Raw genomic sequence first — 57,671 nt, 5'->3', positions numbered from 1 at the left:
GAGCCCTTCCGGTCGTGGATCACCGGGAAGTGCGTGATCGTGACGCCGTTGTTGCGGTAGGCGATGTTCTCGTAGTCGGGGTTCCCGTTCGCGTCGAGCCCGGTTTTCGTCCAGTCCAGCTCGATGGGGACGAGCCCGTACGCGTCGTTGGCGGCGTCCTCACCGACCGGCTGGAGGGGTACCGGGGTGTTCCAGTCCTGTTGGGTGGGGATCTCGTAGCCCGGGAAGCCCGTCGGCAGGAAGCTGAAGGCTTCGGTGTGCCACCGCATGGCCTCGCGGAAGTGCTTGCAGAAGTCGTTGAGCCCGTCCTCGTAGTACTTGGGGCTCCCGCTCGGGTTCGCAACGCCCGAACGGCTCTGTCCCCAGACGTACAAAGGCCAGTGGCGGTCGTACGCGGGGCCGAAGCAGTAGATGGGAGTGAGGTCGCTCATGTGGTCGCCGTGCAGGTGGGAAAGGAAGATCTTGTCCATCCTGCCGAGCGAGATCCCCATCGCACCGTAGTTCGCGATCGCCCCGGCTCCGCAGTCGAAGACGAACGAGTCCGTCGCCTTCCCGAATCCCCCGTCGGGGTCCGGAAGCCACGGGCCGACCTCCACGAAGATACTCATCAACTGCTGGGCACGGCGCCCCGGCGACGTCGGGAACGCGGTCCCCAGGAAGGTGATGCGCATCTCGTCGTCGGCGAGATCCGGCTGCATGTCCGGTGTGAACTTCTTCAGCCTGTCCGGATAGCTGTACCGCTGCGTGGACTCGGGATCCACGGGGTAGTTGCAGCCGTTCTCGTCACACTGCTGCATCGGGGGCGTCTGCCCCGTCGCGGTGAGCTCCCCGCCCGCCGCGGTACCCGCCATGGCGGTCCCGAGGGCCAGGCCACCCAGAGCCGCTCCGGAGACCTTGAAGACATCCCGGCGGGAGACCCCTCCAGGCACTCCGTCCTCAGTTCTCTTCACGACCGTCCTCGATTCGTTTCACGGTTCTCGCATGGTCCTCGACCCCGATTCCGCAGATCACGACGACAACGGTCGGCCGGCAACGGGCGCCGTCGCGCCGCCGGGAAGGCAGGGCTGCCGCAGGTCTGCTGATCCGGCCTCTTGGGCGGGCAGGGCGTGGTCGGGAATGACAAAGCTCTCTCGTCCGTCCAAGACCTCAGGTCTTCGACAGACGACGGGGCTGCGATGGCTTCGCAGTCTGCCACGCACCATCCGTGTCCGAAGTGCACCTCCGGCGTGTGTCGCGGTGCGCATCACTTTGTGGCGCGGGTCGGCGGCGGACCGTACTCGCCTGGGGCCAAACGGCCCACGCCGGGCTGGCCGCGCCCAGCCAGTGCACCGACAGTGCCTACCGTGACGGAAGAACGTGATCGGGACGTCGTGGTGTGGGCAGATGGATGGTGAGCAGGGCCGGAATCGACTACCAGGCGGTCTTCCACGCGCTGCCGGGGGCAGTGGCGCTGCTGACGCCTGACCTGGTGTACGCGGACGCGAACGAGGCGTTCTTGTCGATGTCGGGCCGGACCCGCGAGCAGGTGATCGGCCGCTACCTGTTCGACGTCTTCCCCGACAATCCCAACGACCCCTCCGCCACCGGGATGCGCAACCTGTACGCCTCACTGCGGCGCGTCGCGGCCACCGGGGAGCCCGACACCATGGCCCTGCAGCGCTACGACGTGGAGTATCCCGACCGGCCCGGGGTGTGGGAGGAGCGGTACTGGAGTCCGGTCAACGTTCCCGTTCTCGCCCCGGACGGCACCGTGGCGCTGCTGCTGCACCGGGTCGAGGAGGTCACCGAACTCATCCGTGCCCGGGGCGGCCGCGCAGGCGGGGACCGTGCGCAGGTCCTCGAAGCCGAGCTGTACACCCGTGCGCGGGAGTTGCAGGAGGTCAACGAGCGCCTGCGCCAGGCCCACGCCCGGGAGCGCGAGGTCGCGATCCACCTGCAGGAGGCGATGCTGCCCGCGCCCCGCCCGCTCGGCCATCACCGCGCCGCGGTGCGCTACCGGCCGGCGGTGGGGGCCCTGAACGTGTGCGGCGACTGGTACGACCTCGTCGACCTGCCCGGCGGCGGCCGTACGGCCGTCGCGGTCGGCGACGTCGTCGGCCACGGCCTTCGCGCGGCCGGCGTCATGGGCCAGCTCCGCAGCGCCCTGTCCGCCGCTTCCCGGGTCGCCGACGGCCCCGCCCAGGCTCTGGAGGTCCTCGGCCTGTACGCCCGCTCCGTCGACGGCGCCGAATCCACCACTGCCGCATCCGTGTTCATCGACTGGAACACCCACACGCTCACCTACAGCAGCGCCGGCCACCCCCCGCCCGTCCTGCGGCACCCGGACGGCACCGTCATCTACCTCGACCAGGCCACCGACCCTCCGCTCGGCGCGCGCCCCGAACACACCACACGTCCGCAGGCCTCCATCGACTTCGCCGAGGGCTCCGTCCTCGTCCTCTATACCGACGGTCTGATCGAGCGCCGACGAGAGGACATCGACACCGGACTCGACCGGCTCGCCGAATCGATCACCCGCCACGACGCCGCGGACCCGGACCGGCTCGCCGACAGGCTGCTGACGGATCTCGTCCCCCCGGCCGGCCTCACCGACGACACCGCCCTCATCGTCATCCGCTTGTGAACGTGGGGGTCCGCCCCGTCACGAGGCCGGTTCCGGCCGCCGTGGTCGCCGGCGCACGCCGCTAGGGCCCGCTCGGCGGCTCCCTCCGAGGCCAAGACGTCCAGGAGCGCGCTCCCCTGTCGGAGTCGAGCGCCTCGGCGAAGGCCCGGCTTCGCCACACCCGGGACAGGCACAGCGCCATGGCCGGCAGCGGGCCACTGACCGGCAGCAGTCAGTACCCGGAAGCCGGTTCGTGCCGGGGATGGGGGTTGGGGTAACGCAGCAGCACGGCCACGCCGTCATTCAGTCGCAGCTTCCGCTCGGGTACCACGACCAGTTCGGCTCCCGTGCCGACGAGGGCGCGGGCCAGGGCCGCGTCGGTCCGTTCCTCGCTGATCTCCTGTATGCCGTAGGAGCGCAGTTCCTGTTCCGTGACGGCGATCTGACCGGGTTCCGGGCCGACCCACAGGCGGAGCGACGACTCGGGGTGGCTGTTGAGGAAGAGGGCCTTGACCTGGCCGCGTTGCAACGCCGATATGGCGGCGACGAGGCCCTCCGCGGCGGCTCCGTCGTGGGCACGCCCGGCGAGGAAAGCATCCAGCAGCACCTGGTCGTGCGCGGCCATGCGCCCTTCGAAGAGGCCGTCGAGCTGCCGCTCCAGCAGGGCCCGTCCCGGGCTCAGCTCACCGGCGCCCTCGACGGTGGTGACGTGCCCGCGCAGGGAAGCCGGAAGCCTGCGGATGAGGATGCCGCGGGCCCAGACGTCTCCTGCGACGACCACCGATTCGGCGTCGATGTGCCGCGCGTGGCCTTCCAATTCCCGGCCGAACTCTGTGGCGGCGTTCAGCCAGTCGGTGGCGGGGACCTCCTCGTGGAGACGGTGTCCGGGCGTGACCCTGGTCAGGGGCCATGTGCCGGCTTCGGCGTCGATCCGTACCGTGTCGGCAGCCTCCGTGGAGTGACGGCCGCCGTACCGGACGTTCAACGCCAGGTAGGGGATTGCGGGCGCGTGCTGGACGATCAGCGGCATCGTGTCCGGCAGGGTCCCGAAACGCGCGGTGTCCCGTGGAGGCGGTACGGGCAGCTCGTCCAGCAGGGCAAGCCGCCCATGCGCGGTGAAGACCGCCTGCCCGTGGGTGCCGGGGATGTCTCTGTCGCTGCCCACCGTGCCACTCACTGCCGTGACGGATTCCTGATCAGCCCCCTCTGACATCAGGGCGTCCCGGAGGTGGCGTCGGCGTAGTTCCATGGCGGCATCGGGATGCTCGACGGCGGTATCGCGGGACGTGTCCAGGTAGACGGACGCGAAGGGACCCGGCTGGCTGTAGAGGGGTTCGAGGAAGGTCAGTCTCATGGTTGCTCCCGAGAGAGCTTCGGCGCCACGTGCCACCATGCCCCGGGATGCCGCCGCACCGAGACACGTTCGGGTGGGCACCGCGATTCGTTCCAACTCCAGGATGCGCCTGCTCCAGGAGCCTCGCCCGCCCTGCGGAACGAGCCGCGTCGCGTCTCACACCAACCTGATCACCGGCCCCCCCTCCCGGAGGTACCCGAACGACCCTTCCCCACGAACTGCCACTCGGCGTCATCCTGGTCAAAGAGAAGAAAACGGCAGCGAAGGAGGTGAGCCTCGATGAAAGCACACGAAGGCGACGTGCTGCGTTTCACCGGCAGAACCGTGGGAACGCCCGAACACCGTGCCACCGTCGTGAAAGTGCTCGGCCACGACGGGGAAGCGCCCTATCGGGTGCGCTACGAGGACGGTCACGAGTCAGAGATCTTTCCCGGCTCCGGCTGCGTGGTCGAGCCCGGTCCGGTACGCGATCCCTCATCCGGGTAGCCCCCGTCGCGAACGACGGTGACCGGCTTCAGCGCCCGCGGTGACCAGGGTTGCCGACTACCGAGGACACCGCACGGTACTCACCGCTCCGGCCCGGTTCAGGTACGCCCGCGGTGGGTCCACAGCGGTTCCACGACGGCCCACTCGCTCTCCCAGTCGTCCAGGGCGGCGGCCTCGGTGCGCCGCAGTCGCAGGCCGACCACGCCGGCCGAGGTCAGGGCAAGCGCCCCGGCGACGAACGTACCGCCGGCGACGGCGCCGAACTGTCCTTCGGCCGTACTGCGTGGAGCGCGGGTGACCGCCCCGGCGTCGTCGACCCAGATCGTCACCGCGGTGCCTTCTGCGGTACGCGACTGGACGGCGATCTTGCCGGTGCGCGGTGTGCCGTCGGGGGCGCTCCAGGAGGCGGCGACGAGGGTGGTGGGCGTGCCGAAGCGGGCCGCAGTCGGCGCACTGGTGGCGCGGGCGAGGGTGGTCGCGGTGGTCTCGTGGCGGTGGGCGGCCTCGTCACGGGCGGTTCGTCCCGCGTCGCTCCACATGCGGGCCCCCACGATCCCGCCGCAGATCAGGCTGATGAGCACCGCGAGGGCGAGGCCGACATGCCAGCGGAAACGGAGCCGGTCGCACGGACGGCCCAGAGGGTTGCCGTGAGGACCGGCAGCGTCGTCGTTCCGGCCGTCGTGCCAGGGCCGCTGCGGCCGCCCTGGGGGCGGTGTCGTTCCGTCGCGCATGGCGGGCCTCCAAGGGGGACGGCCCCCGCCGGGCCCGCACGGGCTCAGCGCGGTGTGATGGTGTCGGCCCGCAGGGGTGGATCCGGGATCCGACGGGGTTTCATGCGGTGGATTCCGCCTCGCCGGATCCCCCTGCGCGCGTCACGGGAACGGTGTGGGAGCGGCTCTCCTGGGGCTGCCGTATGGAGACGCTGACGGTGAGAATGCCGTCGGCGTACTCGGCCTTCACGTCCTCGGGGTCGATCGTCTCCGGCAGGCGTACCGCGCGCTCGAAGGAGCCGTAGCGGAACTCGGAGTGGTCCTTCGTCTCGCTGCTCTCCTCGTGCTCGGCGCTGACCGTGAGCATGTCGCCGTCCACGGTGATGGTGATGTCCTTGTCCGGGTCCACACCGGGCAGCTCCGCCTTCAGCACATACTGTCCCTCCCCGCTCGTCACCTCGATCGGGATGGCGTGCCGGCCGAAAGCGGTCCGCCACATCGGCCGGGGAAAGTCACCGAACCAGTCCCTGACGTCGGGGAAATCGGGGAAGAAGCTGCGACGCCGTTCCATGTCGCTTGCCATGACCGTTCGCTCCTTGCGTCGTGGATCGACCTGTCAGCCCCAGTCTCCCGCCCGTCGGCGTCGTCTCGGAGTGCCGGACGGGCCCGGGAAGGGGCCGAACGGGCACGGCTCGCGGGGACCGATCGGCCCCTCCGGAGCACAGCTTCGACGGGGTTCCCGCTCGCGCGGCATGAGAGGTGGGCGAGATCGGGCCCGCAGCGCTCCCGAGCCGGGTCACGTCGCGGCCCGCATGCGCGGCCGGACGATCTGGGGTACTCCTCGAATGAGAGGAAGGGGCGCGGTTCGGCCCTCGGTTGCCGGCACCCGCGCGCCCCTCCTTACCCGCGTCGTACAAGAGGGAGGCAGTCGACATGGAGCCCGTCGTCACGGTCGGCCTCGACGGCTCGCCCGAGAGCCTCGCGGCCGCTCACTGGGCCGCCGACGAGGCCGAGCGGCGCAAGGTCACGCTGCGCCTGATGCACGCCTGGCCGATGCTCGCGCCCGAGCCGGTCCACGCCGCATCGGAGATCGACCAGAACTACTGGGCGAAGCAGCTCGTGCCCAAGGCTCAGGCGGAACTCCAGTCCCGCCATCCGGGCCTCGTGATCGTCGGCAACCTGGTCGCCGACGACGCGCAGGACGCTCTGGTGAAGGCGGCGTCGGAGGCCGAGCTGACCGTGCTCGGCTCGCGTGGCCTGACGTCCGCCGAGAGCTACTTCCTCGGCCCGTCAGCATGGCCGTCGTGGCACGGGCCACGCGGCCCGTGGTCCTGGTCCGTCCCGCGCCCCGCGACAAGGGCACGTCGCCCGACGCCGCCGGCGGCGTCGTGGTCGCGCTGAAGCTGCACGGCCCCTGCGACGACCTGCTCGCCTTCGCCTTCGAGTCCGCCGCGGCCCGCAACGTGCCCCTCCAGGTCGTCCACGGCCGAAGCCTGCCGCTCCATGCGCACACGCCGTGGGGCGTGGACCACGAGGTCACCGAGGAGATCACGGAGGAGACGCGGAAGCAGCTGGATCAGGTCCTGCGCCCCTGGCGCGAGAAATTCCCCGGCGTGGAGCCGGTCGACGCCGTACGGCTCGAAAGCCCGGCCGAGGCCGTCGTGCGCGCCGCAGAGGGTGCCGAGCTGCTGGTCGTCGGACGGCGCAAGCATCGCCCGCCGCTCGCACCACGCCTCGGTCCCGTGGCCCATGCCGCTGCATGGGTGCTCTGGCCAGGGGCCTGGACTCGGCCGAGGCGGTCGATGCGGTGATGACCTCGCCGGTGATCACGGTGAGCGCCACCGACGACATCCACACGGCGTACCGGACCTTCCGTAGATCCGGGGTCCGGCGCCTGCCCGTGGTGGACGGGCACCGGGTCGTGGGCGTCCTCACCGTGGACGACATGCTCATCGACGTCTTCCGGCGACTGGCCGACCTGCTGGGTCCGGTCGCCTGGAGCGTCCTGGAGGAACCACCCGGGCCGCCCTCCGCGGACACTCGTGCGCGGGGGGGCGTGACCGCGGGCAGGCGCTCCTTCACCCCTTGACGACCCCGAGCGGTACCAGGCGGGCGACCAGCCGGGCGAGCCCCGCGCCCTCCGTGGCGGCGGCCACGGCGTCGACGTCCTTGTAGGCGTCGGGCGCCTCCTCGGCCAGCGCACGCCAGGACTTCGGCCGGACCGCGATGCCGTGGGACTCCAGCTCGTCGTGCAGCTCCTCGCCACGTACCCGGCGCAGTGCCTGGTGGCGGCTCCAGACGCGTCCGGCACCGTGGGCGGAGGACCAGAAGGCGTCGTTGCCGGCGGTGCCGGCCATGACGTACGAGGCGGTCCCCATGGTGCCGGGAACCAGTACCGGCTGTCCGGCCTCGGCCAGGTCGTCGGGCAGGTCCGGGTGGCCGGGCGGCAGGGCCCGGGTCGCGCCCTTGCGGTGGACGCACAGCCGGCGCCGTACGCCGTCCACCTCGTGGGTCTCGATCTTCGCCATGTTGTGCGAGACGTCGTAGACCAGGTCGAGTCCTTCCCCCGAGACGACGGCGAACGCGTGACGCGCGGCCTCGGTGAGCAGCTGCCGATTGGCGCGTCCGTAATTGGCGGCGGCTGCCATCGCCCCCAGATAGGCGCGGCCAGGGGTGGAGACGGCGGGCGCGCAGGCCAACTGCCGGTCCGGCAGCTCGATGCCGAAGGAGCGCAGGGACTGGTCCATCACACGGACGTGATCGCTGCACACCTGGTGCCCCAGGCCGCGCGAACCACAGTGGATCATGACGCACACCTGACCTGTGTGCAGCCCGAAGGCGGTCGCCGCGGCATCGTCGTACACCCGCTCCACGGCCTGCACCTCCAGGAAGTGATTGGCTGACCCAAGGCTCCCCACCTGCCGCAGCCCCCGGTCCACCGCCCGCTGGCCGACCTGCGACGGATCCGCCCCCGCCAGCGTCCCGCCGTCCTCGCAGCGCTCCAGGTCGCGGGGCACACCCCGGCCGTGCTCGACCGCGTACGCGGCCCCGCCGACCATGAGTCCCTCCAGCGAGCGCCCGGACAGCTTCCACAGTCCGCCGGGGCCCAGGCCGCGCGGAACGGTGTCGCCGAGGATGTCCATCAGGCGCCGCATCCGAGGAGCGAGCGGATCACGGTCGATGCCGGCGGCGAGCAGCCGGACGCCGCAGGAGATGTCGAAGCCGACACCGCCTGGCGAGACCACCCCGCCGGCATCGACATCCGTGGCCGCCACGCCACCGATCGGAAAGCCGTACCCCCAGTGCACATCGGGCATGGCGTAGGAGGCACGGACGATGCCCGGCAGCGTCGCCACGTTCACGACCTGTTCCAGCGCCTTGTCCCCCGTCGCCTGCGGCAGCAGGTCCCGCGTCGCGAACACCACTCCGGGCACGCGCATCGACGCCTGCCGCTCGACGCGGAAGCGGAACGGTGTCTCCTCGACCAGGGTGATATCCATGCCCGTCGTCCCTTCCCGGGCCCGTGACTCCAGTAGACGCTCGGCGTCGCCGCTTCGCGCGCGGAGGAGCGCGGCGCACATCCGGTTCCTAGACTGGAAGACGTGGTCCGGCCCAACGAAGAGGTCGAGGCGCTCCTTCAGGAGTACGCGGACCTCATCGCCATCACCGGAGGCGAGGCGTTCAAGGCGCGCGCCTACGAGAAGGCGGCCCGCGCGATCGGCGGGTACCCCGCCGACGTGTCCCACCTCGACGCCACGGGTCTGCGGGAGATCCCGGGCGTCGGCAAGTCGATCGCCGACAAGGTCGTCGAGTACTTCCGCACCGGCAAGGTCGCGGTGGTCGAGGAGCGGCGGGCCCGGATCCCGGCCGGGGTGCGGGAGCTCATGGCCATCCCCACCCTCGGTCCCAGGAAGGCGATGGCGCTCTACGAGGAGCTGCACATCTCCTCGGTGGACGAGCTGGCCGACGCCATCAAGGCGGAACGGCTGCGCGACCTGCGAGGTTTCGGCGAGAAGACCGAGGCGAACATCCTGCACGGCATCAAGCTCCTGCGACAGGCGGGCGGGCGGATCCTCCTCGGTACCGCCATGGAGGCCGCCGAGGACATCGCCACGGAGCTCTCCGGCATCAGCGGTTGTGAGGACTGCGCCTACGCGGGATCGCTGCGTCGCATGAAGGAGACCATCGGCGACATCGACGTTCTCGTCGCCGCCGACCGGTCGGCCCCGTTCATGGACGCGCTCACCGAGCTGCCCTCCACCGCGGAAGTCCTCGTCCACGGCCCCAAGAAGACCTCCGTCCGCACCGTCGACAACATCCAGGTCGACCTGCGGGTGGTGGAGCCGGAGTCATGGGGCGCCGCCCTGCTGTACTTCACCGGTTCGAAGGCGCACAACATCCACATCCGCACGATCGCCGTCCACGCCGGGCTGAAGCTCTCCGAGTACGGCCTGTTCGAGACGGAGAGCGGGGAGCGGGTCGCCTCCCGTACCGAGGAGGAGGTCTATGCCCGGCTCGGCCTGCCGTGGATCCCGCCCGCCCTGCGCGAGGACCGCGGCGAGATCGAAGCCGGCCTCCGCGGTGAGCTGCCCGAGGTGGTGACGGAGGACGCCGTGCGGGGCGACCTGCACACCCACACCGACCTCACCGACGGCCTCGCCCCGCTGGAGGACATGGTGACGGCCGCCGCCGCACGGGGCTACGCGTACTACGCCGTCACCGACCACGCGCCCGACCTGCCCATGCAGCGCATGACCGACGAGAAGATCCTCGCCCAGCGCGAACACGTACGGGCCCTGGACGGCAGGCACCACCGGATGCGGCTCCTGCACGGAACCGAACTCAACATCGCCCCGGACGGCGAGGTGGACTGGCCCGACGACTTCCTCCGCGACTTCGACCTCTGTGTCGCCTCGGTGCACTCCCACTTCGGCCTCGACCGGGATGCGATGACCCGGCGGCTCGTCCGCGCCTGCGAGAACCCGTACGTCAACGTCATCGGCCACCCCACCACCCGTCTCATCGGCAAACGGCCGGGCATCGACGCGGACTTCGACGAGGTGTTCGCAGCGTGCGCCCGCACCGGAACGGCTCTGGAGATCAACGCCCAGCCCGACCGCCTCGACCTCGGCGACGAGGACATCCTCCGGGCCAGGAGGCACGGGGTGAAGTTCGCCGTCGACACCGACGCCCACTCCATCCCCCAGCTCGCCTACCTCCGCTACGGCGTCGGCACAGCACAACGCGGATGGCTCACCACCGACGACGTCATCAACACCTGGCCCCTTCGACGGCTGCGCCAGTTCCTCCGTAAAGACCGAGCAGGCTGAGCACGACGCCTTCCCGTCCCCGGCGGGAGTCACACGTCGAGTGTCACCGAGCACGTCCAACTGTCCGGCCCGTGTGTCATGGCCAGCCCGTGCAGCGTGACGGCCTTCGGAGCGGCACCCGTCACGGGCAGCGACCCGGCATCTGCCATCCACAGGACGCCCCTCACCCCACCGTCGGCCGGGGCCAGTTCGACATCAACCGGTACCTCGCCCTCGGTGTCGAGCCGGTAGACAACCTCGTCCAACAGTGCGACGAGCACGTCCTCATCCCGCTCCGCCCGCACCACGACGTCCCGCCGCCGGCCGCCGGTCGCCCCCGTCAAGTCCAGGAACGACGCGCACACCCCGCGTACGGCTTGCGCCATGCACTCCTCACGCGTGGGGGCCCACGCCTCCACGCGCAGGTCCGCCGTGTGCGGAACACCGCGATACCCAGCGCGTGCGGTGGCACTGTCCACGCCTCGCCTCCCTCGCGCGTCGTCTCGGGCCGTCAGGGAACAGCCGTGCCACGGTAGCCCCGCCGAGGCGGCAGCCCGGGCAACACCGTGCCGGCCTGTGGCCGACGGTCCGCCGACTCCTTCCGTACCGGGTGGCCGGCGAGGGCCGAGACGATGTCGGCAGCCGTCAGCACCCCGGCGAGACGCCCGTCTTCAGCCAGCACCGGAAGGGCGTCGGATTCGGTGTGCGCCATGAGGGCGACCGCGTGGCGCACGGTCTGCTCCACGTGTACGAGCGCCGTCCCGTGCCCTCGAAGGAGTTCGTCCACCCGCAGCGCCGACAGCGAAACGGCGGGAGCCCCACACGCAACCGCGACATCAGCCCTCTCCAGCAAGCCGGCACAGCGACCGTCCGACCGCACCACCGGAAGGTGACGGGAACCCGACCGCTGCAACAGCTCCCACGCCACGAGCACCGTCTCACCGACATCGACCGTGACCACCGCGGGGCGCATCACCGCGCCGACGGTCCGCGCCAGGACCTCCTGCTGCTCTTCCACGATCGCTTCCTCAGTCACATGGGCCGGGTTTCGGTTGCCCGCCTGCACGACCGGACGGCTCTCTCGCCATCGATGGCCGAACCTCTGGCGGGCTGTGACGCGCTCGGCGTGAGGAGGCCGAGGTCTGGGCCTTCCTGCTGGGCGACGCCGTGGGCTGGCGCGTTCTCCGGCCCGAAGGCACCTTGTCCGACAGCCACCATGGGGCGAAAGCGCAAGGCGGCGCCCGGTCCTTGCGCTTGGTCCCGCGACCCCACGTTCACACACCTACGAGCGCTCCGACGGACCGCGCGCCGACTGCGAGAGCGGTGCGGGACCAGCGGAGACAGGTGACGCCATGCCGACGGGTGCGAACCCGCAGCAGCGATCAGCCGGTCGGCTGAAGGAGGAGTGCCTGGATGTCGTGCGGCAGTTGCTCCAGTGCCGCCTCCAGGTGTCCGGGCGAGACATGTTCGCGTACGACGCCGGTGACGGCGGGAGCGATCCGGGGCACTTCCTCGGCGGTGACCTTCGCCTCCTGGACGAAGCGGTCGACGTAACCTTCGCGGTCGTACTTGACCGGTACGGTGCTGGGATCCCATCCGTCGTAGTAGGCACCCCGCAACAGGTCGGGAAGCTGGGCGGCGAAGTGGGCGGCCACATCGACGGTGAGCCGGTCGCGGAGCGTGTGCAGCCAGGCCCGCAGAACCCTGTGGGCGGCATGGCGGTCCTCGGTACCCAGAGCTTCCGACACCGCCTTCAGCCAGATGTTCGCGGTGTGGATGGCGTGCTCGAAGTCGGGGTGGCGGGTGGTCTCGGGCATGGGTCTTCCCCTTTTCCGATCGTGCGTGACGCCCCTGCGCCACATGGAAACGATGGGCACGCCGCGGCGGTGCCGTGGTTGGTGCTGAGAGCAGTCCGCTCATTCAGGAGTGACGGGGTGCGGGCGGCGCCCGTCGAGTCGCATGCGCCGCGCGCAGCGCGGGCGGAGCTCGTCGGCTTCTCACTCCCTGCCCTATGGGCTCCATGCTAGGGCGGGCGGAACCGGTCGGCAGCCGCAGCACCGCACGGCGTCACAGGCGCCTGGGTGGATCGCCGGGGTCCATGGGCGAGGTGCGCGGCTGGGGGCGCCGCCCGAGCATGATCTTGTGCCTGTCCACATGGCCGGGCGACCACCTGATGATCCGTGCTCGGTGACCTGTGCCGCACGCGGCGGGTCACCCCAAGGCGCAGGGAGGGAGAACCATGGGCCGCTATGCGCGTGTCGTGGTCAAGCTCAGCGGCGAGGCGTTCGCCGGGGCGGCCGGTGCCGGGACTGATCCGGCCTGCCTGGCGCACTTGGCGGACGAGGTCGCCTCGGTGCACGACCACGGGGTGCAGACCGCGGTGGTCGTCGGAGGGGGAAACCTCTTCCGGGGACGGCTGGCCGGGAACTGGGGTATCGGGAGGGCCGAGGCGGACGACATCGGCATGCTCGGTACGGTGATGAACGCCCTGATGCTGCGAGGTGCGCTGACCGCGCGCGGCGAACCGGACGTGCGGGTTATGACGGCCGTCCCGATGCAGAGCTTCGCCGAGCCGTTCATCCGGCTGCGTGCGGACCGGCACCTGCGGCGCGGCCGGATCGTGCTGCTGGCCGGAGGCACCGGACAGCCGTTTGTCACGGCCGACTACGCAGCGGTGCAGCGGTCCCTGGAACTGTCGGCCGATACGCTGCTGGTCGCCAAGCGCGGCGTGGACGGCGTCTACGACAGCGATCCGAGGACGCATCCGGACGCGAAACGGTACACGCGTCTCACCTACCGGGAGGCTCTGGAGCGGAGGGTGAAGGTGATGGACACCGCGGCTTTCGTGCTGGCCGAGGAGCAGGGCCTGGTGATGCATGTCTTCGATGCCGCGACGGCAGGTGCCATGGCCGCGATCTGCGAAGGGCGCGATATCGGCACCCGCGTCACCGCTGATTGACGTGCGCACCGTTCGTCTGGCATCGGTGTGCCGGCCACGCCGAGCAAGGTTCCGCCGATCGACGCCCGATCCCAGCATCACGTCACCGCCGCCCTGCGCATCGGGAAGCCAGGCGATACGCCCCGAAGTCCTGTTCGCTGCGGCCTCCGGCCAACCGTTGTTAACTGGCTATGAGTGGTGGCCGGCGGGGCACGTGCCGCCAGGGCCCGACCCGCCTGCGACTCGGCTCTGCTGCGCCCTTCATCGTGGGCCGGCAGCCCGCACACCGTCCGATACCGATGCTGCACGGCCCGTACGACACCATCTCGTCAGAGGACGTCCCGTCCGAGGGAGCGGCATACGGCGCACGACTCGCCCACTGATCCTGCTCTCCCAGGGCCCGTAGACACACCCTCGTGCCGGAGGAGACGGCCATGACGCACAAAGTAGGGCGTCCCCCGATCGTGGTCGGCCTCGACCCCGATCCGGGAAGGCGCACGGCACTCGCCTGGGCCGCCGACGAGGCGGGCCGCCGCCACCTGCCGCTGCTGCTGGTTCTCGCGCAGAACGTGCCGACCCCCGGGTACCGGCCGCTGGGCGGGGTCCCGACCTGGGAGGAGTGGAACGAGGCGCTGCATGCGACGGGGAACCGTGTGCTGAAGGCGGCGGTGGCCTTCGTCGAGTCCCGGCATCCGCGGGTGCGGGTGTCCGGGCTGCTTGCGGAGGGGCATCCGGCATGGGTGTTGCGGGAGCAGGCGCAAAACGCAACAGCGGTCGTGCTCGACTCCTGGCATCTGAGCGCTGTCCAGGAGCTGTTCAGCTCCGCCGCCGTCGCTCTACCGCTCATCGCGCACGCCCCCTGCCCCGTGGTGGTCGTACCGGAGCCGGAGCACACCGCCCAGCAGCCGCCCTTCTTCGTGGTCGGGGTCGATGGCAGCCCTCGATCCGCCGCCGCCGTCGACACCGCCTTCGAGGAGGCCTCACTGCGCGGCGCACACCTGCGGGCGCTGTACGTGTGGCAACCTCCGCGGTTCGGAGTCCTGGACGAGGACGCGGCTGTCCAGGAGTGCCGCCGGCTGCTGTCGGAGGTGGTCGCCGGACGTACCGCCGCCCATCCCGAGGTAGAACTGCACCACGAGGTCGTGCGGGGCCACCCTGTGCAGGTCCTCACCGCGGCTTCCGCACACGCCCTCGGCCTGATCGTGGGCACCCGCGGACACGGCGGCTTCACCGGCATGCTCCTGGGCTCCGTCACTCAGGGCGTACTGCACCACGCGCACTGCCCCGTCATCGTCGTCCCGCACGCGCGCCCTCAGTAGGGCTCACGCCTTTGCGGCGCCGGGTCTCCGGGGCTGCCGCCCCTCGACGACGAGGAGGCGTCCGTCCAGGCACGCCTGTGCCACGCCAAAGAGGTTCGTCAGCCAGATCCCGGTGCGTACGTGGTCGGTGACTCCGGCCAGGCGCAGCCGGCTGCGGCCTCGGGCGAGTGCGGCGAACGGGATGATCTGGTCCGAGGCGTAGCGGTCGAGTACCGCGCCGGTTCGCAGGTCCTCGAGGAGGCGCTCGGCGGTGGCGTGCCCGATCGTCTCGGCCGGGCGTCCGCGCACTCCGGCCCCGTCCGCTCCGAGCCGCCACCCGCCCGTCAGGTCGGCGAACATGGCGATCCCGGCGCCCGGCTGGAAGGCACTCGTGTCGTCACGTTCCTCGACACGGGCTTCATATCCGGCCCGGGCGAGGACCTCGCGGGCGCTGTCCGCCATCCGCCGGCTCACCGAGCGTTCTCGCAGGTGGGAGGCGAGGGCGATCCCCCACACCGATTGCACCGGCCCGGGCCTCTCGGCCTCCAGGGGCGCGAGCGGGCCGTCGGGCCGCACGTCGAGCCGCAGCACGCCACCGCCATGCGGCGGATATCCGGGCCGGACCAGGGTGACCGTGACGGCGAGACCCATACGGCCGAGCAGCGGTGCGAGCACGTGCTGCAGATGGAAGGCGGAGGGCGCCCGTTCCTGGAACAGCCCACCCGTGAGTTCGACATGGACCGGCTCGTGAGCCCCGGCAATGACGGGCAGCAGCGCAAGTGACAGCGCCGTGGCCGATCCCGCTGTCCCCACGTCGAACGCGTACCGCCCTCGCGGCGTCTGTCCGGCCGGGCGGAAGGTGAACTCCCGCGAGCCCAGCGACGCCCCCGCGACCGTTCCGCCGACCAGCGTGCGGACCGCCTCGACCGCGCAGAGGTGCTGACGTCGCAGCCCTGGCCGCGCTCTGCGTGCCCGGACGTTACGCAGATGAACCGGCGTGCCCGTCACAGCCGCGTAGGCCATCGCCTGGCGCACGATCATGCCCGATCCGGAGCACGCGGCTCCGTCGATGTCTAGGAGGGCGCTCATCAGGACTTACTCCACGCCTCTCTCACACTTGACGCCGCAACCTGTCATGGCCTCCTGCGGCGGCTCGGTTCCCTGGGTCTTCATCGCACCTCGCGTGCCCCAGGTGTGTTCCCGAACGAGGTTGGGGGGCGTGCCTTGCACCCGAGCACCGCCCGTGACCGGAGCACGCGTTCAGCCTCGCAGCCTCAGGCCGCTGCGTGAGAGGCCGGGGCCATGTGGTCGGTGAACCAGTCGCGCGCGAGATCGGTGACCTTCTCCAGGGCACCGGGCTCCTCGAAGAGGTGGGTCGCGCCGGGCACGACCGCGAGCCTGCTCTCACAGCGCAGCCGGGCCTGTGCTTCCTCATTGAGGTCGAGCACCAGCTGGTCGTGGCCGCCGACGATCAGCAGCGTCGGCGCCGTCACCGCCGGCAGCCGTGGCCCGGCCAGGTCGGGCCTGCCGCCCCGGGAGACGACCGCCGCGATCCGCGCGCCCTGCTCGGCGGCTGCCCACAGCGCGGCAGCCGCGCCGGTGCTGGCGCCGAAATACCCGATGGCACGCCCGTCGGCCTCGGGCTGTCCGCGCAGCCAGCCAGTGGCGTCCGCAAGACGCCGGGCGAGCAGGCCGGTGTCGAAGACATTGGCCCGGTTGGCCTCTTCCAACTCGGTGAGCAGGTCGAACAGCAGCGTGCCCAGCCCGGCGCGGTTGAGTCCGGCCGCGACGAACCGGTTGCGCGGGCTGTGCCGACTGCTGCCGCTGCCGTGCGCGAACACGACGATGCCCCTCGCGCCCGCAGGCACCGTCAACTGCCCGCGCAGCACCATGGCTCCGGCCTGCACATCCACCTCCCGGTCCTCGGACACGGCGGGACGCGGCCCGGTGCGGAGGGTGCTCAGCGGGCGGGCGATCGCCTCCTCCAGACAGGCGACGACCTCGTCGTCGTCGGTCTGGGAGAAGTCGACGTAGAACTGTCCGATCGCATAGAAGTTCCGCGGAGTGTGCAGGCATACGAACTCGTCGGCGTCCCCGCCCAGCCGTGCCGTCCAGTCATGCGGTGCCACGGGGACCGCCAGCACGATCCGTGCGGCCCCACGTGCACGGGCGATCTGGCAGGCCGCGCGCGCCGTCGACCCCGTGGCCACCCCGTCGTCGACCACCAGCGCCGTACGGCCCTCAAGCCCGATCGGTGCCCGCCCGCCCCGGTAGCGCCGGGCCCGGCCCTCCAGCACCGCCCGCTCACGGGCCTCGACCTGGCCCAGCTCATCGGCGGTGACACGCGCCGCACGCACCACCTCATCGTTGATCACGCGTACGCCGCCCTCGCCGATCGCGCCCATGCCCAGCTCCGGCTGGAAGGGCACGCCCAGCTTCCGCACCAGGCAGACATCCAGCGGCGCGCCCAGCGCGTCGGCGACCTCCGCGGCGACCGGAACTCCGCCACGCGGCAGACCCAGCACCACCACCTCGGCTCCCTTGAAATGTCCCAGCCGGTCGGCCAGCTGACGGCCAGCGTCACGACGATCCATGAAGAACACGATCCGACCTCCTCGTCCCCGAGGACACAGTGAGCAACGCGGTGCCCCGTACTTCCATGCTCGCCCCAGCAGGGCACGGTCGCGCACCGCCGCGGAAGCCGCGGTCACCGTGGTGCGCCGCCAGCCTCGCTGTCGGGTTCCACCCCGCCGTCTTGGCTGCTCACAGCCGCAACACCCAGACGCCGCACGAACGCGGCCTCGCTGCGCGCCAATGCGCGTTGCAGCCCCTCCCGTAGATCCGCGTTTCCCGTGGGGCCGACTGTCTGGCCGACCTCGTTCGAGACTGGCTGCCTCCCACTTGCCACGCCCGAATCAACGGCCCGTTCCGCATCGTGGTCGTGCGCCGAGTGAGCGAAACGGTCCCTCCGGGCGGGCCCGGGAGGGCCACGGAGAGGAGCACGTGCGTCGGCTCCACCTGGATTCCCCAAGTGCGTTGTAGTGCGGTCGACGCGAGAATGGAGTTCTGACGGAGTACATCTCGGGAAGGCCACGCACTGCTCGCGGGCCAGCACACAAAGTTCGTTACCTGTGGGCGTCCGGCAGTGACGATGTCGGCGGCGGGGGCCGGGGGCCCGCTTTCAAAGGCAGGGATCAGACCGTGCAGATCCAGTACGTGATGAGTACACCGCCGGCCAGTGTGCCTCCTTCGACCTCCATCGAGGAGGCGGCACAGCACATGGCCCGTGCGGGCGTCGGGGCCCTGCCCGTGGTCGACGACGACCGGGTGGTGGGCATCGTCACCGACCGCGATCTGGTCGTACGGGCCATGGCCGACGGACTGTCCCCGCAGACCAGGGTGGAGAAGGTGATGTCCACCGTCCCGGTGACCGTGGACCCCGAAGCGGCCGTGGCGGTCGCCCTTCTCCTCATGCGGTCGGCGCAGGTGCGCCACCTTCCGGTGGTGGCTGAGGGCCGGCTGGTCGGCGTGATCTCATTCGACGACCTCTTCTGGCAGCTCACCCAGCAGCTTTCGGACCTGGCGGCCGTGGTGGATGCCGCCAGGAAGATCCCCGAACCCCTCCGGGGTGGGCAGCAGGCTCCCCTGCCGCACGGCTGAAGAACCACGACTCCCTGTGGGGTATCGCAACTCCGGCCAGGCGGGTAACCGCCTCGTCCGTGCCGCCGCATCGGCGACGACGCCCACGGTGGCGTCATCGGCTCTCTCGGCCCCTCGGTTCCGGCGCCACGGCAGACACGGCAATCACAGCGGGGCCCGTGCCCGCACCCGATACCGAACTGGCGACCATCACGTCGGCCTTACGCGGTAGGCCGGTCCTGCTCATCGTGGGTCGCCCCGACCGCCGCATCGTGGTCGCCCTCTGCGGGGTGGCGGCCGTCCGGTCTCCGGCGGCGGAGTACCTCCAGGACCACGGACCCGTCGACCGTCTCGCGGGCGGTGAGAAGGTCGGCCAGGGTGTCGAGCGCCTGGCGGTGGTCGCGCAGCAGGGCCGTGGCGCGTTCCTCTGCCTGGCGCACCAGACGGGCGGTCTCCTTGTCGACGACGCGTTGCGTCTGCTCGGAGTAGGGCCGCCGCAGCGCGTCTTCGGCGCTGTCGCCGCCGAGGTAGCGGGGGGCACCGGATCCGTACCCGACGGGGCCCAGGGCCGAGGACAGGCCGAATTCGCGGACCATGCGGACGGCGATCTGGGTCGCGCCGGCCAGATCGTCGGCGGCACCGGTCGAGCCCTCGCCGAAGACGACCAGTTCGGCGGCCCGTCCACCGAGCCGGACGGCGAGCAGGTCGGTCAGGTAGCCCTCGCTGTACAGGTGCCGTTCGGCTTCGGGGAGCTGCTCGGTGGCGCCCAGCGCGGGCCCGGAGGGGAGGATGGTGACCTTGGCAACGGGGTCGGCGTGCTCGCACAGGGCCGCCACGAGCGCGTGTCCGGATTCGTGGACCGCGACGGCGCGCCGTTCCTCAGGCAGCAGCGCGTTGGAGGATTCCCGCCGCCCCAGCAGGAGTCGATCGCGGGCGTCGTCGAGATCCCGGGCCTCGATGACGGCACGGCCGTCCCGGACGGCGTTGATGGCCGCTTCGTTGACCAGGTTGGCCAGATCGGCGCCGGAGAAGCCTGGAGTGGCCCGGGCGACCGGATCCCAGCCGACGTCGGGTGCCAGGGTCTTGCCGCGGGCGTGGACGGCCAGGATGGCCGCCCGCTCGGCCTGGTTGGGCAGCGGCACCGTCACATGCCGGTCGAAGCGGCCGGGGCGCAGCAGGGCAGGGTCCAGGGATTCGGGGCGGTTGGTGGCGGCCAGGACCACGATGCCCACGGACTGGTCGAAGCCGTCCATCTCGGCCAGGAGCTGGTTGAGGGTCTGCTCGCGTTCGTCGTTGCCTCCCAGCCGGGCGCCCGCGCCACGGCGGCTGCCGACGGCGTCGATCTCATCGATGAAGATGATCGAGGGTGCCCGTTTGCGTGCCTCGGTGAACAGGTCGCGCACGCGGGAGGCGCCGACGCCGACGAACATCTCCACGAACGCGGAAGCGGTCACCGACAGGAACGGGACTTCCGCCTCGCCGGCCACCGCGCGGGCGATGAGGGTCTTGCCGGTGCCCGGCGGACCGACCATGATCACGCCGCGCGGTCCCTTGGCGCCTGCGGCGGCGTAGCGCTCGGGGTTGCGCAGGAAGTCGACGATCTCGCCGATCTCCTGCTTGACGCCCTCGTAGCCGGCGACGTCCTCGAAGCGGGTCGTCGGGCGCTCGGTCTCGATGATCTTGGCGCGGGCCCGCCCGATGGCGCTGAGGCCCCCGGTCATTGCCCCGGCCGCCCGGCGGCCGGCCCAGAGGAACAGGGCGAAGATGGCCAGCACGGGCAGGAACAGCACCAGCAGCGTCCCCCAGGGGCTGCCGCCGCTCCGGGAGGCGGTGATCTCCACTTTCCCGGACTGCAGCTGCTGTTCGAGGCGGCTGTTGTCCAGGGCGGTGGGGATCCGTGTGGTGAACTTCTTACCGTCCTTGAGCGTGCCGCTGACCGCGCCCTTGTCGTTGATGTCGACCGTCTTGACCTGGCCGGTGCTCACCTTGCCGAGGAAGTTGCTGTACGACAGCTTCGCCCCTTGCGGGGACGAGGGGACTCGCAGCAGGACTACGAGCAGGAGGACCAATGTGGCGATGGGCAGCAGCCAGCGCGTCCAGGAGGGCCTCGGCGAGGGCTCCGACGGCTTGGGCGGCTCACGCGGAGGGCCCGATTTTGCCGAGCGCGACAGATGCCGGCCTGAGAAGTGGACTGATGTGATCAACGGACGGCTCCCTCGGCGGTTCCCGGATGCGCAGAGGAGGGTGGATCGCGGGGTGGGCGTCCCACTTCAAGGATCAACGCCCTCTCCGCTGTCGGCATGAGCGAACCACCGCGGGCCACTTCCCTCCTCGGGTCACCGCACGTCCCCGACCGGAGAAACCACCCGACCGGCAACAGGGGTCTCGACGTCACAGCGCACACGTCCTCCGCACTCCGGCCGGAACGGACCTGCGGCTTCGCCGCGCGGAACGGGAGGAAACCCACATGTCCGAACCCACGAGTCACGTCGCGTGGGCAATACAGCGGGGTGGGGAAACCGCACGGTGCACCCCTCATCGAAGAGCACGCGCTGTGACCCCACGTGCGCCGGTTCCCCGCACCCACCGTCGCTCATCCGTCCCGTACGGTCAGCTCGTCGATCACGTCGGTCACCGGGTCGAGCCCTTTCACCTCGGCGAGCAGCCGCGCCCCTTCGTCGCCCGTCACGGAGCCCCGGAGGCGGACCGCTCCCTGCTTGACCGTGACCTCCACCGTGTCGGCGGCCTCGGGGAACATGTGCCTGATGCGGCCCTGCACGCCCTCGAGCATGGTTGCGTCGTCCCCGAGCAGGGCGTCCAGCAGGGTGTGCCGGTGGACGGTGCCGACGAGCCGGCCGTCCGGCTCCGCCACGGGAGCGCGCTTGAGGCGGGAGAGGGCCACCAGCCAGGCGGCCTCGGAGACCGTCATGTCCGGCTGGACCGTGACGGCAGGGCTGGTCATGAGGGTCTCGGCCGTCTCCTCGCCCGGCTCGGCCGTCGGCCTGGTCTCCCGCACCTGGCTCGCCGCGCTGGGCCGGTGCGTCCGTGCGGCGACCACGGCGAGCAGATCGGCCTCGGACACCACGCCCATGACCCTGCCGTCGGTGTCGGCGACGGGCAGCGACCCCGTCCCGTGCTCCGACAGCGCCCGGACGATGTCGGGCAGGTTGGTGTCCCCGGCGACTGACGGCGCGGGCGCGGTCATCAGGTCGCGTACGAGGAGGGCGGTACGGGGTGCCTGGGCGGCGGGCCGAGCCTTCTTGGCCGTGGACACGTTCGCGATCGCGCCGACGTAACGCAGCAAGGCGTCCTGCCGCTGCTGCTCGTCGGGCCGCCAGCCGTGACGCGGCACGGCACGGCGAGCCTCGGCACCCGCTGCGAACCTCTCACGTTCTGTCATGGCGATGTCTCCAGATGCGGTCAGGTCGTTCGCGCCCGGGACGGCACGGTGGCCCGTCCGGTTCAGAGTGCTGTGGTTGACGGCTCGCGGGCCGTGGGGGTGATGAGGCCGTAGTGGCCGTCGTAGCGGTGGTAGAGGACGTTCCCGCGGCCGGTGCCGGCGTCGGCGAAGAACACGAACGGCCAGCCGGTGACGTCCAGGCGCTCCTTCGCCTCCGTGACGCTCATGCGCGGGGCGGCGGCCGGGCTGAGAGTAAGCGGCACGGCGACCGGGCCGATCAGGTCGGGCCGCGGATGCACCTGCGCCAGCCGGTATCCCTCCGGGTCCGTGCGGTACAGGACGCTGTCCTCTCCCGTTCCGGCGTCGGTGAACAGCTGGAAGCCGTAGTCCAGCCGCTCCAGGTCGTCGGCCGCCTCGTCGGGCGATTCGAATGCCAGGGCGAACGCCTTGTGGCGCACGACTTCCCGTTCCTCGGCCGGGCGCGGGAAGTGGTCGGGGCGGTGAGTGGGCTCGTCACCGTGCCGCCATGGGCGGGCGCTCCCGGGCGGATGCGTACGGCCGCGCCGGGCTTCCCAGTGTTCCGCCATCCTCGCCAGCACGGCTTCGAGCCGGTCCCTGAGGAGGTCGGCCGCTTCCGTGGCGTTGCTGCCGGCAACGTGTGCGCGGGCGGGCTTGCCGTTGACGTCCAGATTGGCCTGGGCCGTCACGGGCCGCTCCATCGCCGGGTTCGCGTACCGGGTCAGCTTCACCCGGGCGAAGAGCACGGGTCCCGGTGCCTGGTCGAACACGGCCCGCACCTTGTCCCGGGCGTAGGCGGCGTCCTCGGCGGACACATCACCCCGGGTCTCCACCTGCACGTCCAGAAGGGGTTGTGCGGTGTTTCGCTTCATGATGACCTCCGCTACGAGGAGGAGTCCGGGTGGCCGGCCCGTTCCTGCATCTTCTGGTCGAGCAGGAATTCATGAGCCCACCGGGCCAGTGGGAACTCTTCATCCCGTGTGCGGGGACGGGGGCAGGCGGCCCGTCTTACGCGACTCCCACCGACGCCCCCAAGCCCGGGAGCTCAGCTCCAGCCACATCTCTCACTCTCATCCAGTCTTCCTTCGATCCGCGAGACTCGCAGGGGCCGAACGGCCCTCGCCGGGGGCTGACAGGTCCGCCGATCGGATCGGCGCGACGACGACGCGCACCATGGAAGCAGTCCTGACAATCGTCGTTTCGCGGAGGTGAACCGCGATGCCCCCCCGTACATCACCGGCCAACTCGGCTCCTGGAGCGGACGTTCCCCACACTGAGCTGGGGAGAGCCTGTCGCATCCGAGATCGATGACCTCTTCGAGCGGATGGGTCGGTTCCTGGAGGCCGCCAGCAGGCACCCACCATCTCCGGCATCTGGTCGCCGCTGGCCGACATGCACGAGACGGACGACGCCTACGTGGTCGAGGCGGAGCTGCCGGGCATCAAGGAGGACATCGACGTCGAGGTCAGCGGCCGGGAACTGTGCGTCACGGGTGAGTTCAAGGAACGCGAGCGTGAAGGCGTCCTGCGCCGGGGTGCGCGCCGCACGGGCCGTTTCGAGTACCGGGCGTTGCTGCCCGTCGAGGTCAAGGCCGAGGAGGTCAAGGCGAACCTGGCCGACGGCGTGCTGACCGTGACGGTCCCCAAGACCCAAGCCGCCAAGCCTCGGCATGTCGAGATCACGGAGGCCTGAATCACACCGCACTCGTGCGGAGCGGACGGGGTGTCCCCCCGTCCGCTCCTCATAAGTGCGGTGTCACAGGTCCGGCCCCGCCTTCCCGCTGACCGGAGACCATGTGCTCACACCAACGCGCGGGCGGCCGGGCGACCGTAATCGTCCTCCGCTTGCCCGGGGTGCTTGAGGAGATCCTTCGTTCCTCACCGTCCGGCTGTCACACGCTGCGGCACAGCGCCCCGATGCCGTGGGCCGGGGCACCGTCGGCATCGGGACTAAGGACGCGTACGTCCGCTCCTGAAAGCACGGCCGAGCGGACCGCCACGTCGGCCAGCCGGCCGCGGATCACGGGTCCGCCGACGGGGGACGGCGCGGGGCGGCGATCCGACACAGCTGAAGCGGCCTCGCCGAACCACGCGGTACGCCGGTCGTCCGGCTCGTCGACGAAGACCAGGGTCTCCACGCGGCTCTCCGCGAGCGCGCCGAGTGTGGGGTGGACGCCCTCGACGGCCCGGCCCCCCGGAGACCTCTCCTCGGCGAACCGTCGCAGCAGGTCCTTCGTCTGCTCGTCCGCCGCGCGGTGCGTCTCGGCCTCGATCTGCTCCTCCCGGATGCGGGCGGACCCGTCAAGTGCGCGTCCACCGCTCACGTGACGCAGGGAGACCTGCCGCCGGACGCGGTCGGGCAGATGCTTGGTAAGGAGTTGCAGAGCCCGGACGTCACCGGCGAGCAGCACCAGGCGGGCGGAGACCCGCGACACGGCACGGGTCAGGGCTTCTGCCGCGCTGACGGCGTTGTGCTCCCAGGAGTCCTCCGCCCTCCGCTGGAAACGGCCCTGCGACATGCCTCCGGGCGCGTTGCGCTCGATCTCGTCGTCGGGTCCGGTCACGGTGCGCCGTAGCGGCTCGGTGTCTCCGCGCGGGTACGCCGCCAGGTCTGCTCCGGTGCGGTCGACCACGGCGAGGACGCGTGCCGGGTGTTCCTGGCGCCACTCCAGGAGCGGTGCCAGGTGTGGCAGGGGCGCGTGGACGGCGAGATCCGCGTGTCCGTCGCCGGGCAGGATCGTGGAGTGGCGGAGCTCGCCTGCTGCTGCGAAGGCCGCGAGCGTCCCCGTTCCGGGGAGTGCCGCGTCGACACGCCGCGTCAGCGCGGCGATCGTGTCCTCATCGGCACCCTTGCCCGACAGCTGCCGGGCAAGGGTGCGCCAGCGCAGCCTGGCGTCGTCCTCCCGCTGCGGGCGGGGCTCCAGTTGCAGGTACACCGAGGCGATCGGCCCCGGGGTCTCGCACAGGGTCCTCAGGATGTCGTCGTTGACCGACGTCGTGGTTCCCATGTCAGGCTCCCGTGGTGGGCGCGCCCGTTCGCGACGAGCCCGAGGCGTCGGGATCGAATCCGAGAAACCGCTCAGCTATCGAGGTCCCCATGAGCTACAGGGGCGGCGTCAGGACCGATCAGGGCAGGGCGCGCGGCCGCGGACCACATGTCATCCGGCGCGCCCGCTCCGGGCGCTCCGCGGTCCCTTCTTCGCCGTCGCGTGGCTGATCACGTCTCGCAGCGGTGTCGTGCGGGCAGACGGAAACCTGCAAGGTGGGCTCCCTTCGCCGGCATTGTCCGGATCAGGTGATGGAGGTCGCTTTCCGGTCTCACAGACCTTCCAGCCTCTCAGCCCGACCGTCGACCAACGCCCCGCGCGGAGCCTCCGCCCATCACCCGGGGCCATCCGGTCGAACTCCCTCGCTCGCCCTGCAGGCCAATTTCCACGATACGCCCGCCCCCACCCAGTGCCAAGGCGGAACGCCCCCGTCACCGCCCCGATGACCAGGCCCGAAGGCGGCTCGGTGAATCCGCCATACCCCCGGCTGCCCACTCGCGGTAACTGATGCCCCACCGTTCGTCCGCGAGCGGGCGGAACGGGACGGGCGCCACCACCAAACCACGGCGGCCGGCGGCGCCCGGGACTGCGTCCGACCGCTGTCTCGCGTTGGGCCGGGCGGCCCATGTCCAACAGTCTCGGCCGCGGTCACACTGGGGGTACGGGCTCGGGGCGAAGAAGGTGGTTCCCGTGTCGGACCGGGTCGTCGCGATGGTGTGGCCGTACGAGCGCGGGGTGGCGTTGCGGCTGGGCCGGCGGCGCGGGGTGCGCGACCCCGAGAGCCGGTTCAAGTTCCCGCTGACGGACCGGATGTCGAAGGTCGCCCCGCGCACGGTGACCGACGTCATCGCCGGCAACCCCGTCGCCCTGCCGTCGCGGAACCCGCAGATCCTCGCCGAGATCGCCGCCGAGAAGAACTCCGCCATCGTCTTCCCCGCCCAGTTACTCGAAGCGCCCGGGCCCTGACCCGCTTCGTCGACCGGGAAAGGAGCTCCGCGACAACCGCACCAGCGGTCACCACACCGACGGGCCCGACAGCGGGCGGCTGCCCCGGGCAGGACTCACCCATCCCCCGGGACGGAACCCTCACCGACCCCCTCAGAGGACAGGTCTGGACATGAACGAGCAGACGACGAACAAGCCGACGCGTACCAAGACGTGGACCCTGCGCGTGGACCTCTTCGAGGAGGGCGACGTCACAAAGGTGCACGCCGTCCTCGACACCGGCGACAACCGGCTGGAGAGCCGCACCGAAGCCCACCGCAACCCGCACGACCCTCCCGCGCCGGAGATCGGCGACGAATACGCAGCCGGACGCGCCCTGGTCGAACTCGGCCACCAGCTGCTGCGCTTCGGCGTGGCCGACGCCGCCGCCAACGAACCGCCCCTGCACGGATGACCGCCACGGATCCGACCCACCGGCCGCGGCCTGTCCGCTCGTCGCGGCGCCGTCCGGCCCCTCACTGAGGGGAGGGTGTTCACGAAGTGCGCAGGCAGTGGGAGTGCCGATCACCGCCGGGCCCGGCTCGGAGACATCGGCCGACGAGTGGCCCGGCGCCGGCAACTGCTCGGTCTCGGTCGCAGGGACCTGGCAGACCGGGCGACATGGCGCCGGGGTACGTGCAGTCGTCGGCCGGTGCCGTCGACGCCGTGATGCTCACTCGGCGGGCTGCGGCACGCGGCGCGTCCGCTGGAAACCGCTGGGCGGTGAGCCTATGGAGCGCCCGGCCGTGCCCCTCGCCGGCACATCCCGTCCCGAAGGATCTTCGGGAGAGGAGTGCTGGGGAAGTCGGCGCCCGGCGGGATCGGCCGCATCGCGCCGTCGACCGGCAGCGGTCCCGTCGTGCGGCCGGTCGACTGTCGACTCCACGAAGGCGAAGTGGTCGATTCGCACCCGGCACCGGGAGCTACCCGGCTGGCGCGGCAGGTCACCGGGCCCCTTCGAGGTGGACTTCATCGACAAGTCGCTGCGGCGGACGGAGCGTCCTGACGTCGGGCCTGGCGGTCCGGGTCGACGATCCGGAGGCCCCGCATCGGCCGGACCATCGTCTCGCCATCGGCAGCGCGACCCGAGGGTGGGCCCGGACGTCGAGGAGCGTGAGACGAACGCCAAAGCCGGAGACCACATCGTCGTCGAGGGGCATCCGCCCGGAACAGCGCGCCGGGGGCACGATCGTTCCACTGCATGGCCCAGCAAGTCTCCTGCACTGGGAAACAGCCGAGGTCTCCCCGGATCTGGCCACACCGTGCCCAGTTCGGTGGTCCGGACGGCGACTGCCAGTCGCCATTCAGGGACGCCGACGGTGCGGGGTGCTGATGGATGCCCAGGACCTGCCCGGCGGATCATGCCGTGGACGGGCCTGTCGAGGCCCAACTGCCCTGGTTGGAATCGCGGTGTGTTCGAGTACCACGGCCGAATCGCCGACAGACTTCCCATCGACCAAATGGCGAGTCCCTACCTGAACGGAACCGGATGGCTGTGGCCAGCAGCTGGCACAGGTCGTCGAGCGCCCGGAAGCGCCGAGGTCACGGCGTGGATGCACGATCGCGAGCGGGAGCAGGTCCGGTTCGCGCAGGTCGCCGAAACCGCGGCCGATAGTTTGCGGTTCAGCGGGCGCCGGGCTGTCGCACCACGGCGACGGGGCAGTGCGCGTGGTGCAGCGCCGCCTGGCTCACCGAGCCGAGCAGCAGGCCCGTGAAGCCGCCGCGTCCTCGTGCGCCGACGACCAGGAGCTGCGCGGCGCCACTTGCCTCGATCAGAACCTCCCGCGTGGGACCGTGCACCACGCGGAGCTCGACCGGGACCTCCGGGTACCTCTCCCGGCGACCCGCGAGCGCCTCGGCGAGCAGGCGTTCCTCGGCCTCGGCGAGCATGCCCGGACGGCTCGTGTACGGTTCTGCGGGATCCTGCGGCGGGGGCACGGGTGCGTTCCACGTGGTCCAGGCGTGCAGGGCGACAAGGCCTACGCCTCGAAGGGCGGCCTCCGCGAAAGCGAAGTCCACCGCCGCCGCGCCGGCGCGGGAACCTTCGACCGCCAGCACGATCGGCCCGGCCGGCTCCGGCGAGTCCCGCACGACGAGCACGGGACATCGACCGTGCGCCGCGAGCCGCACCGCCGTGGAGCCCACCATGAGCCCGACGAAGCCGCCCACGCCCCGGGATCCGACGACCACCAGCTCCGCGGCACCCGACTGTGCCTCCAGGACCGTCAAGGGCGCCCCCAACACCACGGCATGGGTGACGTCCACCGACGGCGCCACCGCCCTGGCTCGTTCCACCGCCGCGGTGACCAGGTCCTCGGCCATCCTCTGGATCTCGTCCCGGGTCGGCATCGGCAGGGCCTGCCACAACGGCACACGCGCCACAGGCCAGTGGAAGGCGTGCACGATCCGCAGCCCCGCATCCCGCCACCGGGCCTCCCCCTCCACGGCGCCAAGGCTCGACGCCGAGCCGTCCGCTCCCACGATCACCAGCCCACTCACGGCACTCCTCCGCTCAGCCCCTCATATCTTGAACGGCGTGCTGGATCTGGGCGAGCGGTAAGGATTACTAGTGTTCCGTGCTCCCCGGAGACCGATCCCCCTTGGCCCACGCCCCCGTATCCGCCCTGCCCTATGCCGTTCGGCACTCGAACGAGGAGGCCTCAGCACCATCCGCACCCGCATACCAGGACCGCGACGGGGCGCATAGCCGTCCGCGCCTCCTCGCCGGCAACTGGTACTCGACGACAGAACTCGCGGCCCACCTTCGTGTCGACGCTTCGACCCTGCGTCGCTGGCGCACCGCACGGCCGCCCCAAGGCCCTCCGTTCATCTCCGTGTCCGAGCGCGTCGTCCTGTACAGCGCGACCGATGTCGAGGAATGGCTGCACCGCCGCCGAACCACCCCCGACCGGAAGGTTTGATGACCCATATAGAAACCGTCCCGATCGGCGTACGACTCTCCACGGACGTCGAATACAGACCCAACAGGGCGACGCCATATCGTGCCCGAGTCCGCTGGTTCGATCCCACCACCAAGCGCCGCAGGTCCGTCTCCGAAGCGACGGAAGACGAGGACGCGGCCAACGCGTGGATCCAGGCGATCGTCGAGGCCGCCGAAGCAGGGCTTGCCCCCCTCGACCGCCACGATGAAACTCTCCCCCTACGGCGACGCCAATATGGAACTCGCTCTGCGCGGTCTCGAATTGAAGACCCGCGACCCCTACCTCTCGGGGTGGCGGATCCGAGTCGTACCCGCGCTGGGACATCTGCCCGTCCGGATGATCACCAACGGCGTGGTCGACCGTACGCTGCAGAACTGGATCGCCGACGCGTGCAGCCGGTCAACAGTCAAGAACACCCTCGCCGTTCTGGTCCGAGTCATGGAGCAGGCGGTCCGTGACGGCGTCATCAAGGTCAACCCCGCCCGCGTCACAGGCTGGCAGAAGCTGTACAAGCAGGCCGAGGACGAGCTCCTCAACCCACGAGCGCTCGCCCTGCCGAACTGGGAGTCTCTGGTCGAGCTGGCCGACGCTCTCGTGGCCGCCTCCTACGGCGAGTACCGAGGCTGGGGCGACGTGGTGCTGTTCGCCGCGTGTACGGCCGCGCGCATCGGCAAGGTCTCCGGCTGCCGGGTCGGGGACATCGACACCACCAACTGGATCTGGACCGTCCGCCGTCAGACGACCCCCGCTCCGGGCGGTCTCGTGGACAAGGGCACCAAGGGTAAGCGGGCCCGGCAGGTGCCCATCATCGAGGAGATCCGCCCACTCGTCGCACAACGCGTCCTAGCAGCGGGCCCCGACCCCGACGCCCGCTTGTTCACCGGACCCCGCGGAGGCCGCATCTCCACCGCGGTCCTGCGCGACGCGACCCACTGGGACGACGTCGTCACGAAGCTCGGGTACGAGCACCTGCGCCGCCATGACCTCCGGCACACCGGGCTCACCTGGTTCGCCGACGCCGGCGTCCAGGTGCACATCCTCCGCAAGATCGCCGGGCACGGCTCGCTGACCACCACTCAGCGGTACCTGCATCCCGACGTACACAAGATCACCGCCGCGGGCGCCGCCCTCTCGGCACACCTCACCGCGCTCCGCGCGCCCCGGTCCCTGCCGAGCCCCATCGTGGTCGCCCGCTGACCGGTCAAGGCGAGTTGGTCCCCAAGTTGTCCCCAAGAATGATCAAGGGGCCGTTTCAGATTGCTCTGAAACGGCCCCTGACCTGCGACTCTTTCGAGTCGGGACGACAGGATTTGAACCTGCGACCCCTTGACCCCCAGTCAAGTGCGCTACCAAGCTGCGCCACGTCCCGATGCGCGTCTTCCGCGGGTTTCTCCCGCGTCGGCGTGCAGGAGAAACACTACCTCACTCCAGGGGGCGGTCTGACGCACGGGCTGTCACCGCTGCTGTGGCGAGGGCGTCTGCGCCGCAGGTGGCGGCCAGGGTGGCCGCTCGGCCGAGGGCCGAGGGGGAGCCTGTGGCGTGGGCGAGGTCGAGGTGGGCCCGGGCCTCCTCGTAGCGGGAGGGGGAGGCGGCGAGGTGGTCGACGGCGCGGGTGAGGAGGTCGCGGGCTTCCGGCGGGTCCGCGAAGAGGGCGACGCAGCGCAGGGCCTCGCCCAGGGCCGTGGGGGTGCCGAGCCGTTCGGCGTGGGCCAGGGCCTCGCCGGCGATCCCGGCGGCGCGGTGCGGGTCGGAGGAGGCGAGGGCCCTGGCGAGGTCGAGGGGCCAGGGGGCCCAGACGACGTGGTGGCGGCCGCGGCCGGTCAGCGCCTCGGCCGCCCCTTCGAGGGTGTGCACGGCCTCCTCGGTGCGGCCCTCGGCGAGCAGCAGCCGGCCGAGGACGCTGGGGCCGTCGGGCAGCACGATCGCGCCCGGCCAGGGCGGGCCGAAGGCGTACCGGTCGGCGACGCTCCGCGCCTCGGTGATGCGGCCCCGGGCGACGAGGGTGTCGACGAGGAGGCAGGCGGTGTCCCAGTGGACGGGGAGCCCGTCGCCGACCCGGTCGGCCAGCCGCAGCCCCTCCTCCAGGTGGTGCTGGGCGCGCGGCAGGGCGCCGCGGCGCCGGTGGACCAGGCCGAGGAGGGTGTGGGCGAAGGCGAGGTGGGCGCCGCTCCAGCCGGAGATCTCGAAGGCCCGGACCGCCTCGGTGAAGAGGGCCTCGGCCCGGTCGGGCCGGTCGGCGAACACGTAGGCGATGCCGGTGAGGGCCGGGATCTCGAAGCCCCAGGTGGGGTCCGTCCAGCCGAGGCCCCGGGCGGGCCGGCCGTCGACGAGGGCGCGGTCGCAGAGGCGTACGACCTCGTCGGCGGGTTCGCCGCGGAGCATCGCGTCGAAGGCCCGGACGGTGACGAGGGCCCGTTCGGAGTTGTCGGCTCCGGTGAAGGAGCTGGTGAGGTCGGCCAGGCGGCGGGAGCGCCCGGGGCCGTCCTCCTCGGCGGTCTGGAACCCCTCGTACATGAAGTGGGCCGCCTGCAGGCGGCGTCGGCCGGTGCCGGGCGGGGTGCGGGCCGCCTCCGCCGCGACGGCCCGCGCGGCTTCCTCCAGCTGGTTGTTGTGGGCGAGGGCCTGGGCGAGCCGGTAGGTCGCGTCGGTGCGCAGGGCGTCGTCGAGGCCGGGCAGGGCGAGCGCGGAGCGCAGGTGCAGGACGGTGGCGGCGGGTGCCGTGAGCAGGGACGCGCAGCCGAGTTCGTACAGGACCCTGGCGTACGTGTCGGGGCCCGGCGGCTCGGCGACTGCCCGCTCCAGGCAGCGGCGGGCCGCGTCGGGGGCGCCGACGGCCAGGTGCTCGACGGCGGCGGCCCGCAGCCGGCGGACGACGTCCTCGTCGTCGTCCGGGTGCACTTCGAGGAGGTGGCGGGAGGCGGCCGCCGGTCCGCGGCCCGCTTCGGTGAGCACCCAGGCGGCGCGCCCGTGCAGGGCGGTGCGGACCGCGGGTGACACCGAGCCGTACACGGCGGTGGCGATGAGCGGGTGCGCGAACTCCAGCGGCGGGCCGGCGGCCGTCTTCCGTGCCGGCGGCGTGGTGACGATCCTGGCCAGGCGGAGCCGTTCCGTGTGCTCGGCGAGTTCCGCCGCGTCCATGCCCGTGAGCTTCGCGAGGAGGTCCGGCGTGCTGTCCGCGCCGAGGACGGCGACGGCCCAGGCGACGCGGGTCGGGCCGCTGCCGAGCGCTTCGAGGCGGGTGACGAGGCCGCCGCCGCGGGCTCCCGCGGCCAGGCTCTTGAGGAGGCCCGCCGTGCCCGCCACGGGTTCGAGGGTCCGGTCACGGACCTTGGCGAGGAGTTCGACGGTCTCGTACGGGTTGCCGGAGGTCACCGACCACAGTTCCCGGCAGAACGGCTCGTCCGCGTGGGCGCCGAGCGTCTCGCGGGCGAGCTCGGCGGTGAGGGCGTCCAGTCCCAGCGTCACGAGTGCGCGGCCGCCGAGACCGGCCAGCAGGGCCTTGCCGTCGCCCCCGCTGTGCCTGTCGCCCCCGGCGTGCCTGTCGTCCCCGGGACCGCCGGTTCCCTCGTCGCCCGCCGGGGTCGGCAGCGGGCGGTGGGCCAGCACCACGAGGGCGGGCAGCCGGCCGTCCTGTCGGGTGCGCGTGAAGGCGTCGAGCCAGGTCAGCGTTTCGGCGTCGGCCCAGTGGGCGTCGTCGAGGAGCAGGACCGGGGGCCGGTGGCGCAGGCCGTCCGCGAGCCGGTCGAGGAGCCGGACCAGGCCGTCCCGTACGCCCTGCGGGTCGGCGGGCGCGGCCGACGGCAGGGGCGGCGAGGCGAGTCCGAGGGCGGGGGCGACGAGGTCGAAGCGGTCGCCGAAGAGGTGGTGGACGTCCTCGGAGCCGTAGCCGTCCAGTGCGGGCTGGAGGAGCTGGCGGGTGATGTGGAAGGGGACCGAGGTGAGCGTCTCGCCGCCGCGGGCGGTCAGGACCGTGCACCGGTCCCGGGCCATGCGGTGGATCTCGGCGAGGAGGGCCGTCTTGCCGACGCCCGGGTCGCCTCGGAGGACGAGGACGCCGCCCCGGGCGGGTCCTCCGCTCGCCGCCCCGGCGACGAGCGTGTCTATGGCGTGGCAGGCCGCGGCGAGCTCCGGGCCGCGTTCGAGCAGGGCGCCCCGCTCCGGGCGGGCAGGGGCCGCGGACCGCCCTGCGGACAGCTGCTGTTCGGATTCCGACGGCACCGGCGACTCACTCCCCCACACGATCAACAGGCACGACGCTACCCGTTTTTGGTCCGTGCGACCCACCCGAACCCGGGAAACGTCGGACCGACGAGCCTACCGCCCCTGATCGTCCGGGGGGTGACAATGGACGGGTGAACCGGACGACGAGGGATCGCGACGAGGAGGGCAGGGCGCGGAGCGCACGCCCCCGTGACGGGCTCGGACGGCCGCTGCCGTACGGGGCGGAGGGAGTGCCCCGGCAGCCCGAGGGCGTCGTGCGCACCCCGGACGAGACCCTGCGTGAGGCCCAGCGGCTCCTCGACGCCGGGATGCCGTTCCACGCCCACGAGGTCTTCGAGGACGCCTGGAAGTCAGGCCCGGAGGCGGAGCGCGATCTGTGGCAGGGGCTCGCGCAGCTCGCGGTCGGTCTGACGCACACCGCCCGGGGCAACCGGCAGGGCGGGGCACGGCTGTTGCGCCGGGGCGCCGACCGGCTCGCCGCGTACGGAAGTCCGAGTCCGCGCGAGAGCGCGCGAGGGGGCCCGGACGAGAGCCCCTACGGGATCGGTGTGGGCGGACTCGTGGCGTGGGCGCGCGAGTTGGCCGAGCGTGCCGAAGAGTCGGGGGCTCAGGTCGACGCGGCGGCCGAGGCCCCGCGACTGCTGCGCGGCTCCGGCGCCTGAGACCCGCTACTCCCCTGCCCGCGGGGCGAGTTCGCGCTCCAGTACGGATGTGTGGCTGATCGACGGGTCCTTGGCCGCCGTGAGCAGCGTGACGGTCTCCCGCGCGGCCAGTTCCCGGAGCCGGTCGAGGGCCGCGGCGGCGTCGGGGGCGGCGAGCTCCGCCTCGTACCGTCGGCAGAACTCCGCGTACTCCCCCTCGGGCCCGTGGTACCAGCGGCGCAGCTCGGTGGAGGGTGTCAGCGCCTTGGGCCACTCGTCGATGTGGGCGTCCGTCTTGGCCAGTCCGCGCGGCCAGAGCCGGTCGACGAGGACACGTACGCCGTCGTCGGGCGACGGGGCCTCGTAGATCCGGCGGACACGGACGCGGGGGTTCCTCGGCGGCATGCCTCCAGGGTGCCGGACGGGCCGGGAGCTCACCTCTCGGCGCGCAGCGCCGGAAGGAGGACGGCGTCCACGAATCCGGTCATCGTCGAGGCCTCGGCGAACCGCTCCTCGAAGATCCGCTCGATGCGGAGCATGCCCAGGAAGCAGGGCGCGACGAACGCGATGGCGGGGTTGCCGGCGGCGACCTCGCCCCGCTCGACCGCGCGCGCCACCACCGCGTCGATGGCCGCGACCTCGGGGGCGATGACGGTCTCGCGGAGCGCGGCGCGCAGGTCGGGGTGCTGGATGAAGGCCTGGGCGACGGCCTCCATGAGCTCGGCGTCGCGCTCGCGGTGGGAGGCGGCGATACGGGCGGCCTCGTGGAGGTCGCCGGCGAGGGAGCCGGTGTCGATGCCGGCGAAGACGGTGCAGCGGCGCCGGGCGAGGGCGGCGGTGACGAGCTGCGGCTTCGTGCCCCACTGGCGGTAGAGGGTGGCCTTGCCGCACTTGGTGCGGGCCGCGACGCCCTCCATGGTCACCGAGTCGTAGCCCCCCTCCCTCAGGAGGCAGATCACCGCGTCGTACAGCTCCGTCTCGCGCTCCGGCGTGATCTTGCTGCGACGGGCTGCGGCGGTCGCGGCCTGTGTGGACATCGAATCCTCCCGGACACCTCTGTCTCTGCACATACGAGAGTAGGGGGTGCACAATCGAGACGCAAACGTATCGAGACGCTTGCGTCTCGATGAAATCGGATCTAGGCTCACTCCGTTTGCTGCCGATTTGACGCATTAGAGGGGCCGCGCGATGGGTGCCGGGATACGCGGGACACGAGGACGACGTCCTCCAGGACCGGGGACGACGGCTACCCCCGGCCCCGGTGAGCCGGAAGGCCGCGAAGGCCCGGGCGATCCCTCGGGTGCCCTGGGCCCCGCGGGCCACGAGGTGACCGCGAGACCGCCGCTGCTGCGCGAGTTCGTGCTCGTCACCGCGCTCTTCCTCGTCTACAAGCTCGGCCGGCTCCTCGCCAACGGCCACGAGGCCCGCGCCTTCCGCAACGCCGACCACGTCTGGGACGCCGAGCGCGCGCTCCACCTCCCGGGCGAGGGAACGATCCAGCAGCTGCTGATGCACGGCGAGCCGCTCGTCCGGGCCGCCAACACGTACTACGCCGCCGTGCACTTCCCGGCCACGATCGCCTTCCTCGTCTGGCTGTACTGGCGCCGCCCCTCCCACTACCTGTGGTCGCGCCGTGTCCTCGCGCTCCTGACCGGCGCCGCCCTCGCCCTGCACCTGCTGATGCCGCTCGCCCCGCCGCGTATGCTCGCCGCCGCCGGCCTCGTCGACACGGCGCGGGTCTACGGCCCGTCCGTGTACGGCGCCACTCCCGAGACGGACTCGATGGCGAACCAGTTCGCCGCCATGCCGTCGCTGCACTTCGGCTGGGCACTGATGGTCGCGATCGGACTGATCGCGGCGACCCGCTCCCGCTGGCGCACGCTGTGGCTGCTGCACCCGCTGCTCACCCTGCTCGTGATCGTCGGCACCGCCAACCACTACTGGTTCGACGCGCTGGCCGCCGCCGCGCTCCTCGGCCTCGCGCTGCTCGCCGTCCGGGCCCCGGGCCGCGGCGGACGGGCCCCGGGCTGCGGCCGAGCGGCGCCGCCGCCCCTTCCCCGCCCGCGTACGGCGACCCCTCTCCCGGCCGGAGTCCTGCGATGAGCCCCGTCGTCGGCACCGTCCTCGCGGTGCTCCTCTCGCTCGTCTCCGCCGCCGGATACGCGCTCGCCGCCGTCGCGCAGTCGCGGCTGGCCGCCTCCTCGGCCCCCGACGGCGGGCGCGGGGCGCTCCGCGCGCTCCTCGCCCGCGGGCAGTGGTGGTGGGCGGTCGGCCTGAACGCCGCCGGGGCCCTCGCCCATGTGGCGGCCCTGCACTACGGGCCACTGACCCTCGTCCAGCCGCTCGGCGCCCTGACGCTCGTGGCGGCGCTGCCGCTGGGCGCGTACTGCGCGCGCCGGCGCGTGACCCGGAAGGAGTGGCGCGGAGCGCTGCTGACCCTGGGCGGGCTCGTCGGCCTGGTCGCGATGACCGGACCGGCGGAGCCCGGCGAGGCGCTGAGCCTGCGCGAGGCGCTGATCGTCGCCGCGGCGACGGCGCTCCTGATCGCCGCGCTCGCCTCGGGCCGCGTGTCGCGAGGGCGCGGCGGCACGGCCGCGACCACAGCCGCGGGAGCCGCCGGCGGCCCGCGGGCCCGCGGGCTCGGGCACGCGGGCTCGGGCACGCGACGGCCTCCGGCGTCGCGTCCGGTGTCGGCTCCGCCCTGACGCAGACCCTGACGGCGGCGCTCGCGCTCGAACTACCCGGCAGGGAACCGGTCTGGTGGCAGACCGCGCTGCTCGCCGTCCTCATCTCGGGCTTCGCCGTCGGCGGGCTCCTGCTCTCACAGGCGGCCTACCGGGGCGGGCTCGCGGCGCCGCTGGCCGTCGTCAACCTCTCCAATCCGGCGGCCGCCGCGATCATCGGCGTGGCCCTGCTCGGCGAGACCTTCCGGGCGGGCGCGTGGGGCTGGCCGATCGCCGCCGCCGCGTCGCTCGTCGCGGCGCGGGGCGTGGTGCTGCTGACGAAGGGCGGCGCTCCGGTCGCCGAGACGGCCCCGGCCGCCTCCACCGTCGTGGCGGGTTCCCGGCCGGTGCCGCAGCCGCGGGTCACCGATCTCCCCGCACCCCACCCCTCACCTCTCCCCGCATCCACCGCGCTCCCTCTCCCCGTTCCCGAGGTGGAGGCGGCTCGGGCATCGCTTTCCGGTTGATCCCTTTCGTCATATTGACGAAAATCAGCGGAACCCCCTATCGTCAATATGACGACAAGGGGGTTTCCATGGCTGACATCACCCGGCGGTCCGGCTGGCGCCATCTGCGCTCCGCGCCCACCGCCCACATCCGCCACCAGCGCCGCGGGCAGCTCGTCCACGACGGCGAGGGGCTGAGCTTCTGGTTCCGGCCGCGCACCGCCGCCCTCTCCGAAGTGCCGGTCAACGACCGGGAGCTCGCGATGGCGTTCCACGCCCGCACAGCGGACTTCCAGGACGTGAGCGTGCAGTCCGCCGTCACGTACCGGATCGGCGACCCGGGCGCGGCGGCCACCCGGCTCGACTTCTCGATCGACCCGGACACCGGCGCCTGGCGCGGTACGCCGCTGGAGCAGATCGCCACCCTCCTCACCGAGACCGCCCAGCAGCACGCCCTCGACGTCCTCGCCCGCACCACCCTCGCGGCGGCCCTCGTCGACGGCGTGGCGGCGGTACGCGACCGGATCTCGGCCGGTCTCGCGGACGAACCGCGACTGCCGGACACCGGTATCGAACTGGTCGCGGTCCGGGTGGTGGCCATCCGTCCCGAACCGGAGGTCGAGCGCGCGCTGCGCACCCCCGCCCGTGAGCTGATCCAGCAGGAGGCGGACCGCGCCACGTACGAGCGCCGGGCCGTGGCGGTCGAGCGCGAGCGCGCCATCGCCGAGAACGAGCTCGCCAGCAAGATCGAGCTGGCCCGCCAGGAGGAGCGGCTCGTCGAGCAGCGCGGCACCAACGCGCGCCGCGAGGCCGAGGAGAGCGCCGCCGCCGACGCCGTACGGGCCGAGGCCGAGGCCGTACGGAAGGTCCGGCTCGCCCGGGCCGAGGCCGAGGCGGCGCGCGTGGTCGGCGAGGCGCGCGCGGGCGCGCAGTCGGCATGGCTGCGGGCGCACGCGGAGGCGGAGCCGGCGACGCTGCACGCCCTCGCCGTGCACCGGGCGGCGGAGAACCTGCCCCGTATCGAGCACCTCACGCTCTCCCCCGACGTGCTCACCGGGCTCCTCGCGAAGCTCGGTGGAGGGGCGGCCGCGTCGTGAGCCTCGCGCCGCGCGCGGTCCTCGTGCACCGGACCACGGAGTACGAGGAGCTGCTCGCCCGGCACGGTACGCACGGCCAGGCCGCGTTCTTCCTGTCCGCGCGCGGCCGTTCGGTCGAGGCGGTGCGGGAGCGGCACGAGCGGGTCCGGCGGGCGCTCGCCGAGGTGGCGGGCGCGGTTCCGCTGTCGTGGCGGCAGACCCGGGTGGAGCGCGCCGACCTGGACCGGTTCCTCTTCGGGCCCGAGGACGTGGTCGTGGTGGTCGGCCAGGACGGTCTGGTCGCGAACGCGGCTAAGTACCTGACGGGCCAGCCGGTCGTCGGGATCGACGCGGACCCCGGGCGCAACGCGGGCGTCCTGGTCCGGCACCGCGCGGCGCACGCGAAGCGGCTGCTGCCGTACGCGGCGGGGGACGGGGCGACGGTCGACGAGCTGACGATGGTGGAGGCGGTCACCGACGACGCGCAGCGGCTCCTCGCGCTGAACGAGATCTACGTCGGCCCGCCCGGCCACCAGACCGCGCGGTACTCGCTGGGCCTCGACGGTCCCGGCTCCCCCGCGGAGCCCGAGTCCCAGGCCTCCTCGGGCGTCCTGGTCGGCACCGGCACGGGGGCCACGGGGTGGCTGCGCTCCCTGTGGGAACAGCGCTCCAGCGCGCTCGCCCTGCCCGGGCCCGCGGACGCCCGGCTCGCCTGGTTCGTCCGCGAGGCCTGGCCGTCGCCGACGACGGGCACCGCGCGCGTCGAGGGCCTCCTCGACGCGGGTCACGGCCTGCGGCTCACCGTCGAGTCGGACCGCCTCGTCGTCTTCGGCGACGGCGTCGAGTCGGACGCCCTGCACCTGACATGGGGCCAGACGGTCCGCCTCACGGCGGCGGAGACCCGCCTCCGGCTGGTGGGTTGACGGGTCCGGGCGCGGCCCGTCAACCCACCGTTCCGGGAGCCGCGCCGTGTCCGCGGTGACGCGCGGCCGGAATCGATCGGCGCGTGCGGGACGAGCCGTACGACAGCACTATGCTCGGCGCGCTCCGCCGCCCGCCCGGCTCCGGCTGTCGAAGGAACCCCATGGCCCCCGCCTCCCCCGGTTCGCTGTCCGTCGCTCCCGCCACACCCGAGGAGTGGGCGCTCGTCTGCTCCTGGGCCGCCGAGGAGGGGTGGAATCCCGGACGTTCCGACGTCCCCGCGTTCTTCGCGCAGGATCCCGGCGGCTTCTTCCTCGGGCGCGTGGACGGGGAGCCGGTCTCGGCCATCTCGGTCGTCAACTACAGCGATACGTACGCCTTCCTCGGCTTCTACCTCGTCCGCCCCGCGTTCCGGGGGCTCGGCCACGGCCTGACCACCTGGCGGGCCGCGCTCGCCCACGCCGGCGACCGGTCCGTCGGGCTCGACGGGGTGCCGGCGCAGCAGGACAACTACCGGCGCTCCGGCTTCACCACGGCGTACCGCACGGCGCGCTTCGTGGGCGAGGTCCCGGCGCCCGACCGCCCGGTGCCCGGGGTGGTGCCCGGCGAGCTGCTCGACCCGGCCGCCGTCGCCGCGTACGACAGCGCCTGCCACCACGCCGACCGGCCGGGCTTCCTCGCCAGGTGGCTCACCACGCCCGGGCACCGCGTCCTGGTCCGGGTCGTCGACGGCCGGCCCGCCGGGTACGGGGTCGTCCGCCCCGCGCGGGACGAGGCGCGGATCGGACCGCTGTTCGCCGACACCCCGGCGGACGCGGCGGCCCTGCTCGACGCGCTCGCCGCCGAGGCACGGGACTTCGGCGCGGCCCGGATCGCCGTCGACATGCCGGAGGCGAACCCGGCAGCGGCGCTTCTGGCGCTTGACCGGGGTCTGGAGCCGACGTTCGAGACGGCCCGGATGTACACGGGTCCGGTCCGGCCGGTGGCGCGGGAACGGGTCTTCGGCGTCACGACGCTCGAACTGGGCTGATCCCCCCGGGGAGTGGCCCGTCCCACCCCGGCCGCCGCGACCGTCGCCGGCCATCCGCCGCGGCACCCCCGCACCGTCTCCGCCCCGACTCCCCCGCGCCGTCTCCGCACCGCCCCCACCAGCGGAAACGTCGTCCGCTCCCTCGTACTCCGCGGCCGATCCCCCGCCCTTCTCCCCTCCCCTCCCCCTCTCCCCTCCCCCGGACCCCCGCCGCCCGGTGAGGGGTGACAAGGGTTTTCCCCGTATCGGGTTCACTCTCCCGTTCCCTACTGTCCTCCGCACCGGCAGATATCACCCCCCGAATACACCCTGACAGGTGCATGCGGAGGGTGATGTCCGCCGGGGACGGCCTTGACCCGGGCCGTCGCGCCGGTGGCGGCGCACGGACTTCCCCAAGTCCAGGGACCGACGGACAGCGACCCCACTTCGCACCGTGTGTCCCGCGCCGCCGCCACTGCTCCGCAGTTACGTCGTACTCGAAAGGGCCACACCTTGAACGGTTCCAGGCGGAGAGTCATATCCGTGGTCGCGAGCGCCGCGATCCTCGGCGCCGCTGCCACCACCGGGGCGTTCGCCGCCGCCCCGGGCGCTGCCAGCCCGAAGCCGGCTCCGGCTTCGCAGACGATGGGGGCGCTCCCGAGCGCCCCGGTCGAGAAGGTCATCGTCACCTACAAGAGCCAGGCCGCCGAGGCCGGTTCCAACACCGCCGCGAAGAGCGACACGGCCGAGAAGGCCGCGAAGACGGGCGAGAAGCTCTCCTTCGAGCGCCGCCTCGCCGGCGGTGGCGCCCTGGTCGACCTGGGCGACAGCGCCACCAAGCAGGACCTGACGGAGGTCATGGACGCGTTCCGCGCCGACCCGTCCGTCGCCTCGGTCGAGCCTGACATCCGTGCCTACGCGATGGCTGTCACGCCGAACGACACCGACTACGCCAAGCAGTGGGACCTCTTCGAGCCCACCGGCGGCATGAACGTTCCCGCGGCCTGGGACAAGACGACCGGCTCCGGCGTCACCGTCGCCGTCATCGACACCGGATACGCCGCCCACTCGGACCTGGCGACCAACGTCGTCGCCGGTTACGACTTCATCTCGACCTCCGCCGACGCCCGCGACGGCAACGGCCGTGACGCGGACGCCAAGGACGAGGGCGACTGGAACGCCACCGACGGCGAGTGCGGCACCGGCTCGCGCGCCTCCAACTCCTCCTGGCACGGCACCCACGTGGCCGGCACCATCGGCGCCGTCACGAACAACACCAAGGGCATCGCGGGTATCGCGTACAACGCGAAGATCCAGCCCGTGCGGGTGCTCGGCAAGTGCGGCGGCTCGTCCGCCGACATCGCCGACGCCATCACCTGGGCGTCCGGCGGCAGCGTGCCGGGTGTCCCGGCCAACGCCAACCCGGCCAAGGTCATCAACCTCAGCCTGGGCGGCGCCAGCTCCACCTGCCCGAGCGTCTACCAGACGGCCATCAACGGCGCCGTCCAGCGCGGTACCACCGTCGTCGTCGCCGCGGGCAACAGCAACGCCAACGCCTCCGGCTTCACCCCGGCGAACTGCTCGGGCGTCATCACCGTGGCGTCGACCAACCGCGCCGGCGCCCGGTCGTACTACTCCAACTACGGCACCATCGTGGACGTGGCCGCGCCCGGCGGCGAGACCCGCAACGCCACCGACACGCCCGGCACCGTCACCACCCCCGAGAACGGCATCTACTCCACGCTGAACTCGGGCACGACGACCCAGTCGGTCGAGAACTACAAGCCCTACCAGGGCACCTCGATGGCCGCGCCGCACATCGCCGGCCTCGCCGCGCTGCTCAAGTCGGCCAAGAGCACCCTCACCCCGGCCGAGATCGAGTCCGCGATCAAGACCAACGCCCGTCCGCTGCCGGGCACCTGCACCGGCGGCTGCGGCACCGGCATCGCCGACTCCGCGAAGACCGTGGACGCCGTCACCGGCACCACCACTCCGCCCACCGGCACCGTCTTCACCAACGCGACGAACGTGACGATCTCCGACAACACCACCGTGTCGTCCTCGATCGCCGTCACCGGCCGCACCGGCAACGCCCCCGCCGCCCTCAAGGTCGACGTGGACATCAAGCACACCTGGCGCGGGGACCTGGTCATCGACCTGATCGCCCCCGACGGCACCGTGCGCAACCTGAAGGCCTCCTCGTCCTCGGACAGCGCCGACAACGTCCTCGCGACGTACACGGTCGACGCCTCCAGCGAGGTCGCGAACGGCACCTGGAAGCTGCAGGTCCGCGATGTGGCCTCGGGTGACACCGGCTACATCGACTCGTGGAACCTCACCTTCTGATGTACCGCTGAACCCCTTCTGAACCACCCCCCACATCAGCATCATTGCTGGTCAGCGACGCGCTCGTGGTCTACACCACGGGCGCGTTCTGGCGCGTCCGGACGGAAGCGGCCGAGGGGGTCCCGTCCGAATGCCGGACACGAGGCCTGGACTCCACGTGTGGGCTCCGTATTCTCTGCCCACGGGGCTCACGGGCCGGGGGCCCGAGCGCCGGAGGTGGTGAACAGTGACGACAGCACCGCACCGCCCCCTGCGTCCCGCCGGCACAGGGGGACCGCCGGCGCCGGTCGGCCGGGAGGAACTCCTCGCCCGGCTCGAACGCGTCCTGCATACGCGGGGCCGCGCCCTGCTCACCGGGCCCGCGGGGGTCGGCAAGACCGAGCTCGCGCTCGCCGAGGCGGGCCGCGCGGAGGCGCGCGGCGAGACCGTCCTGTGGCTCGCGACCCTGCCGTCCGACCGCGAGATACCCGGAGCCGCGGCCGCCGCGCTCGTCGCCTCCGTGGCGGCGACGGTGACCTGGCCGGCACCCGGCACGCCCGTGGCCGATCCGTCCACCTCTGACCCGCACCGCCTCGACGCACCTCCGTCCCCCGCTGGGTCGGTCCCGGCAGCACGGTCGTCCACCGCGGGAACCACCTCTGCCGGGCGGTCGGCCGCGGCGGGAACCACTGCTGCCGGGCGGTCGACGCCCGCAGGGCCGTCCCACTCGGGGCGGTCGACCCCCGCCGGACCGGCTTCCTCAGGGCACTCGGCCGCCGCCGGACCGTCCCACTCGCGGCGGTCGTCCGCCGGACAGTTCGCGCCCGGTGTGCTCGCCTCCGGGGTCTTCGACGAGCTGCCCGGCCCCCAGCGCACCGCCGTCGCCATGCTCTGCCGCGAGGCGCCGATCGACGCGGGCGGCTGGGACCCGATCGCCCTGCGCCTCGGCATCGCCCGGATCCTGCGGGCCCTCGCCTCCCCCGGCCCCGTCCTGCTCGTCGTCGACGGGGTGCAGCACATCGACGCCGACAGCGCGGACCTGCTGCGCTTCGCGCTCCATCTGGCACCACCCGCGCTGCGCGTGGTCGCCGTCGAGACGCCGGAACCGTACGGCGAGGCGCACGAGCCGGACCGCGGGGCCTTCCGCCCCGAGGACCCGCACGCCGCGCGCCTCTGGGTGCCGTCCGAGGCGGACGTCCTGCTCGTCCCCCCGCTGCACGCCGACGAGATCGCCGAACTCCTCATCCACCACCGGCTGCCCTCCCGGATGGCCGGCCGCATCCACCGGGCCAGCGGCGGCAATCCGCGGCTCGCGCTCGCCGTGGGCCGTTCGCTCGCCGACGCCCGCACCCCCGTGCACCACGCCGAGGCCCTCACGCTCTCCGGGCGCGCCCGCGACCTGGCCCGCCAGCTCCTGGGCGCCGCGCCCCTCCCCGTACGCGAGACGCTGCTGCTCGCGGCGCTGGCGCTGCGCCCCTCGGCGACCCTGGTCCGCCGGGCCGGCCGGCCCACCGCGGAGGCGGACCTGGCGGCGGCCGAGCGGGCCGATCTGGTGTCGCTCGCCGAGGACGGTTCGGTGACCTTCACCGCCGGACTGCTGCCGTCGACCCTGGTGCACGACGCCTGCTGGGCGGCGCGCAGCGCCGGGCACGCGGCCCTCGCCGAGGTCGTCGACGACCCGGTGGAGGCGGTACGCCACCGGGCGCTCGCGACCGACATCCCCGACGAGGAGCTCGCCGCCGAGGTCGCGGCCGCCGCCGACCTGGCCCGAGCGCGCGGGAACAGCGCGCTCGCCGCCGAACTGGCCATGCTCGCCGCCGAGTCGACGCCCGGCCGGCACGGTACGCGACGGATCGCCCGGCTCGTCCACGCCGCCGAGGAGGCGGCCCGGGCGGCCCGCGCCGACCTCGCGATCCGGGCCGCCACCGACCTCCTCGCCCGGGACGCCGCACCCGCCGACCGGGTCAGGGCGCGCCTCGCCGTCCTCGACACGGCCGGCCAGGGTCTCACCGGGCTCGACGAGATGTACGTGCACGCCATGGAGGACTCGGAGGGGGACACCGCGCTGCGGGCCGCCGTCCAGCTCCGGCTCGCCGTCAAGTACGTGCTCGCGGACGGCGATCCGGAGCGCTCGCGGACGGCCGCCGCCGAATCGGCCGCGCTGGCCGCCTCGATGGGTGATCCGCGCACGGCGGCGCAGGCGCTGACCGTGCAGGCGCGGATGGAGCGGGCGCTCGGCTCGCCGGACGCGGAGTCCGTGCTCGCCCAGGCACGCGCCCTGGAGCTGGCCGAGCGTCCGCTCGGAATCCGTAACGCCGCCCAGATCCTGACGATCCGTCACGCGCTCTTCGACGGGCGGCCGGCGGACGCCCGTGACGAGCTGGGCGCCCTCCTCCCGCTGGTGCAGCGGCGCGGATCGGTCGAGGACGCCATCGAACTCTTCAGCACCCTCGCCGAGATCGAGTCCCGGATCGGCCCGTGCGCGGCGGCCATCGCACACGCCGGGCAGTCCCTCGCCCTGACCCTGGAGGCGGGCCTCTCCCCCGGTCCCGCCTGGTACGCGCTGGCGCTCGCGGAGACGGCGGGCGGCAGCTTCGCGCGGGCCGCGAGCTACGCCCGCCGCAGCGTCCAGGCCTCGGAGGAGGAGGGCGACCGGGTCTTCCTCTCGCGCAGCCGGTACGCGCTCGGCCGCGTCCAGCTCGTCAACGGTGACGTGGCGGCCGCCCTGGAGACGCTGCGGCGTGTGCAGGCAGACGAGCGGGCCCAGTCGACCGTGGATCCGTCGATGCTGCGCTGGCACGAGGAGCTGGCCGAGGCGCTGCTCGCCAACGACGCCGGCGACGAGGCCCTCGCGCTCCTCGCGGAGGTACGGCCGGTGGCGGAGCGCCTCGGGCGCGGCACCGTGCTCCTCGGCTGCGACCGGGTGCACGCCCTCTGCCTGGCGGCGGAGGGGCGGACGGACGCGGCGGCCGAGCTGCTCACGGGGACGGCCGAGCGCTTCGGCCGCGCCGGGCTGCCGCTGGAGCGGGGCCGGGCGCTGATCGCGCTGGCCCGGGTGGAGCGCCGCAGACGGCGCAGGTCGGCGGCGCAGAGCGCCCTGCACGAGGCCGCGTCGGTGTTCGAGAGGGCCGGCGCTGCGCCGTGGCTGGCCCTGGCCTGCGAGACCCCGGCGGGCGCGGCGGGCGAGAGCTCCGGCGGCGGCTCGGGCGGCGAGGAGGCGCTGCCCGCGCTCTCCACGCTCACGGAGGCGGAGCTGCGGCTCGCCCGTCTTGTGGGCCAGGGCGCGAGCAACCAGGAGGCGGCGGCGAAGCTGTACCTGAGCGTGAAGACGGTGGAGGCCCGGCTGACCCGGATCTACCAGAAGCTCGACGTCCGCTCGCGCGCCCAGCTGGCTACGGCGCTCAGGCCGTAGGTGACATGAACACCGGCGCTCAGACCGTCAGGCTCGGGACCGTGACATGGACACCGGCGCTCAGACCGTGAACGGCCGCTGGCTCAGGAAGCCCGGGTCCGGGGCGCCGGTCAGGTACAGGTTCGGGCTCTGACTCGGAGGCAGCCGGCGCTGGATCGCCCGGTGGAAGTCGCGGTAACCACCCCGGAACGCGCCCTCGTCCCACACCTGGAGCAGGGCCCCGGTGAAGGCTCCGTTGACGTCGCCGTCGGCGGCGGTCTGGTTGTCCTGGCAGGCCGAGACGAGCAGGGCGTCGTGGTCCGTCCCGTCGGCGGCCGCGTCCTTGGCGAGCGAGCGCCGCAGCTCGTCCAGGAAGGCCCGGTCGCGCTCGTACAGCTCTCGCTGCTGCGGCTCGGGCAGATAGCGGCCCCGTCCGTCGTCCGTGACGCCGGGGATCTCGATGCTGCTGCCGCTGTGGCAGCAGTCGAGGAGGGCGACGATCCGTACGTCGTCGGCGAAGGCGCGGAAGGCCCGCTGCACCTCGTCGTCGAGGAACTGGCGGTCGTAGAGGACCAGGGTCTCGTCGAGGGCGTCCGGCTCGGCGTCGGTCCCGGTCTCGTCGGTCCCGGTCTCGTCGGGCACCTGTCCGCCGTGGCCCGAGTAGGTGAAGAGCAGGATGTCGCCGGTCCCGAGCCGCGCCGCGGCCTCGCCGAGGGCGGAGGTGACGTTGGCGACGGTGCCGTCCGGGGTGAGCAGGACGGTGGTCTCGAACCCCGCGGTGCGGGCGATGCGGGCCATGTCGTGGGCGTCGTTCTCGCAGGCGATCAGGGTGCCCGCCCAGCCCTCGTAACGGGCGGGGTCGACCTCGTTGAGACCGACGTGCAGGGAGAGTCCGGTGGCCATGGGGTGCCTCCTCGTACGGAGGGGAGGGGGATGCCGGGGCGACTGCCGGGGCGGCTGATCGAGTGGCCTGCCGTCCGGCGCCGAGCGCGACCCTCTCCACGCGGTACTTACATCGTATGAACCCTTCCGATCCCCCGCCCGCCCCCGCCTCCGGCGACCCGTCCGCCGGCACCCCCTCCTCGGGTGCCCGTCCCACCGGCGCCCCGTCCGCCGGCCCCGGCCCTCGCGGCGACGCGCTCGTCGACCGCACCGGATACGACGAGGCCTTCCTCGGCCCCGTCGTACCGCTCCCGCTGCCGGCCCGCGGCACGGTCGCGACGGTGATCCTGCCGTACACGCACTTCACCGTCGTCTTCCGGCCGGACCGGCGGCTCGCCGCCTCGACCGCGGTGTGCATCGAGGGGCGGGAGCTCCAGGAGGACGTCCCCCGGGACGACGTCTGGGAGTTCGACCCCCGGCTGCCCGAGGAACACCAGGCCGGCGACGCGGTCTACCGGAACAACAGTCTCGACCGCGGCCATCTCGTGCGCCGCCTCGACCCGGTGTGGGGAACGCCGGCGGTGGCGGCGCGGGCCAATACCGACACGTTCCACTTCACCAACGCCGCGCCGCAGGCGGACGTCTTCAACCAGGGCAAGCAGCTCTGGCAGGGCCTGGAGAACTACCTCCTCGACCACGCGGCGGAGTTCGACCGGAAGCTGACCGTGCTCACGGGGCCGGTGCTCCACGACTCCGACCCGCCGTACCGGGGGATCCAGGTGCCGCTGCGCTTCTGGAAGGTGGCCGCGTTCCTCCAGGACGGGGTGCTCGCCTCCGCCGCGTACGTCCTCGACCAGAGTCCCGACCTGAGCCGGGACGCCGAGCGCGCGCTCGCGGGGGCGACGGCGGGCGCGCCGCCGCCGCTGGGTCCCTTCCGCACGTACCAGGTGCCGGTGGCGGACATCGCCGAGATCACGGAGCTGGAGTTCGGGCCGCTGCCGGACGTGGACGTGCTGCCGCCGGCGCGCGGGCCGGAGGACCGCTGGCGGCGCCTCGAGTCGTACGGGGACATCGTGCTGCACCCGTGACCCCGGTTCACGTGCCGCACGAACCCCTGCGCGGCTGTTCTCCCGCCCGCCCCGACCAGCGATTGCGACCGGTACCGCCCGGTGAAACGATGAGGAGGACCAGCCAGTTCGCCGGACAGGTGCGGTATGCCGCTCACCGAGACGGAGTGGGGGCTCGTCGCCAGTTGGGTACGGGCCCATCTCCTGGACACACCGGAGCCACGGGAAGGTCTGCTGCGCGCGGGGCTGCCCGCCGATTTCGTCCAGGACCTGCCGCTCACCCCTGACCCCGACCGCAACGCCCTGCTCGTGGTCGGGGCGGCCCGCCGGGACATCGCCCACCAGCGCCGGCTGCTCGCGGTCCTCTCCGGGCTCGACGCGCTGGCCGCGATCGACGATCCGCACGCCTTCGAGCAGGGCGCGGAGGCCCGGAACCTCCTCACCCGGCTCCGGGAGGACGAGCGGCTCGACCGCTCCCCGCAGGACCCGTTCCACAGCCTGCTCCTGAAGCACGGCACGGAGGCCTTCCTCGACCGGTCGGAGCTGCGCGAGAAGCTCCGGGGCTTCCTGGCCGACCCGGAGCAGACGGTCCTGGTCGTCGACGGCCCCCCGGACAGCGGCCGCTCCTACACGTACGAGCTCATCCGCCATCTCGGCCAGCACTGCGGCTTCCGGCCGGTACGGGTCACCCTGTCCCGCACGTCGACGGCGGCCCGGCTCATGGAGCGCCTCGCCGCCTTCGTCGCGCGTCCCGGAGTCGAGGCCGACGCCGTCTCGTTGAACCCGACACGGTTGAACGATCCACTGCCCTCGTACGAGGACGCCGCTCACCGGATCGTCGGGCGGGCGACCGCCGCCGAGGAGAGCTTCTGGCTCGTCCTCGACGACTGCGACCGGCTCGACCCCAACTCGGACGTGTGGGACTGCATCGGCGTCCTCGCCCGGGCGGTCTACGAGCACACTCCGGTACGGAAGGAGACCGTGCCGCGCCTGGTCCTCCTCGGCTACTCGACGGCGATGCGCCAACTCCCGTACGAGATTCGGAAGAACGAGTGCCGTGACACCACACGCCTGCTGGACGAGGGGGATGTCCGGGCCTTCTTCCGGGAGTTCTTCGGCGAGTTCGCCGCCGCGTCGCCGGGCTCCCCTGCCGCACCCGGCTCCCCGCACGAGTCGGCCGAGCCCACCGACGACATCGTCCGCGACCTCACCGAGACGGCCGTGTCCGAGGTCCTGTGCGCCGTCGACCGCCCCGGGGCGGAGGACAGTTACATGCGCCGGTTGTGCACGGCCGTGGAGGATGTCGTACGGCTCCACCGGGCGTTCCCCCCGCTGCCGCCCTCGCCGGCACCCGGGGATGCCGGCCATCAGCTGCGCGACGCGCTGCGCACGAGCCTCGCGGCGCCTGTTCCCGCCCTGCCCGGCCTGCGCAGGTCCTACCGCGAAGCAGCCTGTCTGCTGCAGGAGTTCGACCCTGCGATGCTGCGGCTCCCCGGCGAGGAACTGTCCACGGGACGGGCGGTCCTGGAGCTCGTCGACGACTGCGCGGCCCTGCCCTCGCCCGATGCCACGGTCTGGACGCTGACGCCCGAGATCCGCGAGACGACCCTCGCGGGCCTCGCGGGACCCGAAGCCGCGCTGCGCGCCCTGCGGAGCAACATCGGGCTGCGCCCCGAGGGCCCCGGCCCTGAGCGCACCGCCCTCGCCCTGCTCACCGGCGCGAGCCCCCTCGACGGCGCCGGCGGCGCCGACGCCGACGTCCTCTGCGACACCCTCCAGGCCGTCCTCTGGCTCAGCCGGGTCCCCGGCGTCACCGGTCTGCCCGCCGTCGACGACGTCCAACACCGTCTGGAGGAGGCCCGACTGCTCCAGCCGATGCACCGACTCCTCCAGGGGACCTTCCACGGCCGCGCCGCCGAACTCGACTCCCTGCGCACCTATCTCGCGCTTCCCGAGGAGCCGGCGGAACCCCCCGTCCTCATCCACGGCGTCGGCGGCATCGGCAAGAGCATGCTGCTCGCCAGGTTCCTCGTCGACGCGCTGACCGCCGCCGCCCCCTCCCGATTCCCCTTCGCCTACCTCGACTTCGAGCGTCCCACGCTCTCCATCCACGAACCGGCCACCATCATCGCTGAGATGGCGCGGCAGCTCGGCATCCAGCACCCCGGACACCGCGCCGCCTTCGACGCCCTCGCGGACGAGTGCGAGCGGACGGCGGCGGTCCAGCGCGGCGAACGCAACGAACTCGACGAGCTCCACCTGCTCTCCACCACGCGGGCGACGATCGGTCGTGACTACTCGGCGGACTTCCACGCCCGGGCGAGCGCCCGCGAGCAGGAGCTCGCCCGCCGGGTGGCGGCCCTCGTCGCCGAGGCCGTCCGGCCCCCGCCGGGCGGGTCGGCCCCGCCCCTCCTGATCGTCATGGACTCCTTCGAGGAGGCCCAGTACCGGGGTTCGCCGGTGATGGGCCGTATGTGGGCGATCTGGACGGCGCTGCGCGCCGCGTACTCGCGCCTGCGCTTCGTCGTCGCCGGCCGCGCGCCCGTCGACCACCCGGCGCGCGTCCTCACCCCCCGGACGATGGAGCTCACCGAGCTGGACCCGGAGGCCTCCGTCGACCTGCTGATGTCGTCAGGGGTCGAGGACGAGACGGTCGCCGAGAGCCTCGTCGACCGGATCGGCGGCCATCCGCTCAGCCTCAAGCTGGCCGCCCGTACGGCTGTCGCCCTGGGCGGCGGCTCCGCCTCCCTCGGCGAGCTGCTGCGCGGACTCCCGTACCGGCGGCGCTACTTCGACCGGCAGGTCGACCAGATGCTCATCCAGGGCACGCTGTACGACCGTATCCTCAAGCACATCGCGGAGGACGACGTCCGGGCCCTGGTCCAGGCCGGCCTCGCGCTCCGCTTCATCACCCCCGACCTCGTCCGGCACGTCCTGGCCGGACCGGCCGGGCTCCGGGTCGACACCCCGGCGGAGGCCCGCCGCCTCTACGGGCTGCTCACCTCGCGGGTCGACCTGATGGAGCCGGCCGGCCCGGGGGCCATCCGGCACCGGACCGACCTGCGGGCCATCATGCTCCGCCTGTCGGACCGCGCGCGGACCGATCTGATGCGGGCCGTCGACCGGAGCGCCGTCGCGTACTACACGGTCCGCGAGGGGCCGAAGGACCGCGCGGAGGAGATCTACCACCGGCTCCGGCTCGGCGAGAACCCCCGTACCGTGGAGGCACGTTGGCAGACGGGCGTCGCGGCCCACCTGGGCGGCACGACCCACCGCGAGATGCCGGACCGGTCGGCCGCCTTCCTCCTCGGCCTGATCGGCGGGCACGTCCCCGACCAGATCATGACCGGGGCCGACCAGGCGGACTGGGAGCGGATCGCCGCGCGCGAGGTCGAGGACCTGCTCACCCAGGGGTACGTGGAGGCCGCGGCACAGCGGCTGTCCGAACGGCGCCCGTGGACACCGTGCAGCCGGCTCCACGCACTGCTCGCGGAGACCCTCGCCCGCTCGGGGCGGGGCAAGGAGGCGCGCGAGGGTGCCGAGCGGGCCGTCGACGAGGCGGCGCGGGCGGGCTGCGCGGAGACCCAGCTCGAACTGCTCCAGCTGTCGGCGCGGCTCGCGCAGGACGCCGGAGACTTCGCCGACGCGGACCGCGACCTCCAGGAGGCCGAGGAGATCGCCGCCGGCCTCGGCCTGCGGTACGAGTCCCTGGGCGTCCTGGTGGCGCGGTCCCGGCTCGCGGCCCTGGCGGACGGTGACGCCGCTCCCGCGGAGGCACGGCTCGCCCGCACCCTGCGCGGGATGCCCGACGCCGAGCTGGCCCGGCAGCCGTCCCTGGCCCGCACGGCGGCCGCCACGGCCTGCCGGGCGGATCCCCAGCTCCTGGAGCACACGCTGCGGCTCGTGGGACTCCCGGCGGACGAGGACGCCGTCGTGGGCGAACTGGCCCACTGGATCGACACGACGATGACCGACGAGCCCCGCCTGCGCGAGCCGCTGGCCCGCATCCTGGACGCGGCGGCCGGCGAACCCCCGCACGCGGGGACGGCGACGGGCGGGCTCCGCATGGGGCACGAGCGGATCGAATGGGCCCTGCGGGAGGCGCGGCGGCGCGGCACCCTTGACAGCGTCGCCCGGCAGGCGCTCGCGCTCCGCGACGGCAGCGGCGACCTGCTCCTGGGCGTCGCCTCCGCCATGGACGCGGGACCGGGCCCGCCCGGCCCCACCCCCCACAGCCCCGCCCCACCCCCTCCCTACGCACCCTCTCCCGACGGCCCTTCCCCTCCCCCGCCCCCGCCCGGACGGACCGTTCCCGGCCGCCCCCTCCCCGACGCCGCGACGGGCTCCTGGGCGATTCCCCGCGCGGCCGCACGTCCCCGGCGCGGCAGCGTCGGCCTGTGGACGCAGCCGCCGCCCGACGCCGCCGGGGCCGCGCTCCGCAAGGAGCCGTTCCTGCCCCAGGACGAGCTCGTCCGGGTCCGCAACGCCGCGATGGAGGCGGGGCTCGCCGACCGGGCGCTGCGCCCCGCGCTGCTCAAGGGGATCCCGGCGCACTTCACGGCCACCCTGCAACAGCTGAGCGACCCCCTGCACCAGACCCACGCCGACCTGAACGCGATGAACCAGGTCGAGCGCCTCATCGACGGCCTGGTCCCGCTGGAGATCTGGCTGCACAACGCCATCGAGCACACCCACGAGCGGGGCCCGCGCGCCGTCCTGCAGGGCGCCCTCGACACCGTGGCCCGGGAGATCACCGGCGAGGCGGCCCTCCCGGCGGACATGATGCCCGGGGAGCTCAAGGAGGAGATCGTCCTCCAGGACGACACCGTGCCGTACGAGTTCCTCCACGGCGGCATCCGGGCCGGCGCCTCCGTCGCCCTGCTGAGGATCCCGCCGTACGAGTCGGGGGCCCCGCTCCTCCCTTCGTACCCGCACGGCGGCACGGGGTGGATGGTCGCGCCCGGGTTGCTGATCACCAACCACCATGTGGTGATGGCCCGTTCGTGGGAGTCGGGGGTCCGGCCGTTCGTGAGCGACGAGGACCTTCGGCTCCAGGCGCTGATGTCCCGCTCGCGCTTCGACTTCGTCGAGAACGCATCGGCCTCGCCCGAGGTGACCGCCGGTGAACTCGCCGCCTGGGACGAGGCGCTCGACTACGCCATCGTGCGCCTGGCCGCCGAACAGGCGCCGAGGCCGACGCTCAAGGTCGCCACCCGGCCGCTGCTCGTCCGGGAACGCCAGCGCGTCCCGGTCAACATCATCCAGCACCCGGGCGGTCTGCCGAAGCGGGTCGCCCTGCGCAACAACCTGGTCTACCGGGCGGACGAGCGCGACATCCTGTACTTCACCGACACGCGCGGCGGCTCGTCCGGCTCCCCCGTCTGCCTCGACGACTGGACGGTCGTGGGACTGCACCGGGGAACTCAGAAGGTGGACGAGGTCGAGTTCCAGGGCGGGAAGACGCAGTTCGTGAACGTCGGCACCCAGATGAGCAGCATCATGGCCCATCTGCGGGAGTCACGACCTGACTTGTACGACGAGATCGTGGCCGGTCAGTCGGGGCGGCCCGCCCCGACGGCACGGACGCACGGGTAGCCGAGGTGAGTGACCATGGCGAACGGAGCACGGAGCGGAGCACGAAGCGGGGCGCTGGGCGGGTCGCCGGTCGCGACCGGGCCCGAGCAGATCTTCGGGGACCTGCGGGAGGTCGCCGCACGTGTCCGGGCGGATCTGGAGGCGGAGATCGCCGAGTCGTCACTGGAACTCCCCGCCGCCGTGGCGCCCGCGGCCGAGATCTCCCGCTTCGCGCGTGACGAGCGGGCGCGGGTCCTGGAGGCCGGGGCCAGCGGGCTGGAGAAGCTGGCGGCGCACCGCGAGGACGAGATCGAGGAGGACGAGGCCTTCGGTGTGGAGGCGATCGTCCTCCTCCAGGGTCGTCCCGCGATCCTGGTCCAGCGCCAGGACTTCGCGTCGCAGCGGGACGAGTGGGCGGTCCTCGACGGACACCGGGCCGCCATCCGGGAGTCCTTGGCCCGGGTCGGCCGGATCGAGGTCACCGGCCATCCCAGCCTGGACTGGATCGGCACGGGCTTCCTCGTCGGACCACGCGCGGTGATGACGAACCGTCATGTTGCGGCGGAGTTCAGCCGGTTCGAGGCCGACCGAGACCGATGGTCGTTCGCCTTCGGGATGTCGGCGCGGGTGGACCCGGCGGAGGAGCTCCCTCTGGCCGACGCCGGGGACGTGGACCCGGCCGCGCCTCCGGCTCCGCCCTCCGCCACGTACGAGATCACGGAGATCATCGGCATCCATCCGGACGTCGACATGGCCCTGTTGCGGATCGAGCCCGCGGTCTCCGACGGGCTGCCCACCCCGCTCGCGGTCGCCGCCGACGCCCCCGCGAGCCTGCCGGGCCGCCCGGTGTACGTGATCGGCTACCCGGCCTGGGACGGGCGGCGCAACGAACCCGAGTCGATGAGCCGGATCTTCATGGACGTGTACAACGTGAAACGGCTCCAGCCGGGCGCGGCCACCGAGTTCACCCCCGGCAGCCTCGTGATGAAGCACGACTGCTCGACGCTGGGCGGCAACAGCGGTTCCCCGGTCTTCGACCTCACCGACCACCGCGTGCTGGGCCTGCACTTCGGCGGCCGCTACCGCAGCGGGAACCTCGCGGTCCCGCTGTGGGAGCTGGTCGACGACCCCCTGCTCGCGCGGGCGGAGGTCAACTGGGTCTAGGGACTGTCGTCCTAGGAGGCGCTCTTCACGACGGCGTACAGCCCGCGGACGGTGCTCCCGTCCGGCCGCAGCCACTCGGCGGTGACGCCCCCGAGCTCCGGGGCGCCGTCCGAGTCGCCAGAGTCGCCCGCTCGCAGCACGCGCTGCACGCACAAGGCCAGTTGACCGCTCTCACCAGCGGACGTCCGCACGACCACCTCGGTGTGGTCGGCGGCGTCCGCGACCCGTACGAGCTCCGCCTCGCCGCCCGCACCCTCCGCGGTGCCCCCGGCGAGGAAGGCGGAGACGGTGAGGTCGGGCGTGTCGTTCACGGACTGGGCCTGCGCCACCGCGCTCCCCCGCACCAGGGCGTACAACTGCGCGACGAGCACGGGGTCGTGGGCGCCGTCGTAGATCCAGCGCGTGCCCAGGACGCCGTGCTCGGACGTACCGATGAGGGCATGGTCGGCACCCGCCAGCGGGGCGTCGCGGTAGGTCATGGGCACCAGGTACGCGGCGGCCCCCTCCTCCGTCCCGTCGGTCACCACCATGAACTCGATCCCGACCTCGCCGGCCGGGTCGTCGAGCCGGAACCCGCCGGCCCTGGCCGGGCTCGGCCCGCCCTCCCGGCCGGTGTACCAGTCACGGGTGGGCAGCCACGAGGCGAGCAGCTCCAGCTTGGTGGGCTGCATCGTGGTGTGGTGGATGACGGCCATCGTGCGACTCTTCCTCTCGACCGGGCGAACTCACAGGCCAACGGAACCTAACAGACGGCTCCCAGGTCGCCGTGCGGGCCCGCGCCGCCGGACCTAGCCTGGGAGGTGGAGTGTCGTCCCCGGCCGCCAGGAGGCCCGCCGTGAGGTACTCATCCAGCCGTCGGCGGCGCGTCTGTGCCGGTGCCGCGGCCCTCGGGATCTTCGCGGCCCCGCTGAGCGCGGGCGCGGCCGTCGCCACCGAGCCCCCGGGCCCCGCCGCTTTCGTGACGTCCTCCGCGGCCGCCCCTTCGGCGGAGAGCGACTTCCCGGAGCTCACCCCGGCCGTCGCCGCCGAACTGGACAAGGCGATCCAGGACGTGAGGCGGGACGCGAACGTGCCGGGCGTCATGGTCGCCCTGTCGGCGCCTGGCAAGGGCACGTACATCCGGTCCTTCGGCGAGGCGGACACGGAGACCGGCGCGGCCATGAGTCCCGGCCTCTACATGCGGATCGGCAGCGAGACCAAGACGTTCACGGTGACCGCCGTGCTCGAACTGGTCGACGAGGGCAAGGTCGGCCTCGACGACCCGATCTCCGACTACGTCGACGGCGTGCCGAACGGCGACAAGATCACGCTGCGCCACCTCGCGGCCATGCGCAGCGGACTCTTCAACTACACGGCGGACGAGGACTTCTACAAGGCCCTCACCACGAACCCCGACCGCCCCTTCACACCGCGGCAGTTGCTGGACTACGCGTTCGACCACCCGGTGGAGTTCCAGCCGGGCGAGGAGTTCCAGTACTCCAACACGAACACGGTCCTGCTCGGTCTCGTCGTCGAGAAGGCCGGAGGCATGCCGCTGCACGAGTACGTCCAGAAGAAGGTCGTCGAGCCGGCGGGCCTGCGGCACACCGTCTTCCCGACGGACGCCGCCTTCCCCAGGCCGCACGCCCATGGCTACACCGAGCAGACCGCGTCCGGCGAGATCGAGGACGCCACCGACTGGAACCCCTCCTGGGGCTGGGCGGCCGGCGCGATGATCTCGAACCTCCAGGACATGCGCACCTGGGCCAAGACCGTCGCCACGGGCACGCTGCTCACCGCCGAGACGCAGGCCGAACGCGTCAGGGTCTATCCGACGTCCACCGGCGGCGACGGGTACGGACTCGGCATCTTCAACATCCAGGGCTGGATCGGCCACAACGGCTCCCTGCCGGGATACCAGTCGCTGACGATCTACCTGCCCGAGGCGGAGGCGACCCTCGTCGTGCTCCTGAACACCGACGTCACGAAGGACGGGGTCGCGCCCAGCACCCTCTTCGGGAAGGCCGTCACCGGCGTCGTGACCCCGGACCACGTCTACGACATCCCGCTCCCGGCGTCTCCGCCGAGCCCGGAATCCCCGTCGAGCCCGTAGTACCCCTGCACGACGGCCCGGACTTCGTCGAGCAGCGCGGGGCCGTCCTGCGGCACGGGCGGCTTCCCGCTCGCCGGCCTGATGTCCAGGAGCTGTTCGCCGGAGAGGGCGAACACCACCCGCCGCAGCCCCGCGAGGCGGATGACGGGCTCACACATCCCGCAGGGCTCGCAGCTGGTGTACATCGTGGTCTCCGCCGCCGTCGCCGCGTCCAGCTCGCGCGCGGCCCAGCGCGCCAGCTTGAGCTCCGGGTGCGCGGTGATGTCCCGTTCCGTGAGGGTGGTGTTGTACTCCTCCGCGAGGACCGTCCCGTCCGGTGCCGCGAGCAGCGAGCCGAAGGGCGGGTCGCCGCCGTCCTTCGCCTTGGCCGCGAGGGCGATGGCCCGGCGAAGGAGGATGTGGTCGTCGTGCGTGATCACGCGAGGGCTCCGTTCAGTGGTGGGGGGCGTCAGCGGTGGTCAGGGACGCCGGCGGTGGGAGAGTGGTCACTCGTGGGAGAGGGACAGGTGTCCGGCCACGGCGGCGAGGGCCTGCCAGGCCTTCTCCGGGTGGTGCGTCTCGCTCGGTTCCCCGGTGTACGGGTCGAGGACGACGGATTCGGCGCCGAGCAGCCGCAGTTGGTCGAGGTCGTCGAGGATCTGGTCGATCGTGCCGTGCCCCGCGATCCGATCCGCCCCGGTGACCGGCGCCGTGGTGACCTGGAGGGCGATCCGAGGAGCCAAGGCGGGCACGGGGAGCCGCAGTTCGGCCGCGGCGGCCGCCAGCCGGTCGGCGCCCTCGCGCAGCCACGGCACGGTCCGGCGCAGCGGGTGCCACGCGTCCCCGAGCCGTACGGCCCGAAGCATTCCCGCGTCGCTGTTGCCGCCCACCCACACCGGGATCCGGCGGCGCCCGTAGTCCGCGGTGTTCGCCCACGCCTCCCGGACGCCCCGCAGGTGGTCGTCGGTCAGTCGGCCGCGGCGCTCGAAGGGGATGCCGAGGGCGGCGAACTCCTGCCGCGCCCAGCCCACCCCGACGCCGAGTACCAGCCGGCCGCCGCTCAACGCGTCCAGGTTGGCCGCCATCCGGGCGGTCAGCAGGGGATGGCGGTAGGGCGCGACGAGCACCGTCGTGCCGAGCCGGATCCGGGTGGTGAGGCCGGCCAGCCAGGAGAGGGTGGTGAACGGTTCGTAGAAGGGTGCCGGGTAGCGCTCGGCGACGTCGGGGGTGACGGCGATGTGGTCCGAGACCATCAGCAGGTCATAGCCCAGGCCCTCCACCGTCCGGGCACCCGCGCGCAGGACTCCGGGGTCGGTTCCGGGCCCGAAGTTGAGGATGTTGACTCCGATCTTCACGGGATCGAGGCTAGTCCGGCCCCAGGGGCCCGCTGAAGGGCTTCCCGCCTGTTCCAGGGCCCTTCTGCCGTGGATCCGC

47 protein-coding genes, 1 tRNA gene and 1 pseudogene (1 of these 49 cut by a window edge) are annotated in these 57,671 nt (G+C 72.6%); 26 read left to right on the top strand and 23 right to left on the bottom strand.

The window, feature by feature from the left end; translation table 11 throughout:
* Positions 1-950 carry the 5' portion of a hypothetical protein gene (locus tag ACWFR1_RS10885; RefSeq protein ID WP_453548975.1) on the bottom strand. 634 nt of this gene lie to the left of the window's left edge, so only the first 950 of its 1,584 coding nucleotides appear in the window; the start codon lies at positions 948-950; the stop codon falls past the left edge of the window.
* Between the two features lie 437 nt (positions 951-1,387).
* Between ACWFR1_RS10885 and ACWFR1_RS10880 the strand changes: the two genes are divergently transcribed.
* A complete protein-coding gene (locus tag ACWFR1_RS10880; RefSeq protein WP_453548972.1) occupies positions 1,388-2,623 on the top strand; it encodes a PP2C family protein-serine/threonine phosphatase in 1,236 nt (411 codons plus the stop codon).
* A gap of 211 nt (positions 2,624-2,834) precedes the next feature.
* Here ACWFR1_RS10880 and ACWFR1_RS10875 read toward each other — a convergent pair whose 3' ends face one another.
* The gene (locus tag ACWFR1_RS10875; RefSeq protein ID WP_453548969.1) at positions 2,835-3,956 is read right to left on the bottom strand and encodes a baeRF2 domain-containing protein; all 1,122 of its coding nucleotides are present in this window, start codon (positions 3,954-3,956) and stop codon (positions 2,835-2,837) included.
* Between the two features lie 279 nt (positions 3,957-4,235).
* Here ACWFR1_RS10875 and ACWFR1_RS10870 point away from each other — a divergent pair, with 279 nt between their 5' ends.
* Positions 4,236-4,442 (top strand): DUF1918 domain-containing protein, encoded by a 207-nt coding sequence (locus tag ACWFR1_RS10870; protein WP_453548966.1) that lies wholly within the window; start codon positions 4,236-4,238, stop codon positions 4,440-4,442.
* Positions 4,443-4,540: 98 nt separating this feature from the next.
* On the opposite strand, the gene ACWFR1_RS10865 is transcribed toward ACWFR1_RS10870, so the two are convergent.
* The gene (locus ACWFR1_RS10865) at positions 4,541-5,173 is read right to left on the bottom strand and encodes an Rv1733c family protein (protein ID WP_453548964.1); all 633 of its coding nucleotides are present in this window, start codon (positions 5,171-5,173) and stop codon (positions 4,541-4,543) included.
* Between the two features lie 100 nt (positions 5,174-5,273).
* Positions 5,274-5,735, bottom strand: a complete 462-nt coding sequence (locus ACWFR1_RS10860) for an Hsp20/alpha crystallin family protein (protein ID WP_453548962.1) — start codon at positions 5,733-5,735, stop codon at positions 5,274-5,276.
* A 350-nt stretch (positions 5,736-6,085) separates the two neighbouring features.
* On the opposite strand from ACWFR1_RS10860, the pseudogene ACWFR1_RS10855 reads away from it, so the two are divergent.
* Both ACWFR1_RS10855 and ACWFR1_RS10850 read left to right on the top strand, forming a co-directional pair.
* Positions 6,086-6,963, top strand: a pseudogene (locus ACWFR1_RS10855) (universal stress protein).
* On the top strand, positions 6,963-7,241 hold the full coding sequence (locus ACWFR1_RS10850; protein WP_453548960.1) for a CBS domain-containing protein: 279 nt from the start codon (positions 6,963-6,965) through the stop codon (positions 7,239-7,241). Before ACWFR1_RS10855 ends, ACWFR1_RS10850 begins: the two are co-directional and overlap by 1 nt.
* Here ACWFR1_RS10850 and ACWFR1_RS10845 read toward each other — a convergent pair.
* On the bottom strand, positions 7,231-8,652 hold the full coding sequence (locus ACWFR1_RS10845; protein WP_453548957.1) for an RtcB family protein: 1,422 nt from the start codon (positions 8,650-8,652) through the stop codon (positions 7,231-7,233). The two genes, ACWFR1_RS10850 and ACWFR1_RS10845, sit on opposite strands and share 11 nt — an antisense overlap.
* A gap of 102 nt (positions 8,653-8,754) precedes the next feature.
* Between ACWFR1_RS10845 and polX the strand changes: the two genes are divergently transcribed.
* Positions 8,755-10,482, top strand: coding sequence for a DNA polymerase/3'-5' exonuclease PolX (gene polX, locus ACWFR1_RS10840; RefSeq protein ID WP_453548955.1), 1,728 nt, complete (start codon positions 8,755-8,757; stop codon positions 10,480-10,482).
* A gap of 29 nt (positions 10,483-10,511) precedes the next feature.
* Here polX and ACWFR1_RS10835 read toward each other — a convergent pair whose 3' ends face one another.
* The 3 genes from ACWFR1_RS10835 to ACWFR1_RS10825 form a co-directional block, all read right to left on the bottom strand.
* Entirely contained in the window at positions 10,512-10,940 is a 429-nt protein-coding gene (locus ACWFR1_RS10835) for an archease (protein ID WP_453548953.1), read from the bottom strand.
* 32 nt (positions 10,941-10,972) lie between these two features.
* The gene (locus ACWFR1_RS10830; protein ID WP_453548951.1) at positions 10,973-11,527 is read right to left on the bottom strand and encodes a CBS domain-containing protein; all 555 of its coding nucleotides are present in this window, start codon (positions 11,525-11,527) and stop codon (positions 10,973-10,975) included.
* A gap of 316 nt (positions 11,528-11,843) precedes the next feature.
* A complete protein-coding gene (locus tag ACWFR1_RS10825) occupies positions 11,844-12,278 on the bottom strand; it encodes a DUF2267 domain-containing protein (RefSeq protein WP_453548948.1) in 435 nt (144 codons plus the stop codon).
* Positions 12,279-12,700: 422 nt separating this feature from the next.
* On the opposite strand from ACWFR1_RS10825, the gene pyrH reads away from it, so the two are divergent.
* Both pyrH and ACWFR1_RS10815 read left to right on the top strand, forming a co-directional pair.
* The gene (gene pyrH, locus ACWFR1_RS10820) at positions 12,701-13,420 is read left to right on the top strand and encodes a UMP kinase (protein ID WP_453548946.1); all 720 of its coding nucleotides are present in this window, start codon (positions 12,701-12,703) and stop codon (positions 13,418-13,420) included.
* Positions 13,421-13,833: 413 nt separating this feature from the next.
* Positions 13,834-14,718: a universal stress protein gene (locus ACWFR1_RS10815; protein ID WP_453548944.1), complete on the top strand. Its 885-nt coding sequence runs from the start codon at positions 13,834-13,836 to the stop codon at positions 14,716-14,718.
* Positions 14,719-14,721: 3 nt separating this feature from the next.
* On the opposite strand, the gene rtcA is transcribed toward ACWFR1_RS10815, so the two are convergent.
* Together rtcA and ACWFR1_RS10805 are read right to left on the bottom strand one after the other, a co-directional pair.
* The gene (gene rtcA, locus ACWFR1_RS10810; protein WP_453548942.1) at positions 14,722-15,786 is read right to left on the bottom strand and encodes an RNA 3'-terminal phosphate cyclase; all 1,065 of its coding nucleotides are present in this window, start codon (positions 15,784-15,786) and stop codon (positions 14,722-14,724) included.
* 185 nt (positions 15,787-15,971) lie between these two features.
* Complete coding sequence (locus tag ACWFR1_RS10805) at positions 15,972-17,300, bottom strand: phosphoribosyltransferase family protein (RefSeq protein ID WP_453548940.1); 1,329 nt, start codon at positions 17,298-17,300, stop codon at positions 15,972-15,974.
* 598 nt (positions 17,301-17,898) lie between these two features.
* Between ACWFR1_RS10805 and ACWFR1_RS10800 the strand changes: the two genes are divergently transcribed.
* Positions 17,899-18,357 (top strand): CBS domain-containing protein, encoded by a 459-nt coding sequence (locus ACWFR1_RS10800; protein ID WP_453548938.1) that lies wholly within the window; start codon positions 17,899-17,901, stop codon positions 18,355-18,357.
* 200 nt (positions 18,358-18,557) lie between these two features.
* Here the strand turns inward: ACWFR1_RS10800 and ftsH are convergent, their stop codons facing one another.
* The 3 genes from ftsH to ACWFR1_RS10785 form a co-directional block, all read right to left on the bottom strand.
* A complete protein-coding gene (ftsH, locus tag ACWFR1_RS10795; RefSeq protein WP_453548936.1) occupies positions 18,558-20,540 on the bottom strand; it encodes an ATP-dependent zinc metalloprotease FtsH in 1,983 nt (660 codons plus the stop codon).
* 389 nt (positions 20,541-20,929) lie between these two features.
* Positions 20,930-21,736: a CBS domain-containing protein gene (locus tag ACWFR1_RS10790; RefSeq protein ID WP_453548933.1), complete on the bottom strand. Its 807-nt coding sequence runs from the start codon at positions 21,734-21,736 to the stop codon at positions 20,930-20,932.
* A 62-nt stretch (positions 21,737-21,798) separates the two neighbouring features.
* Positions 21,799-22,626 carry a ribosome hibernation promotion factor gene (locus tag ACWFR1_RS10785; RefSeq protein WP_453548931.1) on the bottom strand — a complete coding sequence of 276 codons (828 nt, stop codon included), beginning with the start codon at positions 22,624-22,626 and terminating at the stop codon, positions 21,799-21,801.
* A 520-nt stretch (positions 22,627-23,146) separates the two neighbouring features.
* Between ACWFR1_RS10785 and ACWFR1_RS10780 the strand changes: the two genes are divergently transcribed.
* Complete coding sequence (locus tag ACWFR1_RS10780; RefSeq protein ID WP_453548929.1) at positions 23,147-23,446, top strand: Hsp20/alpha crystallin family protein; 300 nt, start codon at positions 23,147-23,149, stop codon at positions 23,444-23,446.
* A 199-nt stretch (positions 23,447-23,645) separates the two neighbouring features.
* On the opposite strand, the gene ACWFR1_RS10775 is transcribed toward ACWFR1_RS10780, so the two are convergent.
* Positions 23,646-24,761 (bottom strand): baeRF2 domain-containing protein, encoded by a 1,116-nt coding sequence (locus ACWFR1_RS10775; RefSeq protein ID WP_453548927.1) that lies wholly within the window; start codon positions 24,759-24,761, stop codon positions 23,646-23,648.
* 729 nt (positions 24,762-25,490) lie between these two features.
* Between ACWFR1_RS10775 and ACWFR1_RS10770 the strand changes: the two genes are divergently transcribed.
* Together ACWFR1_RS10770 and ACWFR1_RS10765 are read left to right on the top strand one after the other, a co-directional pair.
* Entirely contained in the window at positions 25,491-25,766 is a 276-nt protein-coding gene (locus ACWFR1_RS10770) for a hypothetical protein (RefSeq protein ID WP_453548924.1), read from the top strand.
* Positions 25,767-25,917: 151 nt separating this feature from the next.
* On the top strand, positions 25,918-26,199 hold the full coding sequence (locus ACWFR1_RS10765) for a dsRBD fold-containing protein (protein WP_453548922.1): 282 nt from the start codon (positions 25,918-25,920) through the stop codon (positions 26,197-26,199).
* Positions 26,200-27,407: 1,208 nt separating this feature from the next.
* Here ACWFR1_RS10765 and ACWFR1_RS10760 read toward each other — a convergent pair.
* On the bottom strand, positions 27,408-28,283 hold the full coding sequence (locus ACWFR1_RS10760) for a universal stress protein (RefSeq protein ID WP_453548920.1): 876 nt from the start codon (positions 28,281-28,283) through the stop codon (positions 27,408-27,410).
* A 77-nt stretch (positions 28,284-28,360) separates the two neighbouring features.
* On the opposite strand from ACWFR1_RS10760, the gene ACWFR1_RS10755 reads away from it, so the two are divergent.
* Together ACWFR1_RS10755 and ACWFR1_RS10750 are read left to right on the top strand one after the other, a co-directional pair.
* Entirely contained in the window at positions 28,361-28,705 is a 345-nt protein-coding gene (locus ACWFR1_RS10755; protein WP_453548918.1) for a helix-turn-helix transcriptional regulator, read from the top strand.
* Between the two features lie 225 nt (positions 28,706-28,930).
* On the top strand, positions 28,931-29,923 hold the full coding sequence (locus tag ACWFR1_RS10750) for a site-specific integrase (protein ID WP_453548915.1): 993 nt from the start codon (positions 28,931-28,933) through the stop codon (positions 29,921-29,923).
* A 98-nt stretch (positions 29,924-30,021) separates the two neighbouring features.
* On the opposite strand, the gene ACWFR1_RS10745 is transcribed toward ACWFR1_RS10750, so the two are convergent.
* Both ACWFR1_RS10745 and ACWFR1_RS10740 read right to left on the bottom strand, forming a co-directional pair.
* Positions 30,022-30,095: transfer RNA gene (locus ACWFR1_RS10745), tRNA-Pro, on the bottom strand.
* A gap of 53 nt (positions 30,096-30,148) precedes the next feature.
* Positions 30,149-32,944 (bottom strand): ATP-binding protein, encoded by a 2,796-nt coding sequence (locus ACWFR1_RS10740; protein WP_453548913.1) that lies wholly within the window; start codon positions 32,942-32,944, stop codon positions 30,149-30,151.
* 134 nt (positions 32,945-33,078) lie between these two features.
* On the opposite strand from ACWFR1_RS10740, the gene ACWFR1_RS10735 reads away from it, so the two are divergent.
* Positions 33,079-33,609: a DUF309 domain-containing protein gene (locus ACWFR1_RS10735; RefSeq protein WP_453548911.1), complete on the top strand. Its 531-nt coding sequence runs from the start codon at positions 33,079-33,081 to the stop codon at positions 33,607-33,609.
* A gap of 6 nt (positions 33,610-33,615) precedes the next feature.
* On the opposite strand, the gene ACWFR1_RS10730 is transcribed toward ACWFR1_RS10735, so the two are convergent.
* Positions 33,616-33,993, bottom strand: coding sequence for a DUF488 domain-containing protein (locus ACWFR1_RS10730; protein ID WP_453548909.1), 378 nt, complete (start codon positions 33,991-33,993; stop codon positions 33,616-33,618).
* Between the two features lie 29 nt (positions 33,994-34,022).
* Entirely contained in the window at positions 34,023-34,625 is a 603-nt protein-coding gene (locus tag ACWFR1_RS10725; protein WP_453548907.1) for a TetR/AcrR family transcriptional regulator, read from the bottom strand.
* Between the two features lie 289 nt (positions 34,626-34,914).
* Between ACWFR1_RS10725 and ACWFR1_RS10720 the strand changes: the two genes are divergently transcribed.
* The 8 genes from ACWFR1_RS10720 to ACWFR1_RS10685 all read left to right on the top strand — a co-directional run bounded on the left by ACWFR1_RS10720 (position 34,915) and on the right by ACWFR1_RS10685 (position 45,500).
* Positions 34,915-35,691, top strand: a complete 777-nt coding sequence (locus ACWFR1_RS10720; protein WP_453548904.1) for a phosphatase PAP2 family protein — start codon at positions 34,915-34,917, stop codon at positions 35,689-35,691.
* Entirely contained in the window at positions 35,688-36,293 is a 606-nt protein-coding gene (locus tag ACWFR1_RS10715) for a DMT family transporter (RefSeq protein WP_453548902.1), read from the top strand. The genes ACWFR1_RS10720 and ACWFR1_RS10715 overlap by 4 nt, the downstream gene beginning before the upstream one ends.
* Positions 36,294-36,493: 200 nt before the next feature.
* Positions 36,494-36,778: a hypothetical protein gene (locus tag ACWFR1_RS10710; RefSeq protein WP_453548899.1), complete on the top strand. Its 285-nt coding sequence runs from the start codon at positions 36,494-36,496 to the stop codon at positions 36,776-36,778.
* A 68-nt stretch (positions 36,779-36,846) separates the two neighbouring features.
* The gene (locus ACWFR1_RS10705; RefSeq protein WP_453548897.1) at positions 36,847-37,854 is read left to right on the top strand and encodes an SPFH domain-containing protein; all 1,008 of its coding nucleotides are present in this window, start codon (positions 36,847-36,849) and stop codon (positions 37,852-37,854) included.
* Positions 37,851-38,756 carry a hypothetical protein gene (locus ACWFR1_RS10700; RefSeq protein ID WP_453548895.1) on the top strand — a complete coding sequence of 302 codons (906 nt, stop codon included), beginning with the start codon at positions 37,851-37,853 and terminating at the stop codon, positions 38,754-38,756. Before ACWFR1_RS10705 ends, ACWFR1_RS10700 begins: the two co-directional genes overlap by 4 nt.
* Before the next feature lie 161 nt (positions 38,757-38,917).
* Complete coding sequence (locus ACWFR1_RS10695) at positions 38,918-39,784, top strand: GNAT family N-acetyltransferase (RefSeq protein WP_453548893.1); 867 nt, start codon at positions 38,918-38,920, stop codon at positions 39,782-39,784.
* A gap of 624 nt (positions 39,785-40,408) precedes the next feature.
* Entirely contained in the window at positions 40,409-42,109 is a 1,701-nt protein-coding gene (locus tag ACWFR1_RS10690; protein WP_453549005.1) for a S8 family serine peptidase, read from the top strand.
* Between the two features lie 226 nt (positions 42,110-42,335).
* A complete protein-coding gene (locus ACWFR1_RS10685; protein ID WP_453548890.1) occupies positions 42,336-45,500 on the top strand; it encodes a LuxR C-terminal-related transcriptional regulator in 3,165 nt (1,054 codons plus the stop codon).
* A gap of 60 nt (positions 45,501-45,560) precedes the next feature.
* Here ACWFR1_RS10685 and ACWFR1_RS10680 read toward each other — a convergent pair whose 3' ends face one another.
* Entirely contained in the window at positions 45,561-46,382 is an 822-nt protein-coding gene (locus ACWFR1_RS10680) for a caspase family protein (protein ID WP_453548888.1), read from the bottom strand.
* Between the two features lie 116 nt (positions 46,383-46,498).
* Between ACWFR1_RS10680 and ACWFR1_RS10675 the strand changes: the two genes are divergently transcribed.
* The 3 genes from ACWFR1_RS10675 to ACWFR1_RS10665 all read left to right on the top strand — a co-directional run bounded on the left by ACWFR1_RS10675 (position 46,499) and on the right by ACWFR1_RS10665 (position 54,166).
* Entirely contained in the window at positions 46,499-47,449 is a 951-nt protein-coding gene (locus ACWFR1_RS10675) for a DNA/RNA non-specific endonuclease (protein WP_453548886.1), read from the top strand.
* 126 nt (positions 47,450-47,575) lie between these two features.
* Positions 47,576-53,023, top strand: a complete 5,448-nt coding sequence (locus ACWFR1_RS10670; protein WP_453548884.1) for a trypsin-like peptidase domain-containing protein — start codon at positions 47,576-47,578, stop codon at positions 53,021-53,023.
* Between the two features lie 15 nt (positions 53,024-53,038).
* Positions 53,039-54,166, top strand: coding sequence for a trypsin-like peptidase domain-containing protein (locus ACWFR1_RS10665; protein ID WP_453548881.1), 1,128 nt, complete (start codon positions 53,039-53,041; stop codon positions 54,164-54,166).
* An 11-nt stretch (positions 54,167-54,177) separates the two neighbouring features.
* Here ACWFR1_RS10665 and ACWFR1_RS10660 read toward each other — a convergent pair whose 3' ends face one another.
* Complete coding sequence (locus ACWFR1_RS10660) at positions 54,178-54,861, bottom strand: maltokinase N-terminal cap-like domain-containing protein (protein WP_453548879.1); 684 nt, start codon at positions 54,859-54,861, stop codon at positions 54,178-54,180.
* Positions 54,862-55,001: 140 nt separating this feature from the next.
* On the opposite strand from ACWFR1_RS10660, the gene ACWFR1_RS10655 reads away from it, so the two are divergent.
* Complete coding sequence (locus tag ACWFR1_RS10655) at positions 55,002-56,258, top strand: serine hydrolase domain-containing protein (protein WP_453548877.1); 1,257 nt, start codon at positions 55,002-55,004, stop codon at positions 56,256-56,258.
* On the opposite strand, the gene ACWFR1_RS10650 is transcribed toward ACWFR1_RS10655, so the two are convergent.
* Positions 56,201-56,677, bottom strand: coding sequence for a nucleoside deaminase (locus tag ACWFR1_RS10650; RefSeq protein WP_453548875.1), 477 nt, complete (start codon positions 56,675-56,677; stop codon positions 56,201-56,203). The two genes, ACWFR1_RS10655 and ACWFR1_RS10650, sit on opposite strands and share 58 nt — an antisense overlap.
* 66 nt (positions 56,678-56,743) lie before the next feature.
* The gene (locus tag ACWFR1_RS10645) at positions 56,744-57,592 is read right to left on the bottom strand and encodes an LLM class flavin-dependent oxidoreductase (protein ID WP_453548873.1); all 849 of its coding nucleotides are present in this window, start codon (positions 57,590-57,592) and stop codon (positions 56,744-56,746) included.
* Positions 57,593-57,671: the final 79 nt, after the last annotated feature.

Source organism: Streptomyces sp. NPDC055103, assembly GCF_053607625.1.
This window is presented reverse-complemented; position numbering and strand designations above follow the sequence as displayed.

Excerpts from the sequence above, each read along its gene's own strand:
- ACWFR1_RS10880 (WP_453548972.1), top strand. The coding sequence starts at position 1,388 with ATGGTGAGCAGGGCCGGAATCGACTACCAGGCGGTCTTCCACGCGCTG.
- ACWFR1_RS10875 (WP_453548969.1), bottom strand. The coding sequence starts at position 3,956 with ATGAGACTGACCTTCCTCGAACCCCTCTACAGCCAGCCGGGTCCCTTC.
- ACWFR1_RS10870 (WP_453548966.1), top strand. The coding sequence starts at position 4,236 with ATGAAAGCACACGAAGGCGACGTGCTGCGTTTCACCGGCAGAACCGTG.
- ACWFR1_RS10865 (WP_453548964.1), bottom strand. The coding sequence starts at position 5,173 with ATGCGCGACGGAACGACACCGCCCCCAGGGCGGCCGCAGCGGCCCTGG.
- ACWFR1_RS10860 (WP_453548962.1), bottom strand. The coding sequence starts at position 5,735 with ATGGCAAGCGACATGGAACGGCGTCGCAGCTTCTTCCCCGATTTCCCC.
- ACWFR1_RS10850 (WP_453548960.1), top strand. The coding sequence starts at position 6,963 with ATGACCTCGCCGGTGATCACGGTGAGCGCCACCGACGACATCCACACG.
- ACWFR1_RS10845 (WP_453548957.1), bottom strand. The coding sequence starts at position 8,652 with ATGGATATCACCCTGGTCGAGGAGACACCGTTCCGCTTCCGCGTCGAG.
- ACWFR1_RS10825 (WP_453548948.1), bottom strand. The coding sequence starts at position 12,278 with ATGCCCGAGACCACCCGCCACCCCGACTTCGAGCACGCCATCCACACC.
- pyrH (WP_453548946.1), top strand. The coding sequence starts at position 12,701 with ATGGGCCGCTATGCGCGTGTCGTGGTCAAGCTCAGCGGCGAGGCGTTC.
- ACWFR1_RS10815 (WP_453548944.1), top strand. The coding sequence starts at position 13,834 with ATGACGCACAAAGTAGGGCGTCCCCCGATCGTGGTCGGCCTCGACCCC.
- rtcA (WP_453548942.1), bottom strand. The coding sequence starts at position 15,786 with ATGAGCGCCCTCCTAGACATCGACGGAGCCGCGTGCTCCGGATCGGGC.
- ACWFR1_RS10790 (WP_453548933.1), bottom strand. The coding sequence starts at position 21,736 with ATGACAGAACGTGAGAGGTTCGCAGCGGGTGCCGAGGCTCGCCGTGCC.
- ACWFR1_RS10785 (WP_453548931.1), bottom strand. The coding sequence starts at position 22,626 with ATGAAGCGAAACACCGCACAACCCCTTCTGGACGTGCAGGTGGAGACC.
- ACWFR1_RS10780 (WP_453548929.1), top strand. The coding sequence starts at position 23,147 with ATGCACGAGACGGACGACGCCTACGTGGTCGAGGCGGAGCTGCCGGGC.
- ACWFR1_RS10775 (WP_453548927.1), bottom strand. The coding sequence starts at position 24,761 with ATGGGAACCACGACGTCGGTCAACGACGACATCCTGAGGACCCTGTGC.
- ACWFR1_RS10765 (WP_453548922.1), top strand. The coding sequence starts at position 25,918 with ATGAACGAGCAGACGACGAACAAGCCGACGCGTACCAAGACGTGGACC.
- ACWFR1_RS10750 (WP_453548915.1), top strand. The coding sequence starts at position 28,931 with ATGAAACTCTCCCCCTACGGCGACGCCAATATGGAACTCGCTCTGCGC.
- ACWFR1_RS10730 (WP_453548909.1), bottom strand. The coding sequence starts at position 33,993 with ATGCCGCCGAGGAACCCCCGCGTCCGTGTCCGCCGGATCTACGAGGCC.
- ACWFR1_RS10725 (WP_453548907.1), bottom strand. The coding sequence starts at position 34,625 with ATGTCCACACAGGCCGCGACCGCCGCAGCCCGTCGCAGCAAGATCACG.
- ACWFR1_RS10715 (WP_453548902.1), top strand. The coding sequence starts at position 35,688 with ATGAGCCCCGTCGTCGGCACCGTCCTCGCGGTGCTCCTCTCGCTCGTC.
- ACWFR1_RS10705 (WP_453548897.1), top strand. The coding sequence starts at position 36,847 with ATGGCTGACATCACCCGGCGGTCCGGCTGGCGCCATCTGCGCTCCGCG.
- ACWFR1_RS10695 (WP_453548893.1), top strand. The coding sequence starts at position 38,918 with ATGGCCCCCGCCTCCCCCGGTTCGCTGTCCGTCGCTCCCGCCACACCC.
- ACWFR1_RS10690 (WP_453549005.1), top strand. The coding sequence starts at position 40,409 with ATGGGGGCGCTCCCGAGCGCCCCGGTCGAGAAGGTCATCGTCACCTAC.
- ACWFR1_RS10680 (WP_453548888.1), bottom strand. The coding sequence starts at position 46,382 with ATGGCCACCGGACTCTCCCTGCACGTCGGTCTCAACGAGGTCGACCCC.
- ACWFR1_RS10675 (WP_453548886.1), top strand. The coding sequence starts at position 46,499 with ATGAACCCTTCCGATCCCCCGCCCGCCCCCGCCTCCGGCGACCCGTCC.
- ACWFR1_RS10670 (WP_453548884.1), top strand. The coding sequence starts at position 47,576 with ATGCCGCTCACCGAGACGGAGTGGGGGCTCGTCGCCAGTTGGGTACGG.
- ACWFR1_RS10665 (WP_453548881.1), top strand. The coding sequence starts at position 53,039 with ATGGCGAACGGAGCACGGAGCGGAGCACGAAGCGGGGCGCTGGGCGGG.
- ACWFR1_RS10660 (WP_453548879.1), bottom strand. The coding sequence starts at position 54,861 with ATGGCCGTCATCCACCACACCACGATGCAGCCCACCAAGCTGGAGCTG.